This is a genomic window from Streptomyces sp. ITFR-21 (genome assembly GCF_031844685.1).
GTDB lineage: Bacteria > Actinomycetota > Actinomycetes > Streptomycetales > Streptomycetaceae > Actinacidiphila.
On sequence record NZ_CP134605.1, the window covers coordinates 3341630 to 3396847 of the forward strand.

Genomic DNA, 55218 nt, shown 5'->3' on the forward strand with positions numbered 1-55218 from the left:
ACTGCACGCTGCAGACGAGCCAGGCGGTCAGTACCGCGCCGGCGGTGGCGATGCCGAGCGCTGCGACGCCGTACCAGGCCCGCGTGCGACGCCCAGGGGGCAGCTTCCGTACATAGGGGGCGGAGGACAGACTGGCAGGATGGAACAGCATCCCGATCTGCCGGAGCTTAGTCCGGGCGACACTGCGAGGCTGGATCAGCTGGCCGCGACCTGGCGGGATCAGTCCCCCCAGACCCGTGCTGCGGTGGACGAAGCCGCCCGGGCCCTGCAGGCCGACCCGTCCCCGGAGAGCATCGCCCGCCTGATGGCCGTTCTGCGGAACGCCGGGCTCGGCGGCGGGACCTGACCGTCTCGCCCCCGCTGCGTCAAGCGCCAGACGGAGATCGGCCGGGCCCGCCGGCCCCGGGCATGAAGAAGGCGCCCCGCCTGTGAGGGCGGGGCGGTTACTGTTCGATGAGCGGGCGGTCGGCGGGGTCGGGGTCTGGTGGGTCGCCGCCGAGGTCGCGGATGGTGTCCTTGAGGGTGGTGACGTAGCGGGACAGGGCGCCGACGCGGGCCTCGGTACCGGTGATGCGCTGGGACTGCTCGACCACGACCGAGGCGATGCCGGCGATCGTGGTGAGGTCTGCTCCGGCCAGTGCGTCCCGCTGGCCGGCGGGCATCTGGATGGGGGCTTGGTCGCGTCCTCGGGCGAGCCAGGCGGTCAGCACGGCCCCGCCGGTGGTGATGGCCAGCGCCGCGACCGCGTACCAGGTTGTCGGGTCATCCACGGGTCACCACCGGTATAGGCCGGGTCACCCGGGCGATGATCAGGATCAGGGCGGCGTGGGAGGCCCACGGAGCGACGGCCCCCCACGCAGTGGGCGAGGCGCCGAGTGCGCCGCCCATGGCGTAGGCGACCGCCCACAGCAGCGGCGGCACGACCGCGGCGCACAGGCCGATCCAGTCCGGCCCGGCCGACGCGACGCTGTAGGCCAGGCAGAGCACGCCGCACGCGATCCAGCCCCAGCCCCATACGGGCATGGGCGCCAGGCTCAGCAGGACCGCGATCCCCCTGACAGTGCCGTACCGCGGCTGCACCGCGATGCTCGCGCCGTACGTGATGTAGGCGACGCCGGAGATCAGCAGGGCCGTGCCGCGGTATCCCAGCCGGCGGCACGCCCAGGACACCGCGGCCCGCATCACAGCGCCGTGGTGGGCGGCACCGGAGCGACCGCCGGGGTCCCGCCGATGGCGATACCGCCGTCGGCGTCCGGGTAGTGCGGCGGCCGGGCCAGGCCGAGGAGCCAGCCCCAGGCCGGGGAGACGTGGGCCTCCAGGAGCCGGAAGGCGGTGTAGTACGCGCCGGAGAAGGCCGCGGTGAGCCACGCGGTGGCCGCGGCGGAGTCGACGCCGATCCCGGCGTGGGCGAGCCACGCGGCGAGGGTGCCGACGATCACGGGGACCAGGGTGCGCCACAGGGACGCGAGGGTGTCGTACACGGTCATGACAGTTCCGTTCTGCTGGTCAGCTGGTGGTGGGCTGGGCGCCGGTCACGTCCACGTCGACGTGCACGACGCTGCTGGCGATGGCGGCCTGGACGGCGGCCACGACGGCGGCGGTGTCGACGCCGGAGCCGATGAGGCGGCCGGCGAGGGTTTCGACGGTGGCGGTGAGGGCGCTCACCTGGGTGAGGAGGCTCTGGGTGTTCGCGGCGGCCTTGGCCGCCTGTCCGTACCCGGCCCAGAGGGCGCCGCGGACGGTCACGGTGTCGGCGCCGGGTTTGGTGGGGTCGTCGATGCGGGTGTCGAGCAGGGTCTTGGCGTCGGCCTGGCTGAAGGTCACGGTGTCCTCCTGGATGGTCGGGATGGTGCCGGCCGCCCACGTGCGCAGGTCGGCCGGGGACATGTAGATGACGGTCTGGTCGCGCGGGACGCTGGTGAACTGCCAGCCCCACAGCGGCGCGTCGATCATGGGCTTGGGCAGGGCTGCGGCCTGCGCGAAAGTGCGGCCCTGGACCGGGTACGCCGGGTACCAGTAGCCGTCCGCGTTGGCCGGGTAGTGCCGGGCCGCTGTTGCGCGCGGGGTGTAGCAGAGCACCCGCTGACCCGGGAATGCCCGCTTCACCGCGGCAACCCACGCGGTGGCGTAGGCGTGGATCTCGGCGTCGGTGGCCCCGGTGTAGTTCTTCGCCCCGTTCGGGTAGGGCTCCAGGTCAAGGGCGTGCACGAACCGGCCAGCGGTAGCGAAGGGGCGCACCGTCTCGATGTAGTTCGCGGCCTCCACGGTCTCCGACTGGTTCGGCCAGGCGAAGTGGTAGGCACCGGGCACCAGGCCGGCCGCCTTGATGTCGGCGATGTGCCGGGCGAACCAGGCGTCCTTGGTGCGCTGGCCCTCTGACGCCTTGGCGATGCCCATGTGGACGCCGAACCCGGCCCAGTTCTGGTGGGCCGGCTGGTTGCCGGACACGTCCACGGCGTAGCTGACTGCCATCTGTCCTCCGGGCGCGTGCGATAGCCCCGGCCGGGCGGGCACGGGGCGGGGTGGGGGTCAGGGGCAGCCGACGAGCACCGTGGTCCAGGCGATGCTGGCCGGAGATCCGGTGGTGCCCCAGGTTTCGTAGGCGACGCCGAGGTGGGTGCGGTCGGTCTTGACGACGTCGGAGTATGCGGCGTGCACGTCGGGCCCGGTGATCTGGGCGATGGTGCGCCAGGTGATCCCGCCGTCATCGGACCGGCGCACCGTCAGGTTCTGGCGGACGCTCGGATCCTCCGGGGCGGAGAACAGCAGCGGGGCACACGAGACGCCGGCCGGGAGGCCGTGGTCCTGCAGCAGGGAGCCCTCGACCTCGGGGACGGTGAGGGCGGGCATGGGCCGGGCGGGGGCGGTGAACGTGCTGCCGCTGCTGGTGCTGTAGGTGTACGCGCGGCCGAGCGGCGGGTCCTGGCTCGCCCCGTCGACGTTGCGGGAGCTGAAGTACATCCGGCCGTCGAGGAGTTCGGCGGCTGTCGTCTCGTCCGGGCGGATGGGGTCGTCGTCCGCGCTGTGGTCGTCGACCGCGCCCAGGCGCCACGTGGCCCCGTCGTCGTCCGAGATCAGGGTCTGGATGCCGCGCTGGTCACGGGTGCTGAGGGTGTGGTCTGCGGCAATGACGAGCCGGCCCATGGCTGCGCCGTGCTGGATGGTGACGCCGTGGCCGGGGCCGGTGGCGTACCAGCGCCAGCCTGCCCGTTTCACCTGGGCGGTGATCTCCCGGCGGGCGGACCAGGTGGCGCCGGCATCGTCCGAGGTCTGGACGAAAACGCGCCGCGCGTCGGCGGCGCTGACGGTGCCGGCCTGGATGTCGTCCTGGGTGACGGTCCCGCCCTGCCGGCAGAAGACCAGGACCAGAGTGCCGTCGTCGGCGACCAGCGGGGTCGGGTTGCCGACTGCGTCGTACCAGTCGTCGGCCGCCGTGGTCTGCGCGGACCAAGTGCAGCCACCGTCCGTCGACCGGCGCTCCACGATCGAGATGTCGCCGTTGTCGCTCGCCGAGTGCTTGCGGGCCTCGGCGAAGGCGACCAGGGTGCCGCGGACGCTGACCACCGCCGGGATGCGGTAGGCGGCGTTCCCGCCTGTGTTGGGCGCCCACAGGGTGGTGGTGCAGTCGGCGGGCGTGGCCGGGCGGGCGGCGGGGGCCGGTGCGGCGCCGGCGGTGGTGGTGGCTGTGGTGGTGAGGAGTGCGGTCAGTAACAGGGCGGTGGTGGTGGCTGCTGTGCGGGTGTGTGCGGGCATGCGGAAGTTCCCCTTTTCCGGGGGTTGTCGGGGGTGGGCCGGGGCGTGCGGGGCGGGGCCTACTGGGGCAGGCGGACCGGGGTGAGGGAGATCCGGGTTATGGTGCCGGTGGTGCCGGTGATGGTCAGGGCCCCGGAGGCGGTGACCATCAGGTCGAGGGTGGCGGTGGTGGTCCCGCCCCATAGGCGGAAGCCTTCGATGTCGAGCGGCGGCCGGTGCTCGGCGTCGAGCTGGGCGATGACGGTCCCGGTGGTGAGGGTGCCGGGGATGATGCTGCCGAGCAGCTGCACGGCGCCGTCGACCTGGCGGCGGTAGGCGGGCAGGGCGGCGGTGCCGCCTGCGGGTGCCCACCCGGCTTGCAGGATCAGGTCCTGCCAGGGTTCGAGTTCGACGGCGGCGGAGATCCGGCGGGCGGCTCGGAGTTCGCGCAGGTCGCGGTCGAGGCCATTGACCCGGGCGGCGAGGGTGCGGGTGTCGCCGGGCAGGCGGTCGGCGGGCAGGCCGGTCACGAGGTGTCGTCCTGGATGAGGATGGGGCTGACCTGGTCCTGGGCCGGGGTGAGTTTCCAGGAGTAGGCGCGGGCTACGACGTCCGCGCCGCCGGGGTGGCCGGGGCTCTGGCCGATGGGGATTTTCAGGCCGATGGAGTCGCCGATGGCCCAGTCGCGTCCGAGTCTGGGGGCGGCGCTTGCCGCTGCGGTGATGGTCCAGGTTGATGAGCCGGTCCGCTGCTGTGTGATGGTCTGCGCGGCGCTGGCGTTGAGCGCTGCAGGGTCGGTGATGTTGGTGCCGGGGGTGTAGCGGTAGACCCAGGCGGGCCAGCCCTGCGCGATCAGGTCGGTGGCGGTGTAGACGTCCGAGGACAGTCGGCTGGATCCTTCGCCCTCGCCCCGGGCCTGCACGATTGTGGCGCCTTTGCCGGCCTCGTAGCTTTCGGTCTGGGCGTAGTCGGTGACGCACCCGGGCAGGTCGAAGACGGCGTCCGGGTCGGGGCGTACGGTCCCGATCCGGGGGCGGATTCGCAGGACGAGCTGTACGGCGGACCGGGTTGCGTCCGACCACTGGACGTCGATGGTCCACTCTGGCCAGCCGTCCATGCCCTGCAGCTCCTGTAGGACGGACAGGACGCTGCGGTCGTCGGTGTTCTGGACGGAGTAGATGCCGGTTACCCCGGACGCGGAGGCGTCCACCAGGAGGGGCGGTCCGTTGACCAGGAGGGCGCTGCTGACACCGGTCATGATGGCGACCTGGTCCGCGCCGCCGGACGCGTTGTAGGTGCCGGTGTAGCGGCGGTCCAGGTAGCACTCGGGCGTGGCCATGCCGAGTGTGGCCGTCGGGGACAGGCCCCGGCTGCGGGTCAGCACGATGCCGGGCCACAGCGGCTGCTGGGTGAGGCGGTCGACGGCCACCAGCATGGACCGGCCGGGCTGGGTGGCGTACTCCCAGTCGGCCGGCGCCCCGGCCAGGCCCAGGTCCGCGCTGACGCTGACGCTGGATCCCAGGTTGCGCTGGAGGCCGTCGGACGCGGTAAGCGACGGGAGTTCCTCGATTACCACCCCTGTCCGCAGGTCGCAGGCCACCCAGTTGAGCTCGACGGCGCTCACGCGGCGATCTCGTACTCGATCTGGCCGCGGACCGTCTGCTGGGTCGCCCAGGTCACACCTCCGAGGCCCTGGGTGTTGGAGAGCTGGAAGAGGCGGTTGTCGGTGGCGCTGAGGGGCGTCCACACCGTGAGCACGCTCTGGCCGGCCGTGATCAGCAGGTTCAAGTCCCAGCGGACGTTGGTCGGGGTGATGCCGTGTCCGGTGCCCACGCTCACCGCCGTGCCGGCCCCGGAGGACGTGTACGGGATGGTGAAGGAGTGCGGGCCGGATCCGAAGGTGGTGTCGCTCGCCGTGGCGATTTCGAACTTCACTGTGCAGGAGCGGCCGATCAACATGGATCGGGCGGCCAGCGTCCCGGAGTGGAGGGCAGGGTCGGTGGTGGCGCCCTTCCACTGCATGGGGTAGTCGGTCCAGTCTCCGGGCGCCACCCATGTGCTGCCGTTCCAGGTTTCGATCATGTTGCGGATGAGGTTGTAGCGGACATGGCCGATGTACAGGCCGGCGGTGGCCAGGCGGGCGGAGGGGACGGGGGCGATGCCGCCGGGTGCGACGGCGGCGGGTCGCAGGTCGGTGACGGAGGGGGTGGTGCTGCCGGCGGGCACGGTGATCTGGGCGAGCGGGATCCAGATGAGGGTGCCGGCGGGGCTGGGCAGCGTGCCCGACCCCGGTGTGCCCGCGAGGTAGACGATGTCGGCTTTGAGCAGGCCGCCGGCGTCCACGGTGTTGTCCCATACCCGCAGGTAGACCAGGTCCAGGCGCTGGAGGCTGGCGTGGGCGGTGCTGACCGTTCCCGTCCATGTGGTGGAGTTGCAGGCCCGGTAGACGCCCTGGCCGGTGTACGGGAGGGCCGCGACGCCGGGGGCGGCACTGATGGACATCCCGGTCAGGGTGACGAGCAGGCCCGGGTCTCCTGGGCGGATGCCGCCGGTGCCGCCTGCGGCGGCACCGTTGGCTGCCAGCCACATCGCGTCGGCTCTGCGCAGTTCGGCCCCCGACAGGGAGAGGCTGTCGATCCATGCGGGGTCGTCGGTGAATGTCACGACGGGGCTCCTATGTCCAGGCGGGCCGCCATGCGGCGGTCAGGGTTGCGGTTGCGCTGTAGACGGCGGCGCCGAAGAGGATCTGTGCGCCGCCGGGCGGGATCTGCGGCCAGTCACCGGAGAGGTTGCGGCGCCGGCTGGCGCCGCCGACCGTCGCGGTATGGGTGTCGGTGGCCAGCGTCAGGACGTCGCCGTTGGCCAGTTCGCCGTTGTAGGCCAGAGCGGTGACGGTGCCGTCGGGGTACCGGACGGAGACGGTGGGCTGCTGGACTGGGCCGGTGATGGTGAGACCGGGGTAGCTCACGATGGAGCCCTCGTTGTCGGCTTGTAGGAACCCGCTTACGGTGGCCGCGGACAGGGTCCACGGGGGCGCTGCTGGTAGGACCAGGCCGCCGGTGGTGGACGGCAGCCCGGTGCTGGCGGTGCGCAGGGTGGTGCCGTACCGGCGCGGGTCGGGGGCGGTGAGCAGCACGGACCAGTCCAGGACCCGGTCGGTCATCCGTTCGGCGAGCACCTTCCCGGAGCGCCGGACGGTGAGCTGTTTCGGGATGGTCTCCCAGACGGTCAGGGTGGTGTCGGTCAGGGATGCCGCAGCCAGGAGGTGCTCCATTGCCCGGTCCATCGCCCCGCGGTCGGGGGCGAAGGCTTTCCCGGCGAGGGTGACGACCCGCTCGGCGAGGTAGACGGGGCTCATCCATGATCCGTGCGCCGCCTCCCGTGGAGTGACCGTCGTTTTCACGTCGGGTGAGTCCCAGCCGCTGATGGTCGAGCAGTGCCAGTGCACTCCCTCCTCGTCAACCTGGCCGAAGGTGATGCCGCCGAGCTGGATCGGCATCCCGCTGAACGCGAACCCCGGCGGCAGTGCGGCCATCGTCACGTCCCCTTTCTGCTGTCAGGTCAGGAACGCCATGTGTCGCGCCACGTCGGCCGCCTGCTCGGCGGTGGTCTGTCCGGCGCCGTGCAGGTGCGTCTCGTAGTGCTTGGTGGTGGTGTGCTGCACCACCGGTGCTGCGGCGCTCTGCCGGACCGGGGTCAGGTGGTATCCGAAGGCGGTCGCGGTCCGTGCGAGCAGTTGGCGGGAGCGGTCGGAGCCGTTCCAGGGGATCCAGGACTCGACCGTGCCGGCCTCGGCCGCGGTGACGGTGGTGGGTCGGTCGAGGATGCCGCCGCGTGCCATCGCGACGCCCCCGGCAGCACCCTGGGCGGCGACCTGCTGCAGGAACATCGCGGTGTCCTGCTTGGGCAGGGAGCTGAGCTGTCTGCCGAGCTTGGGGACCAGGGCCTGGATGGTTCCCCAGTCCAGGCCGGCCGCGATGACGTCGGCAATGCCCCGGCCGGGTCTGGCGCGCAGCACGCTGATCAAGGTCAGGGCGTTGGTGAGGTCGTCGGAGGACAGTGCGCTGGCTGCGGCGCTGGCCGCCGCGGCGGCGGCCTTGGCGCCGGAAGGGGATGTGACCGCTGCGGCGGCTATCGAGGCGGCGTTGTCGTCGCCCTGGGCGGCGAGCTGGGCGGCCAGATCCCCGTAGCCCATGCCCGCCAGCTTCAGAAGGTTGGCCTGGAACGCCTTGTTGCCGCTGGCGCTGGCCTTGAGCTGGCTGGTGTAGTCGGCCAGTGCTGCTTTCGCCGTCGGTGCCAGGGCTTTGAGGTTGGCGACGATGTCTTTGAAGGACTTGCCGGAGGCGTGGGCGAGGGCCTGGACGAGTGCCTGGCCGTCCTGGCCCATGTCCCGCAGCGTCTGTTCGACATCGGCGCCGGCGCGTTTGCCTACGGCGGCCAGGTTGGACTCCCAGGCGTGGTTGAGGCGCTGTGCGTCGGCGAGTTGCTTGGAGTACGCCGCCAGATCGAACCCGGTGGGTGCCTTCGCTCCCTTCCGCACGCCAAGGTTCGCGTCGGCCGCGTAGACGGCGCTGCGGTCGGCGGTCACGGCCTTGGCGGCCTTGGCTGATGCCTCCCGGGCGCTGGTGAGTTTGGTCTCGGCGTCGGCCAGCTGCTTGGCGGTGTGCTTCCCCGACCGGACCGCGTCCAGGTTCTTCTCGGCGTCGCGCACGGCTTTGGTCTTGGTGGCCTGGTCGGCCAGTGCGCTGGTGAGCTTGGTCCAGGCGTCCTGCAGGCGCTGCACAGCGGTGGTGTAGCGGTCCATGCCGGCCCCGGAACCGAATGTGGCCGGCGGCTCGGCCGGGGTGTAGGTGAAGGAGTCCAGGCCGCCGGCGGCGTACTTCATGAAGCCGCCCTCGGCGAATGCGTCGAGGTCGTACCCGAACTGTTTTGCGACCTGCCGCAGGATTGCCGTCGACCTGATCCTCTTGGAGGGCGTCAGCGGGATGTACGCCTCACCTCCGGTCTCCGGCTCGGCCCACAGGCGCATGGCGCCGCCGGGGGCGATCTGCGCGACGTGCCGCTCGATGCCGCCGCGGGCGTAGGCGGAGAAGATGTTGCCGTTCGCGGAGCCCTTGTGCGGCCCCTGGGAGTAGTACTCGTCCGGGTTGATCCCGGTGCGGTGGGCGTTGATCGTGACTGTGACGGTGCGGCCGGACAGGGAGTTGACGTAGCTCTGGATCAGGTCCCGGGACGACTTGGCGCTGCCGGTGGGGATGGTGACCTGGATTTGCTTGCCCTGGGTGTGCTGGATGGTGAATCCGAGGGTTTCCAGGGCCTTCTGGGCGTCCTTGGTGAGGGTGTCGATCCGGACGGTGCGGCCCCGGGTTCTGCCAATCGCACTCTGCAGGGTGTCCAGGTCGGTGATGGACTGCGCGGTGTCCACCGATACGTCGAGCTGCTTGCCGGGCAGCTTCTTGGCGATCAGGTCGTCCAGGCCGCGGGCGGCCTTCGCGGTCGGGGCGGTGATCTCCATCTGCCGGCCGCCGGGCAGCGTGTGGACCTTGAAGCCGAGGGCGGTGATGTCCTTGGTGGCCTCGGCGGTCAGTGCGGTCACCCGGATCTTGGAGTCCTTGGGCAGGTGTCCGGCCAGGCCCTGGACGTAGAGGAGGTCCTTGGTCGTCTCGTCCAGGCCGGGTGTCGACATGGTGATAGCCAGGTTCGAGGGGATGAACCCCATCTGCGCGGCGAGGATCTGCGCCTGCTCGGTGGTCAGGCCGAATTTGGTCGCGGCGGTGACTGCGGTCTTCCAGGAGGACTCCATGGCTTTCTCGGCCTGCCGCAGCGCGGGCACGACCGCCGTGCCTTGTGAGCGGGCATAGTCGTAGGTCGCCTGCGCGGCGCCGGCCGTCGACTCATTGAGGCCCTGCATCTTGGTCCACAGCGCCTGGCCGTTGGCCGTGGTGGTATTCAGCGAGCCGTCGACCTGCAGCAGCTGCTCTTTGTAGCCCTTGGCCTTGTCGACGCCCTCCTGCCAGGCGGAGTTGAGGTCCAGGATGGCCTGGTTCTGGTCGGCGACCGCGGCCTGTACATCGAGTTCGCCCCCGGAGAGCAGGTCGAGGGCGGTGTGCAGGGCGCGGGCTTTGGTGTCGGCGTCCGCGCTCGCCTGGGCGAGGGTGTCGATGGCGTCGGACAGCCGGCTGGTAGGGGCCTGGCCGGCGGCGACCGCGTCCTGGTAGTCGCGTGCGTCCTGGACGGCTTTGCGGTAGTCCCCGGACAGGCCGGTCAGCTGCCCGGCCAGCTCGTGCGCGGCGGCGCCCTGCCTGGTGTACACGGTGTAGGTGTCGCCGCCGGTGCCCGGTTTGGTGAACGTCGCGGACTGGGCTGCGGCGACCGCATCCAGTTGCTTCCTGACCGTGCCCAGGCTGGTGCCCTGGCCGAGATAGGCGTTCACCAGGTCCCGCATCGGGACCTTCGCGGTGCGGGCCAGGTCGACCAGCCGCTTGCCGGAGTCCGCGGACTTCTGCTGCATCAGGTTCTGGGTGGCGATGTCGCGGACGGTGGAGTCGATGACCTGGCTGCTGTTGCGCAGTGCCTCCGACAGCGACGAGACGCGCTGCTGGGTTTCGCGGGTCTGCTCGGCGGCCTTCTGCTGGTGCCTGGCGAACAGGTCCAGGCCGACCATCGCGCCGGCCAGGGCAATGCCCCAGGGGCCGCCCATGAACGACACGAGGCCCCGGCCTGCGCCGAGCAGGCCGGCCTTGGCGCCGGTACCGATCGCGGTTGCCGCGCCGCCTGCTGCGGCCCGGAAGCCGACCAGCCGCCCGCCCGCCTGCTGGATGCTGCCGGACGTCGACCGGAAGCTGTCGCCCATGCGGCGGATCACGGGGGACCGCTGCTCCAGCTCGGCCATGGCGCCGCCGAACCGGCCCAGGGTGACGCCCGCGTTCGCCGCCTGGACGCGCTGGTACAGCGATGCGTCGCCGATTCCGCGGAACGCGGCGATCCCGCGTCGGCCGAAGCCGGTGACGGCGCTCTGCATGCCGGTGATCTGTGACCGGAACGGCCGCAGGGCCAGCATGCTGATCACGCTCAGCTGGATCGGGCCGGGCAGCGACGCGAAATCGTGGGCCAGGTCGCCGACCACTTGTCCGATCGGGCCGAGGACACCGGTCATGTCGCCGAGCCATCCGACCGCGACCTGCGCCCGGCCGCTGAAGACCCCCAGGGCTCCGGACCCGGAGGCGACGCTGGTGGCGACATCGTGCAGGCCGCTCTCCAGCGGCGCCACGGCCCCGGATGCGTTGTGCATCGCCTTGTCCAGGGCCTGCACGGAGCTGACGACCAGCGGGGTACCGGTGACGGCTCCGCCCTTGAGGATGTCCTCGACCGGGCCCGCCAGATCCTGAGCGGCCCGGCGGATGCCGCTCTTGGCCGACGACAGCTTCGCCTGGGCGGCCGGCCCGTACAGCTCCCACAGGTTCCCGGCGACCGTCACGCCGCGCTTGACGTAGGGGATCGCGTCGGACACGGAGGCGGTCATGCCGCGGGTGATCTTCTCGAAGGTCGGCGCGATCCCGAGGTACACCTGCAGAAAAACGCTGGACAGCTGTTTGCCCAGGCCGCGCATGGCGCCGCCCAGACCCTTGGACTCCGCGGCGGCGATCGCCGCCGCGCCGCCGGAGCGGGAGACCTGCTTGCTGTACTGGTCGAACGCCTCGCCGCCCTGGTGCGCCAGCGCCGTCATCGCCGACAGCGCCGGCTTGCCGAACGCCATGGCCGCGGCTGAGGTGAACTGCTCGGCGGTCAGGCGCTCCTGGGCGTCATGCAGCTCGCTGATGACGTACCGCAGGCCCTTGAATTTCCCCTGTTCGTCGAACGCCTCGATGCCGAGCTCTTTGAGGCCCTTTTTCATCTGCGGCGTGGCCTTGGCCAGGTTGACCAGCGTGCCGCGCAGGCTGGTGCCTGCGGTCTCGCCGATGATCCCGGACTTGCCGAGAAGGCCGACGGTGGTGGCGACGTCGTCCAGGCTGATGCCCAGTGCGTGGGCGGTCGGGCCCACGTATTTCATCGCGTAGTAGATGTCCATCAGCTCGCCGCTGGCGCTGTTGGACGTGTTGGCGAGGACGTCGGCGACGTGCGCGGCCTGGTCCGCCTTGAGGGCGAACTGGTCCATGATGTCGCCCTCGATCTTTGCCGAGGTGGCGACATCGGTCCGGGCGGCGGCCGACAGCTGGATGGTGCCGCGGGCGGCCTTGATGGCGTCCTGGGCGCCCAGGCCGGCCTTGGTGAGGTCGACCATGGCGTCGGCGGCCTCGGCGGCCGTCGCCGACGGCAGCCGCATGTCCGAGCCGAGGGCCTGCGCCTCCCGGCCCATCGAGGCCATCTCCGCCCCCGACGCCCGGCTGACCTCCAGGAACTTGTTCTGGGAGTCGACGTACTCGTTGCCCTGCTCAACGATCCGGTGAACGCCGTAGAAGATCGCGCCGCCGGCAAGCAGCAGCCCCAGCGACCTGACCGGGGCCAGCACAGAAGCCGCCCCGGTACGGACCGCGGCGAACCCACCGCGGGCCGCGGCGCCCATCCGGGCGAACGCCGACACGGTGCCGGCCGCGGCAGCGCCGGCCACCCGCACGTTGCGGCCGGCGCCGACGGCCGCCAGATCGGCCTCACGCAGGCCCGCCGCGCCACTCCGGGCCGCCGCGCCTGCGGCGGTCAGGCCGCCGCCGGCCGCCGCGGCGTCGGCACCCATGACCCTCACCCCGCGGCCGGCGGCGACCGCGGAGCGGCCGAATGCGGCCGTCTGGCCGGCCGCCCTGGTCATCTGGGCGCCGTAGGCGGGGAACTCGGCGAGAACCCGGACCCGTACGGTGCGATCGGCCACGGCCAAGCCCCCTGTTCAGTTGCGGTGGGTCACCCGCCGGCGGACGGGGTCAGGGAAGGGACCGGTTCGCGGCGGCCGGCGTACGACACGCTGACCTTGCGGCCGGCCGTCGAGCTGTTGGCGTTTTCCGCCATGGCCTTCTCACGGAGTTCCTTGGCCTCGCAGCCGTGGCAGACCAGGTCGTGCACCTCGTACAGCGCGTACGTGTCCAAGGACTGCTCCAGAGGCTGCCCGCACCCGCCGCAGGTCTCGTTGCGCAGGCGCTGCCACTCCACTGCCAGGGCGGTGTCCTCCGGCGTCCACCGCGATTCCCCCGGGCCCGGGGCACGGCCCATGAACTCGCTGTACGGGATGCCGCGGGGGGCGCAGTAGTTCAGCTGATCCCGGAGGACTCCAGAAGTCTGGATGCGCTCTCGGATTTTGGGCCGGGGTCGGTGACCCCCATCTGGATCGACACCGCGGCAGTCCACAGCTCGTTCATCTGGCCGTCGTTGAGCTCCTCCCAGAACTCCTCGAAGATTTCCGCGCTGTCGATGACCGGGGAGACGAGCTGGGCGGCCACCAGCGCCGGAGAGAACGTGTCCGGGTCGAAAACGGCCTCGCGGCCGTCCTCCCGCTCGGCGGCCTTGGCGATCTGGTCGGCCGTCGGCGGGTACTGGGCCCGGAGCTTCTGGTAGGCGCGGTGCGGGAGCGCACGCAGCACGAACACCGCCTTGGACGCCTCGGCGGCATCCTCCAGATCCCGGACGTGCCGTGCCAGTGCGGGGGCGGTGTCGGGGGCGTTGGCCGTCTTGTCGTACTCGATGGCCCGGGCCAGCGCGTCCTCGGCGTCCTGGATCTGCGAGGCCGCCTCAGCATCGAGGTAGAGCGGGACCGCGATCTGCGGCCGTTGGATGCGGGCCGCGACGGCCGACAGCAGCAGCGGCTCGCCGGCGGCCACCGCCGCAGCGGTGGCAACCGGACCCGCGCCCACGCCCGCGGCCGTCTGCGCGGTGCCGGCCAGTGATGCGGGCACCTCGGGGATCTGCTCGCTCAACGTCAGGCCCCCGCCACGACTGCGGCGTCCTGCACCGGCGGTGCGATGAACGCCAGGGACGCGGTGAACCGGCTGGTCTGGTTCTCCGCGATGTCGTCCATCGCCCGGGAGATGACCGCGAACGGGTACGTCTCGCACCGGTCCGCAGCGGTCGCGGCGCCGTCCGGTGTGCCCAGCCCGGTGGTGGCGTTCTGGTGGCAGCCGGAACGGAAGACGATCAGGACACCCGTGACGTCCTGCGCGAGAGCCGTCCAGGCGTCGTCGTCGGCCAGCAGACTGTCCCGGTGGCCCTGGAAACTGCCCGCGTCGCCGCCGTAGGTGCCCGGGGCCGTCGTGGTGAACCGGTTCGCCGCGTCCGAGCTGTCGATGGTGTTGCCGGTGGCCGGTGTCTTGAGGCCGTCGCGGAGCATCCACGGGGTGAGGTTCTTCGCCGCGGTGCACTCGGCGACTGTCGGTGCTTCCAGGTCGGCGACCGACGGCGCCAGCAGCACCGCGATCCGGCCGGTAGTTCCGTAGCGCATCGGTCAGCTTCCCTTCGGTGTGTCCGCCGGCGTGCTCGCCGTCGCGGACGGATCAGCGGTGGTCGCGGAGACAGCCGGCCGGGTGCGGATCCTGGCCGGTGCGGCTGCCGCCGGGGTTTCGGCCGGCCCGGCGCTATCGGCCGCGGCGGTATCGGTCCAGCCGAGGGGCGCCCACACGCGTGTGAACTGCAGGCGGGTGACGTCCACCGGCGGGGAGCCGGGCAGGTCGGGATGGGCCATGAGGACCCGGTCGGTCGCGGACATGACGGACTCTTCTCGGTCGAGGCGGAAAAGGGGGGAAACCGACCAGGTCAGGCCGGGGTGAGGTAGTAGCGGTACACGTCAACCCGGAAGAAGCTCGGCGCTTCGGGGGTGGTGGGGTCGGTGGTGGCCTCGGGGGCAGTGCCTGTGCCGGTGACGAATTCCGGCACGCACAGCCAGGCCCAGCCGGTCGGCGGGGCAACGCCGAGCGCGACCGTACGGGCGAGCTCGGCGACCTGGTCGGCCGCGCGCCGTGACGGGCCGACTGCGGTGATCTGCACTTCCGGGGTGCGGTCGGCGTTCGGGTCCGCCGCAGTACCCGGACCCGGCTGCTCGGTACGGGGCCGTACCACGCAGTAGCGGCCGGTCAGGGGGCCCTCGTCGTCACGGGGTTCGCCGTCGCCGACCCGCACGCCGTCGCCGAGGTCGGCGGCCCTCAGTGCGTCGACCAGGACGTCGGTGGTGTTCACGGCAGCGCCTGGTGCAGGGCGACCTCGATCCCGTGCACCAGGTCCTCGGCGTTCTCCTCCAGGGCTGGCCCGAGGTGCTCGATCGGCGGGTTCTTCGGGGTGCCGTACTCGATGATGTTGCCGAGCGGCCCCTGCGCCCGGTTCTTGTCCGGGCCTATCTCGCCTTCGGCTCCGGCCGGGCCCGCGGTGACGTCGTAGGTGATCGAGGCGGGGTACTGGGGGATGTGCCGGTGCCCGCGAACCCGGGCCCGTGCAGACTGCTGGACCTTCCGCGACGTGACCGCCACCGCGGTGGCCGCGTTGCCCGCGAGCCTCGGGGTGCTGGACGCCAGGTCGGCGACCAGGCCCTCCAGGCCCACGATGACGATTCCTGCGCTCACCTGGACACCTCCGTACACCAGAAACGCCGGGCGGTGATGTGCGTGCCCCGGTCGATGTTGCGGACCTGCAGATGCAGCCCGATCAGCGTCGGGTCCTGCGAGGCGGTGATGACCACCGCGTCGTTGGAGGCGATCCCGGCGCCGGAGGCGTACGGGATGCTGAGCTTGTACTGCCACGTCTCGGCCGGAGCGGTGGTCGAGGGGACCACCGCGGCGGTGCTGGCCGGCTTGACGCGGCAGATCCCCTCGTAGAGCTGCACCGCGGGCCTGGTGTCTGTGCCGTCCTCGGCGGTCCGGACCGGGCCGGTCCGCGCGATCACGCACCGGTCGGTCATCTGCTGCTCGGCTGCCACCCGTCCCGATGCAGCGGCGCCCGCGGCGCTCACGGGCACTCCGGGTGGTGGTGCTGGCCGGGTGCGGCCGGGGTGATGCTGAACGCGCGGCTTGCTGGGCCGGTGCTGGGCTGCAGCAGCTCACGCTCGCCGTCGGAGAGATACAGCTCACCGGTGGAGCGGGAGGAGTCGGTGGTGTAGCTGTAGTCATCGATCGACTGCTGCCGCTTGCCCTCCGGGTTGAGCACCACCCGCAGGACCATCGCGCAGCAAACCCCGACGGCGGTCTCCGGAGGCTCCGGATCGTCCAGGCCCGGCACCTCGCGGCGCATGATCGCGCTGGCGTCCGAGATCCGCACGGCCACCTTGGTTCGCTCCGTGTCGGTGAGATCGCGGCCGATCAGGCGGTTGTTGACGTCATCGACGGTCGCGAAGTCGGACATGGGGGCGCCTCCTCAGAAGTCCACCAGAAAGCCGGTCGCCTGGCCGTGCGAGCGCTCGTTGCCGTAGGCCAGGCCGACCTCGCCGTACAGCTGGGTGGTCTCCTTGGCTCCGATCTTGGCCAGCGGCTCGGCGAAGAAGTGCCCCTTGCCAGGGGTTTCCAGGTAGACCGGCATGCACTGCTCCAAGCTGGCGACCATGAGCTTGTGCTTGGGCATGTGGCGGTCGAGCATGATGTTCAGCACGCCGAAGTCGGTCTCGATGGTCTGCAGGTTGACGCCGCCGACGTTGCGGGTCGTCTCGTGGAACTTCCCGAAGCTGTTGGCGTAGGCGTCGGACAGACCGCGCTTGACGGAGCTGCCCGCGACCAGGGCCGCTGTGCCGGCCTCGGTGATGCCGCCGTTGTCGAAGACCTGCTGCATCAGCCGGTCGATCGCTGCCTTGGCCACCGGGACGAGCTTGGTGACGTTCGCGGTGCCGTCACCGCCGGTCAGGTCGATGGCGGCGCCGTTCTTGGTGGCGGCGAGCTTGAAGGTGTTGGTGGTCGGCGACACCACGAAGTACGGGGTGTCCGGGGCCAGTCCGGTGAGGGTGGCGATGGTGTCCAGCACCACCTGGTCGCCGGCCACCAGGCCGTGGGCGTTGAGGGTGAACGCGTCGGTGCTGATCGCGCCGGCGGCCGAGCCCAGTGCGGTGCCCATGTTCTGCACGTTGGTGGTGATCGCCTGCAGCATCCCGCGGGTCTTGCGGACCGTGGTGTTGTCCGTCGGCTTCTGGTACTGGCCGTTGATGAAGGACCACTCGGTGTCGCGGACCATCTGCTTGAGCATGTTGGTCACCTGCCAGTCCAGCTCGTTGGCGACCGGCTGGGGGGCGTCGATGTTCAGGCCGGAGCGCTGCCCGATGGCGGCCAGCTTGGTGTAGCTGACCCCGACGGTCTCGTGGTGGATCTGGCAGATGTTGTCCACGCTGCCGCGGATCCGATTCTGCGGAGTGGGCGCGTCGGCGCCTTCCAGCGCGGTGTTCTGGCCGGCCGCGCGCAGGTCGAAGGTCTCCCATTCGAACTGCGTCGCGGTGGTCTGGCCGCCGCCGGACAGGCCGCCGATCGAGGCGAAGAACGGCGTGTCGTCGGGGGTGAGCTGGTGGAGGATGCCGGTGTAGTTGGGCAGGTTGTAGGTCGTGCCCAGGGCGGTGATGCTCCCAGCCATGGCGGGGTCTCCCTTGCTGTGCTCGGGGCGCGGCGCATGGGCCTGCCCGCGGTGATCAGGTGGTCTTGACGTTGGCGAGCTTGGAGTTCTCCAGGCTCACCACCTTTTTCCAGTCGCCCTTGGCCTTGGCCTCGGCGATCTGGGCGGTCAGGTCTCCTGGGAGCGCGCCCGGCCGCGGGCCCTGCGAGGGGTCCGGCCTGGGCAGCCGCGGTCCGGTGGCCTTTGCCCAGTGCGGCTTGGCGGCCAGGAGGGCGGTCAGCTCGGCCTTGATCCCTTCGGTGTCGATCACGCCGTCGGTGACGAATTTGGACCAGTCGCGGGCGCCCACGGCGTCTTCGGCGTCCTCGAACCCGGCTGCGGCCAGGGCCTGGACGGTCGACGACGTGGCGAGCCGGGTGGCCGCCGTCGCGCGGTCGTCGGCGGCCTTGAGCTGGTCGGTCAGGCGCTGCGCGTCGGTCTTGGCGGCGTCCTCGATCTCGGCGAGCCTGGCGGCGGCCGCGGCGTTGTCCTTGGCCCGCTGCTCGTTCTGCCGCGACAGCGCCTTCCACTTGTCGACCTCGGCCTGCAGGTCGACCGGTTCCGGCTCCGTAGCAGGGACCGGGGGTACGGCCGGTACGGGCGCCGGCGGTACCGCCGGGGGCACCGGCACCGGTACGGGGGCAGGGGTTGGCTCGGGGGGTGTGGACATGGTGAACTCCCGTTTCGGGCTGGATGATGACCGGCGCCGTTTCGGCCCGGTCAGGTCAGATAGCCGAAGCGCCGCAGCAGGCGGATCGCCTCGGTGCGGTCGCCGGCGGCCAGTTTGTAGATCTCGCTGGGCACCAGGCGGGGCGTGCGCAGCTGGAACTTCGGCAGGCCCTGCTCGGTCTCGATCCGGTCGCGGGCGAAGCGGACGCCCGTGCGCTGCTCGGTCGCGGCGCGCTCCAGGCGGTAGAAGGCGCCGCGGCGGGTGGTGCCTTCCAGCGTGGCCACCACCCGGCGGCCGTAGGCGTCCAGGGACACCGTTGAGCGGGTGGCGTTGACGATCGCGTAGATGTCGCCGCCGTCCCGGATGGCCCGGGCGCCGCCGACGCCGAAACGGCGGTCCTGCTCGGACCGGGACAGGCCGTGGAAGAACGCCATCGGGTCGGTGTGGCGGCCAGGCCTGTTCTCGGTGGCCGGCACGCCGTAGCACTGGCACCGCTTGTGCCGGTCGAAATCGGCGTCGTAGCGGTACCACCGGCCGGCCAGGATCGCGCACCGAGCGCAGGCGCCGGCCCGCACCTGCCGCACGTAGCCGGTGACGGTGCGGTTGGCCATCGAGGCGGCGCTGAATCCGGCGCGGCCGGCGTCGGCGACCTCGCTGTTGACGATCCGCCGCAGGTGCATCTGCCCCGACAGCATCGCCTCCGGCAGGGACATCCCGGAGGCGAGCAGGGACTTGGTGCGGATGACCGGGGTGTAGAGCAGGCTGTCCAGCGGCCGGCCGTCGGCCGCGGCGCCGGCCAGGGCCCGCGGCAGCAGCCGGGACGCGCCGTGGTCGTAGTGGTTGACCAGGCCGTCGGCGATGACCATGGTCTCCACGAACTGCTGCGCCGGCGTCGCGGCGAGCAGCTGGCCGGCGGTCAGCAACCGGACCAGCGCGGGTCCGACCGCTCGCAGCCACGACCCGGTCAGGTCCGTGGTGTCCAGCCGTCCCCACCAGGCGGCGGCCTGCGCCTCGGTGACCGCCGCCGCCCGGTGCTGGGCTGCGCCGTACGCTGCGACCACCCCCGGGTGCTCCTGGACGGGAATCCCGGCGGTCACCTCACGCCGCCGCCGACAGCGCCGGCTGCTGTGCCGGCTGCGGCGCCGGTGCGTTCGGGTCGGGGGTCGGGGGCACCATCGTCAGCGCGTGCAGGTCGGCCATGGACAGGCGGTTGGCCTGGTCGTCCATCATCTGCCGCATGCGCGCCTTCTGGCCGCTGGTGTAGCCGAGGTCCTCCCACGCCTGCTCGATCGGCAGGATGCCGGCCTGCACCAGCTTCATGATCGCGTCGGCCTTCTGCGCGAACGTCGGGGTGGCCGGGTCGCGCCACATCGTCTCCAGCCCGTCCAGGCTCCGGTCCCACTCGCCGTCACGTACCCGGACGATGAGCTTGTTCAGGCGCCCATAGGCGCCGCCGCTCGGGGTGGTCTTCCGCTCGGCCCGCTTGACCAGCCGCGCCTCGCGGGACCGGATCGCGTCCGCGCTGGCCGCGTCGTCGGCGACCAGGCCGAGGTAGTTGGGCGGCAGCGCGCCGAGCGAGGCGACGATCCGCGCGAGCAGCTCGATCGTGGAGTGGAAGTTCTTCAGATCCGACTCGGGGAACTGCCCGACCTCGGCGCCGTCGTCCTTGCGGGTGCGAGCGGTCGCCCAGATCCGCCCGGCCAGCCTCGACCACACCGACAGCGGCTTGCCGTCCTTGTCCACGAAGTCGTTCTTGTCGAACCCCAGCGCCCACCTGCGGGGCATCGCGTGGAATTCGGAGCCGACCATCATGTCGGTGGCGATCTTGCACGCGGCATCCGAGATGGGCAGGACGTCGGCGAGCTCGCTCACCCCGCCGGGCAGCAGCAGCCGCGGCCGGTTGGGCATCACCACCACGGGCGGGTCACCCAGGCCGTGGTCGTCCCGGTCGGTCTCCTTCCAGGTTCCCGGGGCGCCGGAGTCGTACCAGACCGTGGAGTTGGGCCGGTACAGCGTGGCGTGCCGCTGCAGCAGCGCCCCGGTCATCGGGTCGATGTCGTTCCACCGCCGCAGCACCGCACGGATCTCCCGGGTGGCCGGGTCGAAGTCCGCGTACATCTGCAGCGGCGACTCCGCGGTGACCAGCGGCGTGTCCGCCTGCTTCTCGTTGGTGCCGACCACGAAGAAGGACCGCTTCATCACCATGGAGTCGACCTCGGCCTGCTGCGACTTCACCGGCATCCCGTTGGCCTGCCAGATCCGCCACAGCTCCTTGTCGCCCTCCTCCGCGTCGGGGTAGCGGAACCCCTCCACGTCCAGGCGCTCCTCGAGGGAGTCGACCACCAGCCGCGGCCAGTTGATGATCAGCTGTGTCATCTGCTCGCCGAGCTCCTTCTGCAGCTCGGGGTGCAGGTACTTCAGCGGCTGCTCTCCCTCGTAGTAGTTGTTCAGCGCTATCAGCTGGGGGAGTTCGGCGTCGTGGTTGCGGCTGAGGTAGGTGGCCCATTCCACGTCGCTCAGCCTGTCCATCATCGAGGCCATTTACATCACCACCATCCCTCCGGGTCGTTTGCGGTTGGCGCCGGCAGCGATCGCATCCGACCGGGCCTCCCAGGACAGGCATCCCGCCATCGCCGAGTCGATCTTGAACGGGCTGTCGTGGCGTTCCTTCTCGATCACCCACAGCGGCTGGCCCTGGTCGTCTAGCATCCGCAGCTGCTTGCGGCGGCTGTTCCCGATGTGCTGCCGGAACACCGGGTCGCCGTTGTGGGTGACGTCGCCGGCGGTCATCGCCCGCTTGTACGCCGCCAGGCTGTAGGCCATGGCCTTGGGCCGGTTGGTCCACCACTCCTGGACCTTGTCCTGGCCCCACCGGCCGACCCAGTGGTTGATCATGCCGTCCCAGTACGGCGGGTCCGCGTACACCCGCCACACCCGCCACCGCTCCATGGCTGCCTTCAGCGCGTCGTACACCTCGTACTCCGGGCACTCCCAGCCGTCCCCCTCCGGTCCGGTCGGACACTCCCAGATGCCCAGCGGCCACTGGAACCCGGTCTCGATGTGGGTTGCGATCAGCGCGGTGGCGTCGCGGAACTGCGCGCCGTCGAACCCGATGACGATCGCGTCGCCGTTTGGCACGGTGAAGTCGGGCCGGGCGAGCATCTCCCAACGCTTGACGTCGAACGCCTGGCGGCCGGCGACCACCCGGCGGTTGAGCCAGACGCGCTCCCAGTACGCCTTGTCGGTGTCCGGCTGGTTGTAGAGAGAGACGATCGAGTCGACCTGGCCCTCGAAGTCGGGCCAGCCGGCGATCGCCGGGCCGGAGGCCTCGCGGACCGCGGTGCGGATCTGCTCGGGGTCGGTCAGGTCCTCGTCCGTGCGGGGCGTGGCCTCGCGGTGGAAGAAGAAGAACGTCCGCTCGGTGACCTTGCCCTTGTCGATCAGCTCGGCGAACTCGTGCGTTCCCTCGGCGACCGATGCCTCGCCAGGGGTGTAGGTCGTGGTCGTCTCCAGCGACCACGGATCGGCCAGCGTCCTTTTCGGGATGTTGGCCAGCATCGTCTGATGGGACGCCTTCAGCCGCGGAAGGATGAAGCGGTGCGTCTCGTCGAAGTGCTGGAACGTTGTCCGCGCGCCGTCGTTCGCGTTGGGCGAGCTGGCCAGGGCCTCGGCCTTGCCGCCGCCCTCGGTCCGCAGGATGCGGTCCAGGCCGGCGTCGAACAGGTCCGAGTCCGGGCCCTCGGTGCACATCACGAACAGCGCGCCGTAGGCGAGCTCCTCGGTCTGCTCCTCGGTGTAGGCCACCATCGGGATGTACGGGTCGGAGACCGGCCGGCCGACCGGCTGCCCGTGCGCGTCGAACCCGTCGCACCGCACCGGTCCTTCGGGGTGCAGCTCGGCGAACGCCACCGCGGCGGCGAGCTCCGTCTTGGCGGTGCCCTTGCGGACTGACAACCCGACCCGCTTGAAACGGCGCTTGCCGGCCCGCGGGTGCCCGGGCGGGTACACCTCATACCAGCGGTAGATCAGCGCGCGCTTCTCGTCGTCGAGCGTGTACTGCTGCCCGCGCAGGTCGCCGGGGCCGTGCACGCCGTACGTCTCCAGCAGCTGGCAGACCTGCCCGCCGAGCGTGGGCCAGGGCTCGGCGTCCGCACCCGGGACGATGAGCAGGCCCACCGGGGCCTACACCGCGTGCAGGATCGAACGGGGATCCGCCGGCTGCTGCGCTGCCGGCGCGGGCGGCGCGACCGGCTGCGGCCGCTGCCGCTCGGCGAGCTCCTCGTCCGGCACGACGTCCCAGCGCAGCCGCAGCAGCGCCAGCGGCGTCAGGCCCAGGCGATCGCTGAGCTGGCGGGCCTCTTTGGAGGCGTCCATGTCGCCGAGCTCCGCCAGAACCTTCCACCTCACATACTGGGCGATCTCCCTGTTCCAGCTGAGGCGCTCCCAGGCAAAGGCCTGCGGAGTCCGCCAGACCTCCCGCCAGAGCGTGGTCTCCAGACCCCGCTGAGCGGCGATCTGACGCGTCAGAACGGCCACTTCCAGCTCGGCCGCCGCCAGTTTCCGCTCTTTCGACGCCCGGGCGGCCCCGTACAGCTCAGGGTCCCCCAGCTCGGCCAGCAGCCGCGCCACGACTCCCTCGGTGACATCGAGCTGAGCGGCTTTCCGCACGTCATCGATCAGCGGCCAGGTCGGGATACGGCCCTTGCGGCCGCCGGCAGGCAGGCGGGTCATCGCGACAACGGCGTTTCGCCTCGCGCGCTGTCCCGCGGCCTTCGGGGCAGGCCCCATTCCGCCCATAGTGATCATCTCCCAGCGCCGTTTCGGCACGTCAGGGCCCGTCCGTTGCGGCCGGACCTCGTCACTGAGGGTTGCGGGTGATCATGCGGTGAGGGGCTGGATCTCCCAGACCCGTACAGATTTCTATGTCCCTCCCCGGCGGTCCGCCGTCTTTTGGCCTTGGGGGTCACCCCCCTAGGGTGCGGTCACCCTCCGTGTCGGCAGGGTGGTCGGGGCAGCCGGGGTCGACCTCGCCGAGGGTGCAGGTGCACAGCCGCCGGCCGATGCCCTCGGGCAGGGCGTGCCGGAGCGTGCGCGACCGGCGGATGACCAGCGTGCGGCCGGGGTGGTCGGGGTCGACCAGCTTCTTCCCGTCCTGGCTGAGCTGGTGCTCGCTGTAGAGGATCACCGTGCGGTCGCCGACCTGCTCGATCGTGAGACCGGCCGGGTCCATGAGGTTGGGATCGAGCCCGTTGGCCTCGGCCCAGGCGATGAGCGCGAGACGATGCCGTTCGATGTCCTGCGAGGTGACGACGTGGATCATGCTCACTGGTTCCAGCCTCCGGGTTGGTGTCGTGCTGTCTCGCGGGCGTGGCAGGGCTGGCACAGACCGCGGCCGTACTGCGGGTCGTCGGGGTTCAGGCCGGCGGCGGCCAGTTCGCGGCGGCTGCGGGGGTAGTGGTCGGCATGCTGGCTGGGCGCCTGCTGGCACAGGACGCACACCGGGTCGCGGGCGAGTACGCCGGGCCGGAAGCGCTGCTCGTGTGCGGCGCCGTATCCGCGCTGCCTCGCGCTGCCGCGCTGCTGCTCGGCTTCGGCCCGGTGCTGTGCGCACCGGCCGGAGTCGGTGAGCTGGGGGCAGCCGGGGACGGAGCAGACGGTGCGTGCCCGGCGTCTGGCCACGGTGACCACCTCCGCGTTCTACGGTGTGGACCTACGAGAGGGGGTGCATCACGTGCGAAGTGATGCTGCTGCAGGAGTGTTCGTGGCCGCGCTGGTACTGGGCGTCGTGAGCGTGGCCGAGGGCTGGACGGGAGCCGCGGTGCTGGCTGGGGTGGTGATGGTGGGCGTGCTGGTGGCGACGGCTCGTCAGCGTCGTACCGGTCCGGATCCTGAGGTCACGATCCGGCCCGGTGATGAGCGGGCATGGCGCCGGCGCGAGTAGGTCAGGCGCTCGGCGGCCAGGTCCAGCGGCCCGGGGTCAGGTCGTCCACGGTGTCGACGTAGGACAGAGACGTGGCGCGGACGCTGGGAAGGTCGCTGTCGGGCTGGACGCGGACGTTGATCACGCCGTTGGTCCAGACGCGGGTGATGATCGCGGGCGCGGCCGGGGAGCCGTTGTTGTCGAGGGTGTTGATGCCGGCCAGGACAACCCTGCCCTGGCTGGGCTCTTGGCCGCCGGTGGCGGCCGCCGCGGCAGCGGTCTGCCCGTCTGTGCTGTCCTGGTCGTCGGCCTCCTGGGCGGCGTCGGCCAGGTAGGCGATGATCTCGGCGGCGACCGCGCGCCAGCCGTTCTGGATGGTGTCGCCTAGGGCCTCCCACATGGGCATGGGGCGGCCGTCGTGGGTGCGGAAGCCGACGGCGCGGCCGTATGCGGCGTACGCGTTGGGTCCGAGGTCGGTGGAGTCGTCCAGGCGCATGTCGGGGGCCTTTCTGGTGGTGGGGATGGGCTGGTGCCCCGTACCGGGTGGGTACGGGGCACCGGGCATGTGCGCAAGGGGAGTTCAGGCGGCTGCGCTGGCGCAGGGTTTCCAGTCGGGGTGGCGGCCGCCGCGGCGGGCGCGGTCGGCGCCGTTGAGCCAGGCGTCGCGCTCGGCGAGGGCCAGCGGACCGAGGTGGTACAGGTGCGGTCCGCGGCCGGGCAGGTCGACCGGCTCGATTTTTCCCCGGTGTTGCCACTGGCGGATGGTGCCGACCCCGACCCCGAAGTGCTGCGCGGCCTGCCGGGCGGTGAGGAGTGTGCCCGGGCGGATCTCGGTCGGCGCCGGGTTGGGGAACTTGGGAGGCATCGTCACCCCCTGGGCATGGCGAAGGCCCCGTCTCAGTGAGCCGGGGCCTGGCTGCTTTCGGGCATGGAAAACCTGCTGGGCCCGACGTTACAGCGTGCGAACTGCCTGGTCCAGCGGCTTCTGCGAGGCGGCCGAGAGCGCGTCTGTGAGGCGGCCGCGGGCGGCGCGGGCGATGCCCGGCGACTCCTCGACTCCGACGAAGTTGCGGCGCTCCATCAGCGCGGCCACACCGGTGGTCCCGGACCCGGTGAAGGGGTCGAGGATCAGACCGCCTTCGGGGGCGATGCGCACCAGCTGCTGCATGACCGCCACCGGCTTCTGGGTGATGTGGACCCGCTCACGGCCCCGCGGCTGGGAGCCCTCCAGCCAGCCGGGCAGGTACACGGTCGGGGTGTGCCGGGCGGGTTCGCCGTGGCTCCCCCACAAAACGTACTCGCACTCGCGCTTGAATCCGTCCTTCTGCGGGCGGGCGATCGGCTTGCGCCAGGGGATGATGCCGCGCCAGGTCCACCCGCCGGCCTGCAGAGCGTCGGACGTGGCGGGGAGCTGGGCCCAGTCGGTGAAGACCAACAATGACGCGCCGGGGCGGGCCAGGCGCAGGCACTGCGCGGTGATCTGGGAGAGCCAGTAGGTGTATGCGCGCTGGTCGCGGCTGTCGCCGCCGAAGTCGAGCAGGTCGTGCTGGGCGTCGCCGCTGACGTACTTGCCGCGGGCGGTGTCGCCGCGGCGGGCGGCGTTGGTCCGTCCGCCGGAGTTGTACGGGGGGTCCATCATGACCGCGTCGGCCGGGTCGGTCAGCGTCAGTGTGGGCAGGACGGTGAGGGCGTCGCCCTCGTGCAGGGTCCAGGACATGGGTGGTGGCCTCCGGGTCGCGGTCGCCTGCGCTGGGTCGCGAGCGAGTCGGTGCGATCGTTCGATCATGTGCTCGAACGTGCCCGGAGTCCACCGATCTTTTCTTGCATCCGCCACACGTCCGGACATGGCGACGGCCCGCCGACAGATGCCGGCGGGCCGCAGGTGAGCGAGCGGTGTCAGCGTACGACGGGGGTCTGACAGGCGGTCAGCGGACGAGCACGACGGCTGTCGTGGTGTCGTCGCGGTAGCCCTTGTCATCCTCCCGCGCGGCGGCGGTGATCGCGTCGGCGAGTGCTTGCGGGTCGTCCGCGTGCTCGCGGACGATGGCGGCGAACTCCTCGTTCGGGATGCAGTCGGTCCCGTCCGAGGCGAGGATGATCAGCGGGTCGTGGCAGGTGACGGACAGCACGTTGGCCGGGGTGGCCTCGGGCAGTGATGTGGTGATCCAGTCGTGCGCGACGTCGCCGACGGGGATGCCTAAGGTGCGCATCTGCTCGGCGAGGGTGTGCGGGGTGGTGTAGCGGTGGAGGCGGGTGCCGTCCCAGCCGTAGGCGTGGGCATCCCCGATCCAGCTGATCATTGCCCGCTCGCCGGGCTCGCGGGTGACAACGACACCGACACCGGACGGCTCGGGTTCCTCCGCCGCGCCCGGGTCGGCGACGAGCAGGCCGGCGGACAGGAGTCCGGCGCGGCCGCCGTGCTGGGCGCCGACCCGGGCGGCGGTCTCGGCGAGCAGCATGGCGATGGCGGGGGCGTTCGGCGGGTGGCCGCTGACGTCGATCAGGGCGGTGGCCGTCAGCCCGGTCTGGCTGGTGAACGTCGCGGTGCAGTCGGCGTTGTTTTCGCCGGTGCCCTGGCGGGTGGCGGTGGCGATGGTGATCGTCACGGGGTTTCCTTCCGGTCGGGGGTGTACGGGTGGTAGGTGGGCTGGCGCAGGCGGGGGGCGAGGCCGCGGGGCCAGTCGCCGTGGTCCCACGCGGATTCGTACGCCGCGGCGTACGCGGAGATCGCGTCGCGCACGACGCTATCGAGGCGCTGGCCGGTGCTGAGCAGCGTCGCGAGATCGCGGCGCAGATCGGTGTCGTCGGTGTCGAGCGACACGGTGAGCCAGGCCCCGGCGCGGGGCGCGCTGTCTGGCGCGACGGCGTCGTCCGGTGTCGCGGCGGCCTCGCGCGCTGTCGCGGTGGTGTGGGTGAGATCGCGGCGGACCGCGTCTTTGCCGATGCCCAGGTGGGCGGCGATGGCGCGCAGGCTCATGCCCTCGTCGGCGAGCTTGCGCACGGTGGCGCGCCGGGCGGCGAGACGGTCCGGTCCTGTGTCGCGCCCTGTGTCGCGCGCCGTGTCGTGGTCGGTCATGCGCAGCGCTGTCCGTCCTGTGGTGTCGCGTCGGGGTCGCGCTCGTCCGTGGTGTCGGGTGGCGTGGGGGTGGCGCGCTGGGTGATCCCGGTCGCGGGAAGGTTCATGGCGATGGCGGTGAGTCCGGGCATCACCGCGGCGGCCGCGGTGAGTTCGGGCATCACCGCGGCGGCGTGGAGGGCGTACTCGTCCGGGTCGATCTTGCGGCGGCAGGCCTCGCAGCGCACCTCCCACTCGCTGTCGCGGTGGACCACCGCGAACGCGTCGCAGTGCGGGCAGGGTGCGAGGCGGCGGTGTGTGCGCGGCTTGGTGAGGGTGATCGCGCGCACGTTGTGCAGCAGCGCGGTCAGGTCCGAGTACAGGTCGGCAGCGACCGGGAGGTCGAGGGCGTAGGGCAGGTACCGGGTCAGCCACGCGGCCCAGTCTTCGACGTCGTCACCGCCCCGGTTGAGGGCTGCGTCGCAGCCGCCGGCGGGGGTGAGGTACTCGGTGCCGCCAGCTATCCGGCGGACGCCGAAGGGCTCCAGGTGCTCGGTGCCGCCGACTACCCGGTGGGAGGGGAACCAGGTGGCCAGTGCGTCGGCCCAGCCGCGCAGTGCCGCCGCGAGCGGGACGTCGGTCAGGTCGTCGCCGTCCGCCCAGTGCCCCGGGCCGAGCAGGGACAGCACGCGCAGGTCGACCGGGACCGGGGCGTGGGCCCGGGCGCCGGATCGGCTGCCGGTCAGGGTGCTCCCGCCGGGGACGAGGGAGGCCACCAGGGCGGGCAGCTCGTCGACCAGGGCCGAGAGCGTGTAGCGCATCGAGTGCTCGCAGCTCCGGCAGACGGACCGGTTCTCGGCCTCGGGGACGGGCCGGCTGCAGATGCGGCAGTAGGTGATCACGGAGTCGGTCCCATGGGTGTGGAGTAGCCGCGCAGGAGCACCGTGAGCGGCGGGATCGTCGGGTCGGCGATGAGCGGGAGGCTGAGCAGCCGGCCGTATCCGGCGTGCAGCAGCGGGCCGGGCGAGGGCTTGTCGCGGACCGCCCCCAGCAGCACGCGGAGGACTTCGAGGGTGCCGGCCTCGGCGGCGATCTCCTCGATGGGCTGGCCCGGGACGATGATCAGGCGCACGGTCAGCCGCCCTCTGGGGTGCTGCCGGCAGCGCTGCGGGCGGCCAGGAAGAGCCGGACCGTGCGGTTGTGCCGCGCGTCTTCCAGCGGGTGGTGCGCGCCGTGTTCCATGGCGGGCAGTTCCGGGTTGCCGGCCGCCGCGGCCAGGCCCTTGGTGTCGTAGAACCAGCGCGGGATCATCGTCGGCATGACGGCCCAGTCGTGGTCCCACAGGCCGTGCAGGCGCACGATGTCCTGCGCGCCGTGGTTGGCGTAGAGGTATGTGGTGGCCGCGGTGGTGTCGGCGAAATAGGCGCTGACCTCGTCGCGGATCGTCGGATAAGGCCGTACCTCGGTGCCGTGGAGGTCCAGCACGCCGCGGGGGTTGAGCGGGAGGTAGGGCCAGACGTTCTCCCTCATCCAGGGGTCCGCGTGGACGGCGGTGGTGTCCATGCCGCGGTTGACGGCGTAGTAGTCGGTGCCGTCGTCGTCGGTGAGCGCGAGCGAGACCAGGCCGCGGCTGGTGAGGTTGTGGCGAAGGAACTCGGTGTCGATGTAGACGTGCCTGATCGTGCTGGTCGGCGCGGTGCCGGTCGGAGTGTGCCGGTCGGTGAGCAGTTCGTCCATGGGTCAGTCCTCCGGGGTGGTTTCGGGTACGGGCAGGTCGAGGGCGAAAGCCAGCTGGCCGGTGCCGGGGTGGGCGATGTCGCGCAGTCCGCGGCGGCAGACGGGGCCGGTGCCCAGCGCGCGGGAGGCGATCTCGCGCAGCGGCCGGCGGCACTCGCTGCACAGCACCTCGATGTTCGTGTCGAGGGCGTCGGCGCGCGGGTCGGCGCTCAGAACGGCGGCTCGTCGGAGTAGCCGGAGGGCTGACCGCGCCGGCGCTCCACGAGGCGCGGGAGCGGCACCAGCCGGACGACCCAGCGGGGGTTCCAGCAGGGGCAGTGCTGCCAGAGGGTTTCGCCGTCCTCGGCGCTGCCGCCGTCGGAGATGTAGGTGTTCCAGCCGCCGTGGCCGAGGCAGGCCGGGCAGGTGGGCAGCGGCGTGTCGATCACGACGAGGGCCGATCGGGGCTCGGCGCGGTAGGCCAGGCGGGGGCGGGGACTGGTGGTGCGGCCGGGCGGGGTGAGCGCGGCGGATATCCGCAGGCAGACCAGGAACAGCGCGGCGAGGGTGAACGGGGCGCCGGCGCCCACGACCACGCACGTGGCGGGGGTGGACCAGCCGGTGGCGACGGCCCAGGCGATGGCCAGGCCGGCCAGGGTGCCGCAGACGGTTACCGCCCAGCCGAGCGGGTTGCTGGTGGTGTGCCGGGCGGGCGCCGGCGGGCGGCCGGTCATCGGCCCGGCGCCTGGTGGGGGATGACCGCGCCGTCGCGGACGAGGGTGATGTGTTCGGCGCCGGCCTCGAACCAGGGCTCCATCAGCGGGTCGGTGTCCTCGTCCACGGCGTAGCAGCCGGTCGTCGCCAGGATCTCCACCGGGAGGTTGGGGCTGTGGTGCAGCAGCCGCATGGACAGGAACGGCTCGGCGTCGGCGGCCTCGATGACGTACGTCTCGCCGTACGCCGGGTACGGCCCGACCGCCCCGTACGTGATGTGGACGATGTCTCCGGGCCGCGCCGGGTACCAGGGCGCGGCCTCCAGCTGCGCGCCGCCGTCCATGAGGGCGCCGATCTCGCCGGCCAGGTCGCGGCGGCGCTTGGCGTCCTCGGCCCGGGCCAGCGGACTGCCTGCCGCCGCGCCGGGGTCGGTCAGCGCGGTGGACAGGCGCAGGGCCAGGCCGTCCACGGTGCCCGTCCAGGTGTGCGACGGACCCTGCGGCTGCTGCTCGGTGACGACGATCTGCATGTTCGCGCGGACGCCGCCGGGGATGAGACTGGTCAGCGACTGGGTGATGGTGTCGAGTTGGGCGGGGGCGTGGGTCATCGGGGCGTTTCCTTCGTGGTGATGTGCAGGGGCAGGGCGGTGATGTGCCAGCCGTCGGCGAGCAGGTCCGCGACGGAGCGGCGGGAGATGCGGTCAGCGGCGGCGGGCTCGATCCCTTCGGCGACCATGGCGGTCCTGATGACGGCGGCCGCGGCGTCCGCGATGATCCGGTGGGCCGGCGACGTCACCGGTACCGCCAGGGGGCGGCGCGGCGTACCGGGCGCGGGGCCAGGCGGGACTGGCGGGGCTTGCGGGGCGGCGGGTTGCTGCACGTCGCGGGATGCGGCATCGCGCGCCATTCCAGGTGGTCCAGGTCGGGGCGCTCCCGGGTGAGCGCGCGGGAGCGCACCCGGCCCACGCTGTCGGTGTGCACCGCGGTGTTGCCCGATTCATCGGGCTCGGCGTTGACGGCCAGGGGGCGGCCGGCCTCGGTGACCGTCCACCGGATGTCGGCTCCGCAGCGGTCGCAGCTCTCCACGTCAGCGGCACTGGGCATGTCTCTCTCGTCTCGTCAGGCGGGCTGGTGATGGCGGCGGTTGGCGGCGGGCAGATCGCACCGGGCGCACGCGCCGCGGCGGTCCGGCGTGTAGGGATGCGTCCCCGGCGCGGGCGGCAGCCGGTGCCGGCCAGGGTCCGGCTGGGGTCTGGAAGTGCGCAGCTCCGCGCATGCCTCACAGGCCATGCCGGTGTGCCAGATCACTCCGGACTCGCAGGCGGTGAGGCCGCAGCCGTGGCGTACGACGGCCGGGCCGAGCAGCCACCGCCCCGGGTCGCGGATCTCGGTGGTGCTGGCGTAGCGGTGCTGGAGGCGCCCGCGGAGCCGTTCGATCTCCACGCCCTGGTCGAGCTCCCGGCCGATGCGTCGGGCGAGCTCCCGGACCACGTACTCCGACAGGCCCGGCAGCAGCGGGCCTACCGGCTGGAGGACCCGCCAGATCCGCGGGGACAGGCTCAGGCCCGGCCCCCGGTACACCGGCGGCGCCTCGGTGCGCTGCCCGGCGAAGCCGGCGAAGACCGGGTTTCCCGGGTTTTCCACAGCTTTACTACCGGTATCTCGCCTACGGCGGATGGGAAGACCGGCCTGCGCATCGGGTGAGTCAGACCTGTGGTCTTCCTTAGCCGCGAGGGACCCCTCACCAGGATCACCACCCGATCCCTCATCAAGATCAGTGAGAGCCAGCTGCTCGTGCTCGTGGGGCTGGGCGTGGACCTCATAGAGGTGGCGGCCCTGGTATCCGGCCCGCCGGTCCACGGTGATCCACCCGGCCTCCTCCAGGCCGGTCACGATGCGGCCCACCGAGCGGTCGCCCAGCGGCTGCCCGGCCCGCGCGCCGGTGCGGTGCCGCAGCACTTGGCCGAGCTCGGTGTGGCTGACCGGGTGGCCGGTGGCGGTGGCGTAGGCGATGGCCGCGTAGGCGCGCAGCTGCCGCGGCGTGAGCGCCTCGGCGGCCCGGGACGGCACCAGGGCGAAGGGCTCGGCGCGCGGGGCGGCGCGAGGCCGGCGGACCGCGGTCTGCCCCCGCCCGCCCGGAAGCGTCCGCCGCGTCGTAATGACCTCCACCACGTCGTCCCCGGGCGCCGGCCGGGTCAGCTGGGTCAGCGCCCGCTCCACCGCGCCGCGGGACAGCCCCAGCAGACCGGACAGGTAGGCGACCCCGGCCTCGCACCCGGCGGGCCGCTGCCCGGCCGCCCCGGGCAGGCGCCGCCGGGCGAGCGCCGCGATCTTGACGTACACCGCGAGGGCGGCGTCCCCGTACGTACTGCCGGTGACCACACGCCAGGGCACACGGACGGGGCTGGACACGGCGCGGGTCACTCCTCTCATGGCTGGACTGGCACGACGGACAGGGCGGGCAGGGGCACAGCGGGGGCGCAGGGGGTGGTGCCGGCGGCCCGCACGGGGGGCGAGCACGTGCGGGCCGCCGGGTCAGGGCCGGGCGCCGGGGCCGGGCGTCGGGGGGATGAGGAGCTCGATCACGGAGGGCTGGTCGCTGCGCTCGGCCGGGACCCGCCGCAGAAATCCGTGCTGGCCGAGGACGTGCAGGTTTTCGCGGACCCGCACGGCTGCCAGGCCGGTGGCCGCAGCCAGCCACCCGTAGCCGACCCGGTACGCCGGCCCGGTCACCCCCGTGGCCCAGTTCGCCCGCAGGGCCAGGACAAGAGCGACCAGGCGGACCGACGGTGACAGCCCGCTGAAGCGAATGGCGGCCTCGTAGCGGGCCAGGAACGGCGCACCCGGATCCAGCACAGGCCGCTCGGGCTGGACCGGGGGCAGCGGGGGCGGCGGGGGGACGGCGGCCCCGGTCTGGACGAGGCGGGCGGTCAGCGGCCGGTGCGGCCGGTGGGCCAGGTCGCCCGGACTCGGCACGGTGGGCATGGGTTTCTCCTCAGCGGGTGGCGGGGTGCGCGGACCGCGGCAGGGCGGCGCGGGGCGTCGGGGCGGGGCGCGGTGGGGGCGGTGCGGGGTCGTGGTGGGTGGGCCAGCCGGGGCCGGGCGGTGCCTCCGGCCGCCCGGCCTCCGCTGCCGGTGTGTGCCGGGCACACCGCCACCCGCAGATGTAGAGACGGGCGTAGGTGTAGGCGTGCGGGGCGGCGAGGGACTCGCACGGCGGCGGCCGACGCGGCTTCACGGGGCGGGCCGGTCCCGGGTCCCGGCCCCGGAACCCGCCGCGGCCGGGGCCGGGTGCGGAACCGCGGCCGGGATCCGGGCCGCGGGCGCGGCACCGGCTGCCGGCGCCGCGGCTTCGGCGCGGGCTTGGGCTTGGGCGGTCTCGGCCGACAGGTCGATCCCGCGGACCATGAGCTGGTCGAGCAGTCCGCGGGCGGCCAGCTCCGGGCCGGCTCCCGTCTGCAGGGCCAGGACGTGCGCGGCGATCAGGTGGCGCATGGTGACGGCGTCGGTCCGGGCGCGGGCGGCGCCGGCCTGTACCCGGCCCAGGTCGGCGCCGACCTGCGCGGCCCGCTCGGCCAGCTGCACCGCGATCGTCTCCCCCGCCGTGCGCTGACCCTGCAGCTGGCCCCGCAGGACCGCGGCCTGCTCGCGGGCCTCGCCCAGCTCCTCGCGCGCCCGGTCCAGCTCGCGGGCCAGGCGCTCACGCTCGGTCTCGTCATGTCTGGACATCGGATCCGGATCCCTTTCTGGGCGGCTGGGGGGCGGGGCGTGCGGCGTCCTGGGCGGTCAGGCCCAGGACCGCGAGCAGATAGCGCAGATCGGAGCCGTCGACGGCGTGGGCGGCGGCCTGCCGCACGCACTCCCGCCGCTCCGCAGCGGACAGCGGGCGCGCGCTCATCAGGTGGCGCCCGGTCGGGTTCTTCTCGGCCGCGGTCGGACCCGCCGAGACCGCCGGGACCGCCTTCTTCCTGGCGGCCATCAGCAGGCACCAGCCGAACCGGTCGCAGTCGCAGCCCCGGTCGCGGTCGCGGTCGCCCCGCCCGCCTGGGCGGCCTGGGCGAGCTGGGCGGCGATCCACCGCGCGGCAGCCGTCGGCGTCGCCAGCCCGTCGGTCGCCACCGCCCAGCGGATGCCGTAGCCGTACCGGCCGTACGGGTCAGGGACGGCGACCGCGCCGTAGCGCACCGCACCGCGCTTGCCGCGGGTCTGGCTGATCTCGCCCACCAGGTCCTCGCGCACCGGCCGGGTCACGCCCGGCCGGGTCACGATGTAGTCCCACGGCATGTCCTCGCTGAGCCGGCCGAAGCTGAGGAAGGGCTGGCCCTGCCACAGCAGCAGCCCGGCCCTGCGCTCCGGCGCCAGTCCGTACCCGAGGGACCGGGTGCTGGTGGTGGACACACCGGTCTCGCTGGTGATGACGTACGCGCACCCGCACGACCGGCACACGATCCGCACCGTCGTGCGCTCCATCCGCGGCCCGTGCCCGCACTCCTCGGCCGGGCAGGCGTGCGGCGCGGTGCTCTCCCGGTCCCGGGGCCGGTACACGTCGTACTCGGTCTTCGTGTCGACCGTCCACGCCGGCCGCTTGCACGCCGTGTGGTGGTGCAGCTCGTCCCAGCCGAGATAGGACTCCTCCGCCGAGGTCACCGGCCCGCCCCCGCCCCGTCGCAGGGCAGACCAGCCTCGGCCCGGTCCGTGGCGGCCAGGTCCTCGCGGACCAGGCGCTCGGTCCCGACACCCCGGGCCGCACAGGCCAGGCTGTGAAACCACCGGGCCGAGCCGGCCGGCTCGGCCGCGCGCCGGACCTGGACCCAGCCCGCGGTCCGCACGGTGGTGGCGTCCAGATACGCCGCGGTCGACCCGCACCCCGACACCCCGCACACACCGTGACTCGTCGTCCCGGGCATCAGTTCATCCCTTCCGCAGCCCCGGCCGGGGCCGGAACCGTCGTGGTGGTGGTCAGGACCGGCACGGTCCGGACCGCGTACCCGGTCGCGCTGGTGTGGGCACGGTGGACCTGCGCGAGCTCGGTCACCGCCGGGTCATCGAGGCCGGGCAGCCACTCCAGGGCCAGGCCAGGGGCGCCGGCGCGGGCGCGGGCTTCGGCCTCGCACCGCGCCGCGGCCCCGTCCCGGGTCGCGTACGGGTGGTCGATCGGCAGGCCGTCCCGGAGCGGCAGGAACACCTGCCCCGGTATTGGCAACGGGGTGGTCTCCAGGCGCTCGATCTCCTCCACCAGGAGGGCGACGATCTTGCCGGGGAACGGCGCTGCCGTGTAGGCGGCCGTCGACCGGGCGAACCGCTCGCGGACCTCGGCGACCCGCGGGTCCGGAGCCGGCGCGGCCGGGAGCCGCAGCATCCCCGCCCGGGCCACCGGCAGCGCCGCCCGCTCGGCCGCAGTCAGCTCCCCGGTCACCGGGCACCACCCGCCGCGGGCACGGCCACCGGGAGCACCGGCACCGCCGGGTCCAGCAGCTGATGCCGCTGCTCCACCAGCTGCGCCTCGAGGTACGCGCGGTCCGGCCCCGTCAGATACGGCAGCAGACTGCGCTGCACTCCCAGCCCGGCCATGCCGGTGGTGATCTCCAGCAGCGGCACCTGCGGCGCGGTCACGACGGCATCCGCCCAGGCCCGCACGTGCGCGGCCCGGAGCGCCAGCTCGGCCTGATACCCGGCCCGGTCCTCGGCGGTAGGCGCCGGTACCGGCAGGCACAGCACATCGGAGACCGCCGCCGCGAAGGCCGCCACCTCAGATCGTGGGATCATGCTCATAGCTCTCTCTTCCGTTCGTTGTCTGCTGGAGTCGGGCTGCAGGGGCCGCACCGGGTCACGACCGGGCGGCCCCGTCCCATAGCCGCGAGTCACGCCGTTCTGCGGGCGCGGCGAGGGGGACGGGATTGCAGCAGGGTGATCGGGGGCAGGGCTGGCTGCTGCCGACCAGCAGTCGTTTCCGGGGCGGCCTCGATGACGGGGCGCTCCAGACGGCGCAGGATCACGTCGAGGTGAGACTGCAGGAACCTGATGCGATTTCCGGCCGCGCGCACGTGCGGGAAGCGCCGCTGCCGTGCTTGCTCTTTGACCCACCATTCGGAGCATCCGAGGGCTTCGGCGACCTCCGCCGGCGTGTGTAGGACGGGGATCATGAGCCCGCCTGCTCCTGCTGGCTGATCCACTCGTCGACGACCTGGATGCGCGCAACCACACGCCGTCCCATCTGAAACGTTTTCGGGCCGATCCCCCGCGTGCGCCACTTCCGGTACGTGCCGGGCAAGATCCCGAGCCTGCTGGCGATGCCGGGGCCGGCGGGGGTGTCTCTGATCCAGATCATCCCGGGTGGGGGGCTGCCTGCCACGGTTGCTCCTCCATGTCCAAGTGGCTCAATTCTCGATACGTTTCGTTCCGATTCGGAGACGCAGGCGGCGCGAAGAGCACCAGCAGGGCAACGCCGATCGTCTCCGATATACGGTGCGCTGCTCCCACGTCGCAGGCGCTCCTGCTGCCGCTCAGCAGGTGACCAATCGTGGCCCGGTCGACTCCGGACTCGGCAGACAGCTGACGAATGCTGAAAGGGGCACCCCGACCCGGGTGGTCCATCAACCAGCGGAGAATCCCGCGATCTCGGAGCGTGTACAGCATTTGCGCCCGTCTCTCGATCCGTGCCACCTCGTCTACGAACAGGAACACTAAAACATACTCGGAGACGATCCGTCTACAGATCGAGACGGTCGGATGCAGTCGGCCCAGTGGGTGTCGGGAATCGCTAGGCTGTCTCCCGTAGACAAAACGTCTACAGATGCAGACCGCACGGCGGTCTGGACAACGGTGGCTGCCCCCCAGCTGACCGAGAGAGGCGACCATGGGTGCAGATCACACCCCTGACAGCGCACACGCAGAGCAACAAGACATCCCCCCGCATCTAATGCGCCAGATGAATCGGGACGACCTGAGCCGCCTCGTGCGAGAGGCCAACGATGCTGGCGTCAGCTATCAGACCATGGCAGACCGGGCCGAGGCTGCCGGCCATCCCGTGAGCAAGCCCTACCTGCAGAAACTGGCCACCAACCAGATCTCAGCCGCCCCCAGCACTGAACGACTCCGGGGCATCGCGGCCGCGCTGAAGCTACCGCTGGCCCGAGTGCAGAAGGCTGCCGCGGCTCAGTACCTCCAGTACGAGACCAGCGAACTGGCGGGCTACAGCGAGGACGTGCGGATCGTCGTCGCTCACCTGGGGGCGATGTCAGCAGCTGACCAGCGACGGTGGCGAGCCATGATCGAGGCGGCTGAGCAGGCGGATGCGGATGGGGACCCCGACTGATCGCATTTGCGTGGGGATACGCCTGCTGAAACACGTATCGTCAATACACGAACACAAAATGACCAGGGGGGTCGTTCGTGATCAGATACAGGCAGGCACCGGTCCCAGCGCTCGCAGCCGTCACCCTCGCGGAGCGACGCGGGGACATCACAGCGTGGGTGGACCCGTCGCTGGGGCCCGACGAGATGATGGCGGCGCTCAACGCCGCATTCGAGGAACTGCTGGCGGACGGCGGCCTGGTCCACCTGTGGCGCGGCGAGGTGGTCCAGCTAGGGGGGGACCGCCTCCGAACAATGGCGATCAGATACAGGCAGGCACCGGTCCCAGCGCTCGCAGCCGTCACCCTCGCGGAGCGACGCGGGGACATCACAGCGTGGGTGGACCCGTCGCTGGGGCCCGACGAGATGATGGCGGCGCTCAACGCCGCATTCGAGGAACTGCTGGCGGACGGCGGCCTGGTCCACCTGTGGCGCGGCGAGGTGGTCCAGCTAGGGGGGGACCGCCTCCGAACAATGGTGTAAATCACCTCGGCGTGGCTGATGCCCCCGAGGTCCAGCCAGAGGACTCGGGTTGGGGTATCCAGAAAGACGTCAGGACCGGGCGGGCGATGTCTACTACAGAGCCCGGTACAAAATCGCGCCGGGCAGGTACGGGACCGTCAAGGACGCCTACGGGCGCACCGTCAAGTTCCCGACGAAGCGCGCGGCGACCCAGGCCGCGAACGACCAGGAGGCGGCCGAGCGGGCGAGGACCGCACCCGTCGCCCAGCCCGTCGACCGGACTCCGGAGACCTTCGCGCAGTTCGCCAACCGGTGGTACGCGGGCCTCGATCTTGCGCTGAGCACCATGCAGAACTACCGGAACCATCTGGAGACTCACCTGCTGCCGGCGTTCGGCGAAATGCTGATGACTGAAATTGACGAGGAGACCGTCAATCTCTGGAGTAGGTCGGAGAGCGACCGAGGTTATCCGGCATCGAGTATCCGCACCTGGCGGTCCACGCTGCACGTCATGCTAGGCGATGCTGTAGAGCAGAAACTCATCCCTGCCAACGTCGCCACGACTCGACGCGGGCGTGGAAAGCGAGCCGGCCGGAGCACGGGAAATCGTCGCGGACCGGAGAAGGCCGTCGTTGATGCCGTCTCGGCTCTCATTATCGCGGAGCGGGCGGGTATTTTGACAGGTCGAGATGACGAGTTTATAGCTGTGATCATGGATTTCTACACGGGCATGCGGTGGGGTGAGATCGTCGGACTCAAGCCCTCGTTTGTCCGGCCCCATTGGATACGGATCGAGTTCCAGCTGTACGAACTCGATGGCGGGGTCCTGGTCGAGGGGGCGCCGAAAGACGACTCGTACCGTGACATCGACATACCCCGGTTTCTCTCCGATCTGCTCAGACCCCTCGTCGCCCTCCGGCCGCCGTGCAATTGCCACGGGGCAAAATACGTTTTCACCGGCCCTGAGCGGCTGACGCCCCTTCCTAGGGCCCTGATAGCCGAGGCCGCCGGCGTGAGCCTCGCTACCGTCTCCCGCTCGATCTCGGGGGGGCCGGTGGCCGCCTCGACCCGTGCCCGGGTACTGGCCGCACGGGACCAGCTGCCGGTGCCGCAGTCCATGATCCTGCCTCACTGGGAACGCGACTCGTGGCGTCGCGAGGTGTTCGCGCCGGCGGCATCCGGGTGGTATCCCCGCCAGGGCGTTGATGAGCCGGCCAGGCCGGTGCGCCTGCTGGCAGACCCGTGGCCGGGCAAGGTCATCCGGGGGCGACACTCGGCAGCGAAGGCGCAGGCCTGCTGGTCCCCTATCGAGGCTGATCTGACGACCCACGGTCTGCGCCACTCCCACCGCACCGTGATGGAGGATCTCGGTACGCCCCGCGTCCTCATGGATGACCGCATGGGGCACCTGGACGGCTCTGTGTCGGCGCAATACGCGCACATCGCCCCAGGCATGGTCCAGCGACTCATGGAGGATCTGACGGGCCTGTGGGAGGCAGCGCTGCAGGTGCGTGCGGGGATGCATCCGCGGTCGCCCGTGGCGGCTCTCGACCAGCTGCTGCAGAGCCTCTCTCCAAGATCATCTCCCATAGCTCTCCCAGAGCGGCGGGATCGAGGGAGGCGGGCCAGTCTGCGCCTGCTCTGACCTGCTGCTCCTATTGGACTCTGCACAGTAGCGGTCTTCCTACTTCATGAAGTCCCCGCCGGTGCAGTACTTCGACGACGAGGCCCGCGACAACGTGGAGAAGTTCATCCGCGGCGAGGTCGAGCGCTGACCCGTGCGATCCCGCGCTGTCCGGGTGAGCGGCGTCCTCGCCGTGATCTCCGGACCGTGTGATCGGCTGCCGCCGGACCGTACGGTCCGCTGAGTCCGGCTCGACCGGCCCGGCCGGCCCGTCGGACGGGCAGCCCGGCACAGACGAAAGGCCCCGGGGCGCGTTCCCGGGGCCTTCCCTGTCGTGTGAGGCTGTGTCCATGTCCGTTGTGCGGGATCTGCGCGTGCTGCTGAGGCTGCCCCACTTCCGGCGGCTGCTGGTGGTGCGTCTGCTGTCCCAGCTCTCCGACGGCGTCTTCCAGGTCGCGCTCGCCGCCTATGTGGTCTTCTCTCCGGAGCAGCAGGCGTCACCAGGCGCGGTGGCCTCCGCGATGGCTGTACTGCTGCTGCCGTACTCACTGTTCGGGCCTTTCACCGGGGTGCTGCTGGACCGCTGGCGGCGCCGGCAGGTGCTGCTGTACTGCAACCTGCTGCGAGCGGCGCTGTCCTGCGGTACCGCCGGGCTGATCCTGCTGCACGTGCCGGACTGGCTGTTCTATCTCGCCGCGCTGTCCGTCACGGGCGTCAACCGCTTCGTGCTGGCCGGGCTGTCCGCCGCGCTGCCCCGAGTGGTGGACGCCGCACGGCTGGTGACCGCCAACTCGCTCACCCCCACCGCCGGCACCCTCGCGGCCGCCATCGGCGGGGGCGCGGCCTTCGTGGTGCACCTCTTCGTCCCCGCCGGGTCCGGCGCCGACGCGGCCACGGTGCTGCTGGGCGGATTCCTCTACCTGTGCGCCGGGCTGTCCTCGCTCGCTCTGGGCCGCGACGTGCTGGGCCCCGAGCTGATCGGGAACGGTCCGCGGCTCGGCGCCGCACTCGCCTCCACCGCCCGCGGCCTCACCGACGGTCTGGCACATCTACGGCAGCGGCCCACCGCCCGGCAGGCGCTCACCGCGATGACCGCGATGCGGTTCTGCTACGGCGCCCTCACCGTGACCTTGCTGATGCTCTGCCGCTACGCCTGGTCCGACCCGTCCGACAGCGGCGCGGGCCTGGCGCTGCTGGGCCTCGCGGTCGGCATATCGGCGGCCGGATTCTTCACCGCGGCGATCATCACCCCGTGGGCCACCGTCCGCTTCGGCACCGCGGGCTGGATCGCCGGCTGCTCGGCCGCCTCCGCGGTCCTGCTGCCGCCACTCGCCCTGACCTTCACCGCCACTCCGATGCTGCTCGCCGCTTTCGCGCTCGGCATCACCACTCAGGGCGCGAAGATAGCCACGGACACCGTGATGCAGACCCGGGTCGACGACGACTACCGGGGCCGGGTGTTCTCCCTGTACGACGTCGCCTTCAATGTCGCCTTCGTGGGCGCCGCCGCAGTCGCCGCGCTGATCCTGCCGGCCGACGGCCGCTCGGCCACCCTCGTCCTCGCCCTGTCACTGATCTACGCGGCGGTGGCCGCCGGGGTGATGCGTGTCGAGCGGCTGACACCGGAGGAAACCGGGCTGCGGACGTAAGCGCGCCCGGTGTTCCACGTGGAACATCGGGCTGTGTTCCACGTGGAACATCGCCCCCCGCCAGGCTCAGCCCTGTGCCGCCCACCATTCCCTGAGTGCGGCGACGGCCTCCTCCTCGCCCAGCGGACCGTTCTCCAGCCGCAGTTCCAGCAGGTACTGATAGGCCCGGCCGACCACCGGTCCGGGCGGGACCGCGAGGACCCGCATGATCTGGTTGCCGTCCAGGTCCGGGCGGATGGCGTCCAGCTCCTCGCGCTCCTGAAGCTCACCGATCCGCGTTTCGAGACCGTCGTACGTACGGGAGAGCGCGTCCGCCTTGCGCTTGTTGCGGGTCGTGCAGTCGGAGCGGGTCAGCTTGTGCAGTCGGTCCAGCTGCGGCCCGGCGTCCCGCACATACCGGCGCACGGCGGAGTCGGTCCACTCGCCGCTGCCGTAGCCGTGGAAGCGCAGATGCAGCCCGACCAGCCGGGAGACGTCCTTGATCAGGTCGTTGGGGTACTTCAGCTGGGTCATCCTGGCCTTGGTCATCTTGGCGCCCACCATCTCGTGATGGTGGAAGGAGACCCGGCCGTCCTGCTCGAAGCGCCGGGTCCGCGGCTTGCCGATGTCATGCAGGAGGGCGGCCAGCCGCAGCGTGAGGTCCGGGCCGTCCTCCTCCAGGTCGATGGCCTGCTCCAGCACGGTCAGCGAGTGCTCGTAGACGTCCTTGTGCCGGAAGTGCTCGTCCAGCTCCAGCCGCAGCGCCGGCAGCTCGGGCAGCACCCGGTCGGCGAGGCCGGTGTCCACCAGCAGCCGCAGGCCCTTGATGGGGTGGTCGGACAGCAGCAGCTTGTTCAGCTCGTCCCGGATCCGCTCGGCCGACACGATGCCGATCCGGTCGGCCATCGCCGTCATCGCCGCGACCACCTCGGGGGCGACTTCGAAGTCCAGCTGGGCGGCGAACCTGGCGGCCCGCATCATCCGCAGCGGGTCGTCGGAGAAGGACGCCTCCGGGGTGCCGGGGGTGCGCAGCCGCCGGGCCGCCAGATCGTCCAGGCCGCCGTAGGGGTCGATGAAGTCGGTGCCGGGCAGCGCGACCGCCATCGCGTTCACCGTGAAGTCCCGGCGGACCAGGTCGTCCTCGATGGTGTCGCCGTAGGACACCTCCGGCTTGCGGGACGTCCGGTCGTAGGACTCGGAGCGGTACGTCGTCACCTCGATCTGGAAACTTCCGGGGGCGCCCGCAGCGCCGACGGCGCCTCCTGCGCTCTCAGCCTCGTCGGCGCTTTCGGTCCGCACGGCGGGGACGTCCTTGCGAGCGCCCACGGTGCCGAAGGCGATACCGACCTCCCACACCGCGTCCGCCCACGGCCGCAGGATCTTCAGCACCTGCTCCGGCCGGGCGTCGGTGGTGAAGTCGAGATCGTGGCCGAGCCGGCCCAGCAGGGTGTCCCGGACCGAGCCGCCCACAAGGGCGAGCTGGAATCCGGCGTCGCGGAAGCGCCGGCCGAGGTCCTCGGCGACGGGATCGACCCGGTGGCGAGTCCGCTGAGTCCGGGCGGCGTTGTTGGCATTCGGCACAACGGACAAGGGTACGGGTCCGCGCCGTCCTCCCGCGCCCGGGTTTGCCGTCCTGCCCGCAGACGGACTCCGCAGCACTTTGCCACAGCGCCGCTCGTTAACATGCCAGCACGCACATCCGATGGACGAGCGACGACCGGTGACGACGAGGGACGGGCGAAACGCGTGGGCGAGGCGGTACAGGCACTCGGAAGAGCCCCGTCGAGCCTGCGGCGGCGTCTGCCGCGCTTCACCGCGCTCCTGGTCGGGGCCGCCCTCGTCACAGGGCCGCTGCAAGGCCTCCAGGCGACCGCCTCACAGGCGCAGACGCCCACCGGCTCCCACACCGCCACGGTGTCGCTGAACGCCCTCAGTCCGCGGGTACCGGCCGTCGACGGCGCGGTGACCGTCTCCGGCACGGTGGTGAACAACGGAAAGTCGAAGATCACCGACGCGTACGTCGGCGTCCGGATCGGCAGCGGAGGCCCGCTGGCCACCCGCAGCGCCATGAAGGACGTCATCGACCGCGGTGGCTACGACGACGGTCTGGACGGCGAGGCCGACACCAGCGGCCACACCGCCGACGTACCGGACATCGGCCCCGGGCTGAGCGCCGCCTTCAGTCTCAAGGTCCCGGTCAGCGCCCTCGACCTCGGCGCCAGCGGCGTCTACCAGCTGTCCGTCACCCTCGACGGCCAGACCGCGGTGGAGCCCTGGACGCACGTGGTCGGCATCGCGCGCACCTTTCTGCCCTGGTATCAGGAGGGCGACGCCAAGCCGAGCCGGATCACCTACCTGTGGCCACTGACCGACCGGCCGCACATCGCCGCCGAGGGCGACACCAACTCCCAGCAGAGCCCGATCTTCCTCGACGACGACCTGGCCAAGGAACTCGCACCCGGCGGCCGGCTCCAGGTGATGGTGGACCTGGCCAAGGACCTTCCGGTGACCTGGGTCGTGGACCCGGACCTGCTGGCCTCCGTCGAGGCGATGACGAAGCCGTACCGGGTGGCGATCTCCCCCGACGACGTGACCCGGACCGCCCCGGGCACCGGTTCCGCCGACGCCAGGACCTGGCTCAACGCGCTGCGGACCGCGGTCGCCGGCGCCCCGGTGATCTCCCTGCCGTTCGGCGACACCGACATCGCCTCGCTGGCCCACCACGACGGTTCGACGGGCGGCGCCGGCCGCGCCAAGGCCGCGACCGGTGCCGGGCAGCTCCTCAAGTCCGCGGTCGGTCTCGGCCAGGTCGCCACCGACACGATCCTCGGGGTGAAGGCCACCACGGACGTGGCCTGGCCGGTGAACGGCGCACTCGACCCGTCCATCGTGTCGACGGCCCGGTCCGGCGGGGCACGCCGGATCATCGCCCGCAGCGACACCTTCGGCGACGGCTCCACCGACTACACCCCGACCGCGCCGAGGCCGATCGGCGGCGGCACCACCGCCATGGTCGCCGACGCCCCGCTGTCCACCGCCTTCAACGGCGACATGGCGTACGCCAGGAGCTACCAGGCCGCGGTGCAGAACTTCGTCGCCCAGACCCTGCTCATCACCATGCAGGCGCCGAACAGGCAGCGGAGCGTGCTGGTGGCCCCGCAGCGGGTGCCGTCGGTCTCGCAGGCCCAGGCGATGGCCGAGGCCATCGGTGAGATCGACAACAGCTCCTGGGCCGAGACGCAGTCCTTCGACGACGCCGCCAAGTCCGCGACGGACCCCGCCGCCGGCCGCCGGGTGCCCTCCGCCACCGCCTATCCGAAGGTGCTGAGCAGGAAGGAGATGTCCGCGGCGGACTTCGCCGAACTCCGCGGGACGCAGCGGTCCCTCAACGAGTTCGTGGACATCCTCACCATCAAGGACCGGGTGACCGTGCCTTTCCACAACGCGATGCTGCGAGCCGTCTCCACCGGCTGGCGGCCCCGCTCGCAGGGCGCGGGACAGCCCGGCGACATCACGGATCCGGAGGACTTCCGCAGGTCGATCCGCGCCTACCTCGACGACCTGATCGGTGCGGTGCACATCCTGCACAAAACACCGCTGACCCTGTCCGGGCGCAGCGGCACCATTCCGGTGACCGTGAAGAACGACCTCGGCCAGCCGATCAGCGGACTCACGCTGCGGCTGGCCTCGACCTCCGACATCCGGCTGGAGATCAAGACCCCGCTGCAGCCCATCGCCATCGACGGCGGCCACAGCCGTACCCTGAAGTTCGAGACCAGCGCCAGCGCCAACGGCAAGGTCGAGATCACCGCCCAGCTCTACACGCAGGACGGCGCCCAGTACCCACCGGATGCCACGAAGACCGACCGGGTGCAGTTCAATGTCAAGATCACCAAGGTCACCGATCTGGTGATGCTCATCATCGCCGGCGGACTTCTCCTGCTGGTGCTGGCGGGGGTGCGGATCTACCGTCAACGTAAGCGGCAGGCGCGCTCCGACGGCGCCGGCGGCGGTGACGGCGGTTCCGAGGGCGAGGACGGCGGCGGCGGAAGCAGCGGGGACGACGGAGGCGACGGCCGGGCGGACGACGCCGGGCCCGGGCAGCCGGGTGACCCTGCGGCTGACACCGCACGGCGAAGTCCCGAGCCGTCCCCGGCAGGTGAGAAGGTGGACGGATAGCCGGCGGACAATAAGGTGGGGCACTGATGAACGCGCCGTATGACGGTGATCGCGACTCTGCGGGCCAGATGCCTCCCCAGCCCGAGCAGCGTCCCACGCCACCTGACCCGTATCTGCAGAACACCTACGCCTACGACCCCTACGAACAGCAGGGGCCGATGGCCCAGGATCCGGTGGACGAGGCACTCTACGACCGGGCAGCCCACCCCCCGCCGCCGCTCCCGCCGGACGGCGGCCGGCACTGGCAACAGTTCGGCCAGCCGCAGCCGCCCTACGGGGACGGCGCGTCCAGCCAGTACGGAGGGGTGGACGGCCTCGTCGGCGGGTCCGGTCCCGAGCAGCAGCCGTACGACCCCTACGCGCACCTCTTCCGCGACCAGGGCGCCGGGGCCGCCGCCGAGCCGTCCCACGATCCGGCACACCAGCCGGACCCCCGGCAGAACTACGCCCAGCCGCCCCAGCAGCAGGCGCCGCAGGCTCCCCAGCAGCAGGGCGGCTATCCGCAGCAGCAGTATCCGCAGCAGGGCTACCAGCAGCAGCCGTACGGCTATCAGCAGGCGTACCCGCAGGTGCCCGCGGACAACACCGGGACCGGCTACTCCGAGCCGACGTACGAGGAGCCCGCCTACGGGCAGGCCGCCTACCAGACCGGCCAGTACGCGGCGTACGCCGAGCCGCAGTACGGTGACACCCAGTACGGCCTGCAGGGATACGGCCACCAAGGCTACGTCGATCCGCGGTACGGCTACCCGTACCAGCAGCCCCAGGGGCAGCCGGTACCCGTGGCCCCCGGGGTGCCGGGGGAGGTGCCGCCGGACGCGACCGCGCCGGTGCCGGCGGCCCCGGCGGCCGGCGGCGGCAGCGTCCTGAAGTCCAGCGCGCTGATGGCCGCCGGCACCCTGGTCTCGCGTGTCACTGGCTTCGTCCGCACCCTGGTGATCGCCGCCGCGATCGGCGTCGCCACCCTCGGCGACTCCTACGCGGTGGCCAACACGCTGCCGACGATGATCTACATCCTCACCATCGGGGGCGGTCTCAACTCGGTCTTCGTCCCGCAACTCGTCCGTGCCATGAAGGACGACGACGACGGCGGCGCCGCGTACGCCAACCGGCTGCTGACCGTCGTGATGGTGCTGCTGGGCGGCATCGTGGCGGTCACCGTCCTCGGGGCGCCGGTGCTGGTCCGGCTGATGTCCGCGAAGATCGCCGACAACCCCGACACCTACAGCGTGGCGATCACCTTCGCCCGCTACTGCCTGCCGACCATCTTCTTCATGGGCGTCCATGTCGTGATGGGCCAGGTGCTCAACGCCCGCGGGCGGTTCGGCGCGATGATGTGGACCCCGGTCCTCAACAACATCGTGGTGATCTTCACCTTCCTGATGTTCATCTGGGTGTACGGCTCCTACAGCACCACGCGGATGGACGCCACGACGATCACCCCCGAGGGCGCCCGGCTGCTGGGCCTCGGCACGCTGCTCGGCCTGGTCGTGCAGTCACTGGCGATGCTGCCCTACCTGCGCGACGCCGGTTTCAAGTTCCGGCCCCGGTTCGACTGGCGGGGCCACGGCCTGGGCAAGGCCGCCAAGCTCGCCAAGTGGACGTTCTTCTTCGTCCTGGCCAACCAGGCCGGCCTGATCGCGGTCACCCAGCTCGCCACCTGGGCGGGCTCCAACGCCGACAAGGACGGCTACCAGGGCACCGGCATCACCGCGTACAACAACGCGCTGCTGATCTGGCAGATGCCGCAGGCCATCATCACCGTGTCGGTGATGGCGGCCGTGCTGCCGCGGATCTCCCGGGCCGCCGCCGACGGCGACGTCACCGCGGTCCGCGACGACATCTCCTACGGCCTGCGCACCTCGGCGGTGGCCATGGTGCCCGCCGGCTTCGCCTTCCTCGCCCTCGGCGTGCCGATGTGCGGCCTGCTCTACGCCAGCACCGGCGCCGAATCCGCGCAGAACATCGGCTTCATCCTGATGGCCTTCGGGGTCGGCCTGATCCCCTTCTCCGTGCAGTACGTGATCCTGCGCGGCTTCTACGCCTTCGAGGACACCCGCACCCCCTTCTACAACACGGTGATCGTGGCCGCGGTCAACGCGGCGGCCTCCGGTATCTGCTTCCTGGTGCTGCCCGCCCGCTGGGCCGTGGTCGGCATGGGCTTCGCCTACGGACTCGCGTACGCGGTCGGCGTCGGGGTAGCCGCCAGGCGACTGCGGGGGCGGCTGAACGGCGATCTGGACGGCCGCCGGGTGGTCCGCACCTACGCCCGGCTGGTCGGCGCCTGCATTCCGGCCGCCGGCATCGCCGGGCTCGCCGTCTACGCCGTCATGGGCGCGCTCGGCAGCGGCGCGGTCGGCTCGCTGGCCGCTCTGGTGGTGGGCGGTGTCCTGCTGCTCGGCTTGTTCGTCGTCGCCGCCAAGCGGATGAGGATCGAAGAGATGACCGCGATGATCGGTATGGTGCGGGGCCGGCTCGGGCGCTGATCCGGTGGCGCGCCATCCGGGGCGCACGGGCGCGCAACCATCGCGGCCCGCCGTGTGTCGTGCATAGCGGCGGAGTGTGGGCACAATTGTCATCGGCTGGACGTGAGATCGCGCAATGGATGGGGAGGCAGGAACGACGGTGGCGGATCGGAGCACGGCCGCCGTCGGAGTGGCCAATGAGGGCGGCGAGACGCAGCCCGCCGCGCAACTGAGCGGCGCCACATCCGGCGGAACGACGACGGACGACCAGACCGGCAGCAGACCTGACGCCGGCGCGGCCGAGGCCGCGCCGGAGGAGCAGTCGACCACCATCGCGCTGACCACCGCGCCGAGGAACAACGCGCAGAAGGCCACCAGAAAGTTGAGCCCGGCGTCCCCCGGGACCCCGCCCACCGACACCGCACCGGCCGGGACGTCCACCAACCGGGACGAGGACACCGGCGCCCCGGGAGCCAGTCCCGAGGCGGACACCGACGTCCTCGTCGAGGACCTCGACGAGGACGTCGACGGCGCCGCCGAGGTGGCGGAGAACGGCGCTGGGGCCAAGACCCCGGCTGTCGCCCCCCGTGCCGTACCGCCCGAACTGCACAGCGGTCACAAGCTGGCCCGCCGCTACCAGCTGGCGGAGTGCGTCACCCGGGTCGACGGCTTCAGCAGCTGGCGCGCGGTCGACGAGAAGCTGCGCCGCGCGGTCGGCATCCACATCCTGCCGGCCGGCCACCACCGCTCCCGCCAGGTACTGGCCGCGGCCCGCGCCGCCGCCCTGCTCGGCGACGCCCGCTTCGTCCAGGTGCTCGACGCCGTCGAGGAGGACGATCTGGTGTACGTCATCCACGAGTGGCTGCCGGACGCGACCTCGCTGGCCGATCTGCTGGCAGCGGGTCCGCTGGAGCCGCACGAGGCGTACCAGATGGTCAGCCAGGTCTCCCAGGGCATGGCCGCCGCTCACCGTGAGGGCCTGGCCCATCTGCGGCTCGACCCGGGCGCGGTACTGCGTACCGTCTCCGGGCAGTACCGCATCCGCGGCCTGGCCGTCGCGGCCGCGCTGCGGGGTCTCAGCTCCGAGCATCCGCAGCGCCAGGACACCGAGGCGATGGGCGCGCTCCTCTACGCGTCCCTGACCCAGCGCTGGCCGTACGAGGAGGACGCGCACGGTCTCGCCGGGCTCCCCAAGGGCGTGGGGCTGGTCGCTCCCGACCAGGTACGGGCGGGCATTCACCGGGGCCTGTCCGAGATCGCCATGCGTGCCCTGGTGAACGACGGCGCGACGGCCTCCCGCGAGGAGTCGCCCTGCACCACCCCCGAGGAGCTGGCCCAGGCGGTCGCGGGTGTGCCGCGCATCCGACCGCCCGAGCACGGTGCGCCGGCCTACCAGCCGCCCCTCTTCCAGCAGCCTCCGCCGCCGCCCGGCGGCGGAGGCCATGCACCGCTGATCAATTCCGCATCCCCGCCGCCCACCCTGCCCGGCCGCACCGGGCAGGCCCTCAAGTGGGCCGTGGCCGCACTGCTGATCGTGGCGATCGGGCTGGGCAGCTGGCAGCTCGCCGACGCCCTCCAGTCCCGCGAGAACCAGTCCGGGGCCACTCCGCCCTCCGGCCAGCAGGCGGGCCAGCAGTCGGCGCGGCCTGCTGCCGAGCGGCTCGGTATCGTCGGCGCCAAGGACTTCGACCCGCTGGGCGACGGCACCGAGACCCACGCGGACGTCGGCAAGGTCTTCGACCGGAACACGGCGACGTACTGGCAGACCAGCTGGTACACCCGGGCCGACTTCGGCGGTCTCAAGTCGGGCGTCGGGGTGATCGTGGACCTGGGCAAGGCCCACAGCGTCAGCAGTGTGAGTATCGACTTCATAGGGCAGGACACCTCCGTCGAGCTGATGGCCGCCTCCGCGGGCGCCACCACGACGCCCACCCAACTCGACGGATTCACCAAGGTCGCGGCCGGAGACGGCACCAAGCTGGTCCTGAAGCCCCGAACCCAGGTGACTTCCCGCTATCTGCTCGTGTGGCTGACGAAGCTGCCACTGACCGAAGACGGCAGGTACCGGGGCAAGATCGCCGAGATCAGCGTCACGGGCTGAGCGCACGGCGGACGGGGGGAGTCTGGTCGTGACGGAAAGCCCGTTCAGCGATGCCGACGACGCGGAACTGCTCGCCCGCCACGTGGCGGGCGAGCCCGACGCCTTCGGTGAGCTGGTGCGCCGTCACCGCGACCGGTTGTGGGCGGTGGCGCTGCGCACCCTGGGGGATCGGGAGGAAGCCGCCGACGCCGTCCAGGACGCCCTGGTGTCGGCTTTCCGGGCCGCCCACACCTTCCGCGGCCAGTCGGCGGTCACCACCTGGCTGCACCGCATCACGGTGAACGCGTGCCTGGACCGGTTGCGCCGGGCCGCCACCCGGCGCACCGCTCCGGTCGCCGACGAGGAGAACTTCGAGACCCTGATGGAGCCGCACGAGTCCGCCGAGGCTCCGGCCGAACGCGGCGAGCTCCACCGGGAACTCCTGGCGGCCCTGGCCACCCTGCCCGCAGAACAGCGTGCCGCCCTCGTCCTGGTGGACATGCAGGGCTACCCGGTCTCCGAGGCCGCCGAGATCCTCCAGGTGCCGGTCGGCACCGTGAAAAGCAGATGCGCCCGTGGGCGGGCCAGACTGCTGCCGCTCCTCACCCACCTGCGCTCCGGCGGCTTGGACAGCGCCATCGACGGCAGGGGAAGGAACCGGACGGAGGGGACATCCGTCACAGAGACGGGAACGGAACAGGGCGGAGGTGGCCACCGATGACAGCGACCAAGGGTCGGGGAACGGATCCGCATCCCGAGGTCTCGGAAATCTCCCACCTAACCGAGGGCCTGCTCCAGCCGCCGCGCAGCACCGCCGTCCGGGAACACATCGCCGGGTGCCTCCTGTGCGCGGACGTGCTGGCCTCCCTGACGGAGATCCGCGGGCTGCTGGGCACGCTGCCGGGGCCGCAGCGGATGCCCGCCGACGTCGCCGGACGGATCGACGCGGCGCTCGCCGCCGAAGCGCATCTGGACACCGTGCTCCCCAGGCAGCATGTTACACGTGGAACACGGGAGGCATCGGACGACAGCGATGTTCCACGTGAAACATCGATCGTCGAAAGGCTCCGGCCCCGGCACAGCCGATGGCGTGGCGGACTACTGGTCGCGGCTTCCGTGGCCGCCGTGACCCTGGTCGTCGGCGCACTGTACGAGGCGACGTCCAGCGGCGGCAGCGATCGGAACGACTCTGCCAGCGCCACCGCGGTCCAGGGCACCGAAGCCGCCGGTCTTTCCGTGGCAGAGCAGGTACGACAACTGCTCGCCGACCAAGAGCCTGGCGCCGCCGGTAAGAGCGCCAATTCTCCGATGCTCGACAGGCGGGGCACCACGACAGCGACCCCACCCCACGAGGCCACCGGGGTGCCGGAATGTGTCCTCCAGGCCACGGAGCGGTCCCAGCAGCCGCTGGCGGCCGAACGTGACGTCTACCAGGGCACACCCTCCTATCTGGTCGTGCTGCCGCATCCCGGCGACACCACCCGGGTGGACGCATACGTCGTCGGTGCCGCCTGTACGTCCGCCAGCCCGGCCGTGCTGCTCTTGCAGGGCACCTATCCACGCTGAGGCGGCCGGGTGCCCTGCCGCGGGAATGTCCGGCACGTAGGATCCGTTAAGCAGGGCGAGAGTCCAGTAATAAGAGGACCCCCACAGCAGTCGGCAGAGACGAGGAAGACTCCGTGAGCGACGTCCGCAATGTCATCGTCATCGGCTCGGGCCCTGCGGGCTACACCGCGGCGCTCTACACGGCACGTGCCTCCCTCAAGCCGCTGGTCTTCGAAGGTTCGGTCACCGCTGGCGGCGCGCTGATGACCACCACCGAGGTGGAGAACTTTCCCGGGTTCCGCGAAGGCATCCTCGGCCCGGACCTGATGGACAACATGCGGGCCCAGGCGGAGCGCTTCGGGGCGGAACTGGTCGCCGACGATGTGACCGCGGTGGACTTCAGCGGTGACATCAAGACGGTCACCGACTCCGCTGGCACCGTGCACCGCGCGAAGGCCGTCATCGTCACCACCGGTTCGCAGCACCGCAAGCTCAGCCTCCCCAACGAGGATCTGCTCTCCGGCCGCGGCGTCTCCTGGTGTGCCACCTGTGACGGCTTCTTCTTCCGCGAGCAGGAGATCGCCGTGATCGGCGGCGGCGACACCGCGATGGAGGAAGCGACCTTCCTCTCCCGGTTCGCCAAGTCGGTGAAGATCGTGCACCGCCGGGACAGCCTGCGGGCGTCCAAGGCGATGCAGGAGCGTGCGTTCGCCGACCCGAAGATCTCCTTCGTGTGGAACAGCGAGGTCGCCGAGATCCACGGCGAGGGCAAGCTCTCCGGGCTGACGCTGCGCGACACGGTCACGGGTGAGACCTCGGAGCTGCCCGTCACGGGGCTGTTCATCGCGATCGGCCACGACCCGCGGACCGAGCTGTTCAAGGGTGTGCTCGACCTGAACTCCGAGGGCTACCTCACCGTGGAGTCTCCCAGCACCCGCACCAACGTTCCCGGTGTCTTCGCCGCCGGTGACGTCGTGGACCACACCTACCGTCAGGCGATCACCGCAGCCGGCACCGGTTGTTCCGCCGCGCTGGACGCCGAACGGTACCTGGCGGCGCTCGCCGACACCGAGCAGACCGTCTGAACCGCTTTCCTCTCGCCCCATCCGCAACGCACCACAGAAACCGAGGAGATTGCCGTGGCCGGCAACACCAAGCACGTGACCGACGCGACCTTTGCCGACGAGGTGCTCGCCAGCGACAAGCCCGTTCTGGTGGACTTCTGGGCCGAGTGGTGCGGCCCGTGCCGTCAGATCGCCCCCTCGCTGGAAGCCATCGCCACCGAGCACCCGGACGACATCACCATCGTCAAGCTGAACATCGACGAGAACCCGGTCACCGCCGCCAAGTACGGCGTGATGTCCATCCCGACGCTCAACGTCTACCAGGGCGGCGAGGTCGTGAAGACCATCGTCGGTGCCAAGCCGCGTGCCGCCCTTGAGCGCGACCTCTCCGACTTCATCGGCTGACGGTCCACCTCAACTGACCGACGGCGGCCGGTCGCTGTTCCACGTGGAACAGCGACCGGCCGCCGTCGTCTGCGTTCTCGCCCACAGTCCGGCACCGCTGCTACAGCGGTCGCAGCGCAGGCTCCTTCTGTACCGCTCCCAGTAGTCGGTCGATCGCCATCTCGACGTCCTCCTTCCAGGAGATGGTCGAACGTAGTTCCAGCCGCAGTCGCGGGTAGCGTGGATGCGGGCGCACTGTCTTGAAGCCCACCGCGGTGAGATGGTCGGCGGGCAGCACACAGCCGGGTGCAGCCCACTTCGCGTCGCCGAACGCCTCGATCGCCTTGAAGCCGCGCCGGACCAGGTCCTTGGCAACGGTCTGCACCAACACCCGTCCGATGCCCTGCCCCTGATAGCCCGGCAGTACCCGGGCAGTCATCAGCTGCACGGCGTCCGCCGAGACCGGGCTTGTCGGGAAGGCGGTCGAGCGCGGCACGTACGCCGCCGGCGCGTAGAGCACAAAACCCGCCGGCACCTCGTCGACATAGACGACCCGGCCGCAGGAGCCCCACTCCAGCAGGACCGCGGAGATCCAGGCCTCTTTCTCCAGTTCCGGCTTGCCCGTCTGGACAGCGGCCTCACCGCTGACCGGGTCGAGTTCCCAGAAGACGCAACGGCGGCACGGCTTGGGAAGGTCCGGAAGATTGTCCAGGGTGAGCGGTACCAGTCGACGTCCCATGTGGCCAAGACCCCATTTCTGTCGCGAACCAAGCAGCCCTCGAGCGGACGGCCCCTGGGCACCCCGGTGGTCCACCGGGGTGCCCGCCGGTCACTCCGTCTCGTCGTCCTCGGGTTCCTCGTCGTCGAGCTTGGACTCCAGCACCTTGCCCTCGCCGGGGGCCATCGCTCCGAGGATCCGTTCCAGATCCTCTATCGACGCGAACTCCACAACGATCTTTCCCCGTTTCTGGCCCAGGTCGACCTTCACCCGGGTCTCGAACCGGTCCGAGAGTCGTGAGGCGAGATTGGTCAGCGATGGGGAGACCCGCCGGCCGGCCCGCGGAGACGCCGTCTTCCGAGTGGTCTTCGCCTCGCCGTTCATCAGCGTCACGATCTCTTCGACCGAGCGCACCGACAGTCCCTCGGCGACGATCCGGTTGGCCAGCTTGTCCTGCTCCTCGGCCTCCTCCAGGCCGAGCAGGGCACGGGCGTGACCGAACGAGATCACGCCGGCTGCCACCCGTCGCTGGACGGGGGCCGGCAGCTTCAGCAGCCGCAGGGTATTGGAAACCTGGGAACGGGAGCGGCCGATCCGGTCCGCCAGCTGCTCATGCGTGCAGGCGAAGTCCCGCAGCAACTGATCGTAGGCGGCAGCCTCCTCCAGCGGGTTCAGCTGGGCCCGGTGCAGGTTCTCCAGCAGAGCGTCCAGAAGCAGCTTCTCGTCGTCAGTCGCGCGGACGATCGCGGGGATCCGGTCCAGACCCGCCTCCCGGCAGGCACGCCAGCGGCGCTCGCCCATGATGAGCTCGAAGCGGTCGGTGCCGATCTGCCGCACCACCACTGGCTGCAGCAGGCCCACTTCCTTGATGGAAGTGATGAGCTCGTTGAGGGCGTCCTCGTCGAAGACCTCACGCGGCTGGCGCGGGTTCGGCGTGATGACGTCCAGCTCCAGCTCCGCGAAGTAGGCCCCTTCGACGGGAACCCTCGGCGGGGACGGCTCCGGCTCTGTTTCACGTGAAACAGGGATGTCCACCACCGGTGGTACGGACTCGGGTCTGCGGTCCGCCAAGCCGGCCACCTTGGCCGCCGCGACCCCGCGGTCCGGCGTCAGGACGGATGCGGACGACGGCGATGTGCCGGTCGACTGCGGCGCGGCCGGGATCAGCGCGCCGAGACCACGGCCGAGCCCTCTGCGTCGATCACTCACTGGATGCCCTCCGACATGCTGTGCGGGTTGTGCTCACTGTGCTCGCCCTGCGGGTCGTACTCGACGCTCACGCTGCCCGGCAGCCCGCGCAGCGCCATCTCCCGCGCCGCCTCCAGATAGGAGAGGGCGCCGCTGGACCCAGGATCGTAGGTCAGCACGGTCTGACCGTAGCTGGGGGCCTCCGAGATCCGGACCGAGCGGGGGATGCTGGTCCGCAGCACCTCCTTGCCGAAGTGCGTACGGACCTCCTCGGCGACCTGTGCGGCAAGCCGGGTCCGGCCGTCGTACATCGTCAGCAGGATGGTGGAGACGAACAGCTTCGGGTTCAGATGGGCGCGGACCAGATCCACGTTCTTCAGCAACTGTCCCAGGCCCTCCAGCGCGTAGTACTCGCACTGGATCGGGATGACCACCTCGGCGCCGGCCACCATGGCATTGACGGTGAGCAGGCCCAGCGAGGGCGGGCAATCGATCAGGACGTAGTCCAACGGCTGCTCGTAGGAATTCAGAGCCCGTTGCAGTCGGCTCTCGCGGGCGACCAGGGAGACCAGTTCGATCTCGGCACCCGCCAGGTCGATCGTGGCGGGCGCGCAGAACAGGCCCTCCACATCGACGACCGGCTGCACGACGTCGGAGAGCGGCTTGCTCTCCACCAGCACGTCGTAGATGGACGGGACCTCCGCGTGGTGATCGATACCCAGTGCGGTCGAGGCGTTGCCCTGCGGGTCCAGATCGATCACCAGCACCCGGCCGCCGTGCAGTGCCAGCGAGGCCGCCAGGTTCACCGTCGTGGTGGTCTTGCCGACCCCGCCCTTCTGGTTGGCGACCACCATCACCCTGGTCTGGGCCGGTCTGGGCAGTCCCTCACCGGTGCGGTTCAGCGCTTCGACAGCCAACTGGGCGGCGCGACCGATAGGGGTGTCATCCATAGGAGGCAATGTTTCACGTGAAACATCACCTCCGAACCCCGGGGGCCCGGCAAAGGATCCCCCGGCTGATTCAGCTGAGCGGGGACCGGGGACCGGATCGGCCATCGGCCCCGCGATGTTGGCGTCGGACCGCAAGGACTCACTCTCCTCGACTTCAGGCTCGCAATGAGAAGAGCCTGCCATGCCCGAGGGGTGCTGAACCAGCGAGGCCCGGTTGCCTGTGGATAAATCGCGAGAATTAT

Annotated in this window: 66 protein-coding genes; 13 read left to right on the forward strand and 53 right to left on the reverse strand. The window is 71.3% G+C overall.

What is annotated here, in order from left to right; translation table 11 throughout:
• Positions 1 to 139 precede the first annotated feature (139 nt).
• Positions 140 to 346: a hypothetical protein gene (locus RLT57_RS14515; protein ID WP_311297805.1), complete on the forward strand. Its 207-nt coding sequence runs from the start codon at positions 140 to 142 to the stop codon at positions 344 to 346.
• Between the two features lie 97 nt (positions 347 to 443).
• Here RLT57_RS14515 and RLT57_RS14520 read toward each other — a convergent pair whose 3' ends face one another.
• The 26 genes from RLT57_RS14520 to RLT57_RS14645 all read right to left on the reverse strand — a co-directional run bounded on the left by RLT57_RS14520 (position 444) and on the right by RLT57_RS14645 (position 23611).
• Positions 444 to 770 carry a hypothetical protein gene (locus RLT57_RS14520; RefSeq protein WP_311297806.1) on the reverse strand — a complete coding sequence of 109 codons (327 nt, stop codon included), beginning with the start codon at positions 768 to 770 and terminating at the stop codon, positions 444 to 446.
• A complete protein-coding gene (locus RLT57_RS14525; protein ID WP_311297807.1) occupies positions 763 to 1182 on the reverse strand; it encodes a hypothetical protein in 420 nt (139 codons plus the stop codon). The genes RLT57_RS14520 and RLT57_RS14525 overlap by 8 nt, the downstream gene beginning before the upstream one ends.
• Entirely contained in the window at positions 1182 to 1487 is a 306-nt protein-coding gene (locus RLT57_RS14530; RefSeq protein WP_311297808.1) for a hypothetical protein, read from the reverse strand. Before RLT57_RS14530 ends, RLT57_RS14525 begins: the two co-directional genes overlap by 1 nt.
• A 19-nt stretch (positions 1488 to 1506) precedes the next feature.
• Positions 1507 to 2472, reverse strand: coding sequence for a GH25 family lysozyme (locus RLT57_RS14535; protein ID WP_311297809.1), 966 nt, complete (start codon positions 2470 to 2472; stop codon positions 1507 to 1509).
• A 57-nt stretch (positions 2473 to 2529) separates the two neighbouring features.
• A complete protein-coding gene (locus RLT57_RS14540) occupies positions 2530 to 3753 on the reverse strand; it encodes a sialidase family protein (protein ID WP_311297810.1) in 1224 nt (407 codons plus the stop codon).
• Between the two features lie 59 nt (positions 3754 to 3812).
• Positions 3813 to 4262 carry a hypothetical protein gene (locus RLT57_RS14545; RefSeq protein WP_311297811.1) on the reverse strand — a complete coding sequence of 150 codons (450 nt, stop codon included), beginning with the start codon at positions 4260 to 4262 and terminating at the stop codon, positions 3813 to 3815.
• The gene (locus RLT57_RS14550) at positions 4259 to 5356 is read right to left on the reverse strand and encodes a hypothetical protein (protein ID WP_311297812.1); all 1098 of its coding nucleotides are present in this window, start codon (positions 5354 to 5356) and stop codon (positions 4259 to 4261) included. The genes RLT57_RS14545 and RLT57_RS14550 overlap by 4 nt, the downstream gene beginning before the upstream one ends.
• Positions 5353 to 6396, reverse strand: coding sequence for a hypothetical protein (locus RLT57_RS14555; RefSeq protein WP_311297813.1), 1044 nt, complete (start codon positions 6394 to 6396; stop codon positions 5353 to 5355). The genes RLT57_RS14550 and RLT57_RS14555 overlap by 4 nt, the downstream gene beginning before the upstream one ends.
• Before the next feature lie 10 nt (positions 6397 to 6406).
• A complete protein-coding gene (locus RLT57_RS14560; protein WP_311300718.1) occupies positions 6407 to 7267 on the reverse strand; it encodes a hypothetical protein in 861 nt (286 codons plus the stop codon).
• Between the two features lie 21 nt (positions 7268 to 7288).
• On the reverse strand, positions 7289 to 12595 hold the full coding sequence (locus tag RLT57_RS14565; RefSeq protein ID WP_311297814.1) for a phage tail tape measure protein: 5307 nt from the start codon (positions 12593 to 12595) through the stop codon (positions 7289 to 7291).
• Between the two features lie 29 nt (positions 12596 to 12624).
• Positions 12625 to 12930: a hypothetical protein gene (locus tag RLT57_RS14570; RefSeq protein WP_311297815.1), complete on the reverse strand. Its 306-nt coding sequence runs from the start codon at positions 12928 to 12930 to the stop codon at positions 12625 to 12627.
• Positions 12931 to 12968: 38 nt separating this feature from the next.
• Positions 12969 to 13631: a hypothetical protein gene (locus tag RLT57_RS14575; protein ID WP_311297816.1), complete on the reverse strand. Its 663-nt coding sequence runs from the start codon at positions 13629 to 13631 to the stop codon at positions 12969 to 12971.
• A 2-nt stretch (positions 13632 to 13633) separates the two neighbouring features.
• Entirely contained in the window at positions 13634 to 14152 is a 519-nt protein-coding gene (locus RLT57_RS14580) for a hypothetical protein (RefSeq protein ID WP_311297817.1), read from the reverse strand.
• A 3-nt stretch (positions 14153 to 14155) separates the two neighbouring features.
• Positions 14156 to 14416 (reverse strand): hypothetical protein, encoded by a 261-nt coding sequence (locus RLT57_RS14585; RefSeq protein ID WP_311297818.1) that lies wholly within the window; start codon positions 14414 to 14416, stop codon positions 14156 to 14158.
• 47 nt (positions 14417 to 14463) lie between these two features.
• On the reverse strand, positions 14464 to 14883 hold the full coding sequence (locus RLT57_RS14590) for a hypothetical protein (protein ID WP_311297819.1): 420 nt from the start codon (positions 14881 to 14883) through the stop codon (positions 14464 to 14466).
• The gene (locus RLT57_RS14595; protein ID WP_311297820.1) at positions 14880 to 15263 is read right to left on the reverse strand and encodes a hypothetical protein; all 384 of its coding nucleotides are present in this window, start codon (positions 15261 to 15263) and stop codon (positions 14880 to 14882) included. Before RLT57_RS14595 ends, RLT57_RS14590 begins: the two co-directional genes overlap by 4 nt.
• Positions 15260 to 15649 carry a DUF6093 family protein gene (locus RLT57_RS14600; protein ID WP_311297821.1) on the reverse strand — a complete coding sequence of 130 codons (390 nt, stop codon included), beginning with the start codon at positions 15647 to 15649 and terminating at the stop codon, positions 15260 to 15262. Before RLT57_RS14600 ends, RLT57_RS14595 begins: the two co-directional genes overlap by 4 nt.
• Positions 15646 to 16038, reverse strand: a complete 393-nt coding sequence (locus tag RLT57_RS14605) for a hypothetical protein (RefSeq protein ID WP_311297822.1) — start codon at positions 16036 to 16038, stop codon at positions 15646 to 15648. Before RLT57_RS14605 ends, RLT57_RS14600 begins: the two co-directional genes overlap by 4 nt.
• Before the next feature lie 12 nt (positions 16039 to 16050).
• Positions 16051 to 17244, reverse strand: coding sequence for an SU10 major capsid protein (locus tag RLT57_RS14610; RefSeq protein ID WP_311297823.1), 1194 nt, complete (start codon positions 17242 to 17244; stop codon positions 16051 to 16053).
• A gap of 55 nt (positions 17245 to 17299) precedes the next feature.
• Positions 17300 to 17932 (reverse strand): hypothetical protein, encoded by a 633-nt coding sequence (locus RLT57_RS14615; protein WP_311297824.1) that lies wholly within the window; start codon positions 17930 to 17932, stop codon positions 17300 to 17302.
• A gap of 50 nt (positions 17933 to 17982) precedes the next feature.
• The gene (locus RLT57_RS14620; RefSeq protein WP_311297825.1) at positions 17983 to 18993 is read right to left on the reverse strand and encodes a hypothetical protein; all 1011 of its coding nucleotides are present in this window, start codon (positions 18991 to 18993) and stop codon (positions 17983 to 17985) included.
• 37 nt (positions 18994 to 19030) lie between these two features.
• Positions 19031 to 20473: a phage portal protein gene (locus tag RLT57_RS14625; RefSeq protein ID WP_311297826.1), complete on the reverse strand. Its 1443-nt coding sequence runs from the start codon at positions 20471 to 20473 to the stop codon at positions 19031 to 19033.
• On the reverse strand, positions 20474 to 22108 hold the full coding sequence (locus tag RLT57_RS14630) for a terminase (RefSeq protein WP_311297827.1): 1635 nt from the start codon (positions 22106 to 22108) through the stop codon (positions 20474 to 20476).
• A 6-nt stretch (positions 22109 to 22114) separates the two neighbouring features.
• Entirely contained in the window at positions 22115 to 22663 is a 549-nt protein-coding gene (locus RLT57_RS14635; RefSeq protein WP_311297828.1) for a hypothetical protein, read from the reverse strand.
• Positions 22664 to 22895: 232 nt separating this feature from the next.
• Entirely contained in the window at positions 22896 to 23258 is a 363-nt protein-coding gene (locus RLT57_RS14640) for a hypothetical protein (RefSeq protein ID WP_311297829.1), read from the reverse strand.
• Positions 23255 to 23611, reverse strand: a complete 357-nt coding sequence (locus tag RLT57_RS14645; RefSeq protein ID WP_311297830.1) for a holin — start codon at positions 23609 to 23611, stop codon at positions 23255 to 23257. The genes RLT57_RS14640 and RLT57_RS14645 overlap by 4 nt, the downstream gene beginning before the upstream one ends.
• Positions 23612 to 23693: 82 nt before the next feature.
• Here RLT57_RS14645 and RLT57_RS14650 point away from each other — a divergent pair, with 82 nt between their 5' ends.
• Complete coding sequence (locus RLT57_RS14650) at positions 23694 to 23873, forward strand: hypothetical protein (protein ID WP_311297831.1); 180 nt, start codon at positions 23694 to 23696, stop codon at positions 23871 to 23873.
• 1 nt (position 23874) lies between these two features.
• Here RLT57_RS14650 and RLT57_RS14655 read toward each other — a convergent pair whose 3' ends face one another.
• The 23 genes from RLT57_RS14655 to RLT57_RS14765 all read right to left on the reverse strand — a co-directional run bounded on the left by RLT57_RS14655 (position 23875) and on the right by RLT57_RS14765 (position 35688).
• A complete protein-coding gene (locus tag RLT57_RS14655; RefSeq protein WP_311297832.1) occupies positions 23875 to 24417 on the reverse strand; it encodes a hypothetical protein in 543 nt (180 codons plus the stop codon).
• A 15-nt stretch (positions 24418 to 24432) separates the two neighbouring features.
• Complete coding sequence (locus RLT57_RS14660; protein ID WP_311297833.1) at positions 24433 to 24717, reverse strand: helix-turn-helix domain-containing protein; 285 nt, start codon at positions 24715 to 24717, stop codon at positions 24433 to 24435.
• An 87-nt stretch (positions 24718 to 24804) separates the two neighbouring features.
• A complete protein-coding gene (locus tag RLT57_RS14665) occupies positions 24805 to 25569 on the reverse strand; it encodes a DNA-methyltransferase (RefSeq protein ID WP_311297834.1) in 765 nt (254 codons plus the stop codon).
• A 208-nt stretch (positions 25570 to 25777) separates the two neighbouring features.
• A complete protein-coding gene (locus tag RLT57_RS14670; protein ID WP_311297835.1) occupies positions 25778 to 26458 on the reverse strand; it encodes a hypothetical protein in 681 nt (226 codons plus the stop codon).
• Positions 26455 to 26928, reverse strand: coding sequence for a hypothetical protein (locus RLT57_RS14675; RefSeq protein ID WP_311297836.1), 474 nt, complete (start codon positions 26926 to 26928; stop codon positions 26455 to 26457). Before RLT57_RS14675 ends, RLT57_RS14670 begins: the two co-directional genes overlap by 4 nt.
• A complete protein-coding gene (locus RLT57_RS14680; RefSeq protein WP_311297837.1) occupies positions 26925 to 27809 on the reverse strand; it encodes a hypothetical protein in 885 nt (294 codons plus the stop codon). The genes RLT57_RS14675 and RLT57_RS14680 overlap by 4 nt, the downstream gene beginning before the upstream one ends.
• The gene (locus tag RLT57_RS14685) at positions 27806 to 28039 is read right to left on the reverse strand and encodes a hypothetical protein (RefSeq protein WP_311297838.1); all 234 of its coding nucleotides are present in this window, start codon (positions 28037 to 28039) and stop codon (positions 27806 to 27808) included. Before RLT57_RS14685 ends, RLT57_RS14680 begins: the two co-directional genes overlap by 4 nt.
• A gap of 2 nt (positions 28040 to 28041) precedes the next feature.
• Entirely contained in the window at positions 28042 to 28644 is a 603-nt protein-coding gene (locus tag RLT57_RS14690; RefSeq protein ID WP_311297839.1) for a 3'-5' exoribonuclease, read from the reverse strand.
• Positions 28645 to 28647: 3 nt separating this feature from the next.
• The gene (locus RLT57_RS14695; RefSeq protein ID WP_311297840.1) at positions 28648 to 28812 is read right to left on the reverse strand and encodes a DUF6011 domain-containing protein; all 165 of its coding nucleotides are present in this window, start codon (positions 28810 to 28812) and stop codon (positions 28648 to 28650) included.
• Positions 28813 to 28853: 41 nt separating this feature from the next.
• On the reverse strand, positions 28854 to 29357 hold the full coding sequence (locus RLT57_RS14700; RefSeq protein ID WP_311297841.1) for a hypothetical protein: 504 nt from the start codon (positions 29355 to 29357) through the stop codon (positions 28854 to 28856).
• A complete protein-coding gene (locus RLT57_RS14705; RefSeq protein WP_311297842.1) occupies positions 29354 to 29944 on the reverse strand; it encodes a hypothetical protein in 591 nt (196 codons plus the stop codon). Before RLT57_RS14705 ends, RLT57_RS14700 begins: the two co-directional genes overlap by 4 nt.
• Entirely contained in the window at positions 29941 to 30132 is a 192-nt protein-coding gene (locus RLT57_RS14710) for a hypothetical protein (RefSeq protein WP_311297843.1), read from the reverse strand. Before RLT57_RS14710 ends, RLT57_RS14705 begins: the two co-directional genes overlap by 4 nt.
• Complete coding sequence (locus tag RLT57_RS14715) at positions 30129 to 30440, reverse strand: hypothetical protein (RefSeq protein WP_311297844.1); 312 nt, start codon at positions 30438 to 30440, stop codon at positions 30129 to 30131. The genes RLT57_RS14710 and RLT57_RS14715 overlap by 4 nt, the downstream gene beginning before the upstream one ends.
• 15 nt (positions 30441 to 30455) lie before the next feature.
• Entirely contained in the window at positions 30456 to 31748 is a 1293-nt protein-coding gene (locus RLT57_RS14720; RefSeq protein ID WP_311297845.1) for a hypothetical protein, read from the reverse strand.
• Positions 31749 to 31871: 123 nt separating this feature from the next.
• Entirely contained in the window at positions 31872 to 32321 is a 450-nt protein-coding gene (locus RLT57_RS14725) for a hypothetical protein (RefSeq protein ID WP_311297846.1), read from the reverse strand.
• 249 nt (positions 32322 to 32570) lie between these two features.
• The gene (locus RLT57_RS14730) at positions 32571 to 33065 is read right to left on the reverse strand and encodes a hypothetical protein (protein ID WP_311297847.1); all 495 of its coding nucleotides are present in this window, start codon (positions 33063 to 33065) and stop codon (positions 32571 to 32573) included.
• Complete coding sequence (locus tag RLT57_RS14735; protein WP_311297848.1) at positions 33052 to 33315, reverse strand: hypothetical protein; 264 nt, start codon at positions 33313 to 33315, stop codon at positions 33052 to 33054. The genes RLT57_RS14730 and RLT57_RS14735 overlap by 14 nt, the downstream gene beginning before the upstream one ends.
• Positions 33315 to 33983, reverse strand: a complete 669-nt coding sequence (locus tag RLT57_RS14740; protein WP_311297849.1) for a hypothetical protein — start codon at positions 33981 to 33983, stop codon at positions 33315 to 33317. The genes RLT57_RS14735 and RLT57_RS14740 overlap by 1 nt, the downstream gene beginning before the upstream one ends.
• Positions 33980 to 34243 carry a hypothetical protein gene (locus RLT57_RS14745; protein ID WP_311297850.1) on the reverse strand — a complete coding sequence of 88 codons (264 nt, stop codon included), beginning with the start codon at positions 34241 to 34243 and terminating at the stop codon, positions 33980 to 33982. The genes RLT57_RS14740 and RLT57_RS14745 overlap by 4 nt, the downstream gene beginning before the upstream one ends.
• Complete coding sequence (locus tag RLT57_RS14750; RefSeq protein WP_311297851.1) at positions 34243 to 34752, reverse strand: hypothetical protein; 510 nt, start codon at positions 34750 to 34752, stop codon at positions 34243 to 34245. Before RLT57_RS14750 ends, RLT57_RS14745 begins: the two co-directional genes overlap by 1 nt.
• Positions 34749 to 35102: a hypothetical protein gene (locus RLT57_RS14755; protein ID WP_311297852.1), complete on the reverse strand. Its 354-nt coding sequence runs from the start codon at positions 35100 to 35102 to the stop codon at positions 34749 to 34751. The genes RLT57_RS14750 and RLT57_RS14755 overlap by 4 nt, the downstream gene beginning before the upstream one ends.
• Positions 35103 to 35197: 95 nt before the next feature.
• Positions 35198 to 35479, reverse strand: coding sequence for a helix-turn-helix domain-containing protein (locus RLT57_RS14760; protein WP_311297853.1), 282 nt, complete (start codon positions 35477 to 35479; stop codon positions 35198 to 35200).
• The gene (locus RLT57_RS14765) at positions 35476 to 35688 is read right to left on the reverse strand and encodes a hypothetical protein (protein WP_311297854.1); all 213 of its coding nucleotides are present in this window, start codon (positions 35686 to 35688) and stop codon (positions 35476 to 35478) included. The genes RLT57_RS14760 and RLT57_RS14765 overlap by 4 nt, the downstream gene beginning before the upstream one ends.
• A gap of 576 nt (positions 35689 to 36264) precedes the next feature.
• Here RLT57_RS14765 and RLT57_RS14770 point away from each other — a divergent pair.
• The 4 genes from RLT57_RS14770 to RLT57_RS14785 all read left to right on the forward strand — a co-directional run bounded on the left by RLT57_RS14770 (position 36265) and on the right by RLT57_RS14785 (position 40424).
• Complete coding sequence (locus tag RLT57_RS14770; RefSeq protein ID WP_311297855.1) at positions 36265 to 36651, forward strand: hypothetical protein; 387 nt, start codon at positions 36265 to 36267, stop codon at positions 36649 to 36651.
• A gap of 77 nt (positions 36652 to 36728) precedes the next feature.
• Positions 36729 to 37172, forward strand: a complete 444-nt coding sequence (locus RLT57_RS14775; RefSeq protein WP_311297856.1) for a hypothetical protein — start codon at positions 36729 to 36731, stop codon at positions 37170 to 37172.
• 49 nt (positions 37173 to 37221) lie between these two features.
• Positions 37222 to 38796, forward strand: a complete 1575-nt coding sequence (locus RLT57_RS14780; RefSeq protein WP_311297857.1) for a LacI family DNA-binding transcriptional regulator — start codon at positions 37222 to 37224, stop codon at positions 38794 to 38796.
• Between the two features lie 329 nt (positions 38797 to 39125).
• Positions 39126 to 40424 carry an MFS transporter gene (locus tag RLT57_RS14785; protein ID WP_311297858.1) on the forward strand — a complete coding sequence of 433 codons (1299 nt, stop codon included), beginning with the start codon at positions 39126 to 39128 and terminating at the stop codon, positions 40422 to 40424.
• Positions 40425 to 40490: 66 nt separating this feature from the next.
• On the opposite strand, the gene RLT57_RS14790 is transcribed toward RLT57_RS14785, so the two are convergent.
• Positions 40491 to 41984, reverse strand: coding sequence for a CCA tRNA nucleotidyltransferase (locus RLT57_RS14790; RefSeq protein ID WP_311297859.1), 1494 nt, complete (start codon positions 41982 to 41984; stop codon positions 40491 to 40493).
• 165 nt (positions 41985 to 42149) lie between these two features.
• Here RLT57_RS14790 and RLT57_RS14795 point away from each other — a divergent pair, with 165 nt between their 5' ends.
• The 7 genes from RLT57_RS14795 (at position 42150) to trxA (ending at position 52141) form a co-directional block, all read left to right on the forward strand.
• Positions 42150 to 44582, forward strand: a complete 2433-nt coding sequence (locus RLT57_RS14795; protein WP_311297860.1) for a DUF6049 family protein — start codon at positions 42150 to 42152, stop codon at positions 44580 to 44582.
• A 26-nt stretch (positions 44583 to 44608) separates the two neighbouring features.
• Complete coding sequence (murJ, locus tag RLT57_RS14800; RefSeq protein WP_311297861.1) at positions 44609 to 47068, forward strand: murein biosynthesis integral membrane protein MurJ; 2460 nt, start codon at positions 44609 to 44611, stop codon at positions 47066 to 47068.
• Positions 47069 to 47207: 139 nt separating this feature from the next.
• A complete protein-coding gene (locus RLT57_RS14805) occupies positions 47208 to 49148 on the forward strand; it encodes a protein kinase family protein (RefSeq protein ID WP_311297862.1) in 1941 nt (646 codons plus the stop codon).
• A gap of 28 nt (positions 49149 to 49176) precedes the next feature.
• Positions 49177 to 49848: an RNA polymerase sigma factor SigM gene (gene sigM, locus RLT57_RS14810; RefSeq protein ID WP_311297863.1), complete on the forward strand. Its 672-nt coding sequence runs from the start codon at positions 49177 to 49179 to the stop codon at positions 49846 to 49848.
• Positions 49845 to 50693: a hypothetical protein gene (locus RLT57_RS14815; RefSeq protein WP_311297864.1), complete on the forward strand. Its 849-nt coding sequence runs from the start codon at positions 49845 to 49847 to the stop codon at positions 50691 to 50693. Before sigM ends, RLT57_RS14815 begins: the two co-directional genes overlap by 4 nt.
• 113 nt (positions 50694 to 50806) lie before the next feature.
• Positions 50807 to 51757, forward strand: coding sequence for a thioredoxin-disulfide reductase (gene trxB, locus RLT57_RS14820; protein ID WP_311297865.1), 951 nt, complete (start codon positions 50807 to 50809; stop codon positions 51755 to 51757).
• 54 nt (positions 51758 to 51811) lie between these two features.
• On the forward strand, positions 51812 to 52141 hold the full coding sequence (gene trxA, locus RLT57_RS14825; protein WP_311297866.1) for a thioredoxin: 330 nt from the start codon (positions 51812 to 51814) through the stop codon (positions 52139 to 52141).
• A gap of 100 nt (positions 52142 to 52241) precedes the next feature.
• Here trxA and RLT57_RS14830 read toward each other — a convergent pair whose 3' ends face one another.
• From RLT57_RS14830 to RLT57_RS14840, 3 genes are all read right to left on the reverse strand, one after another.
• Positions 52242 to 52859, reverse strand: a complete 618-nt coding sequence (locus RLT57_RS14830) for a GNAT family N-acetyltransferase (protein WP_311297867.1) — start codon at positions 52857 to 52859, stop codon at positions 52242 to 52244.
• A gap of 90 nt (positions 52860 to 52949) precedes the next feature.
• Positions 52950 to 54047: a ParB/RepB/Spo0J family partition protein gene (locus RLT57_RS14835; protein WP_311297868.1), complete on the reverse strand. Its 1098-nt coding sequence runs from the start codon at positions 54045 to 54047 to the stop codon at positions 52950 to 52952.
• Positions 54044 to 55159 (reverse strand): ParA family protein, encoded by a 1116-nt coding sequence (locus RLT57_RS14840; protein WP_311297869.1) that lies wholly within the window; start codon positions 55157 to 55159, stop codon positions 54044 to 54046. Before RLT57_RS14840 ends, RLT57_RS14835 begins: the two co-directional genes overlap by 4 nt.
• Positions 55160 to 55218 lie beyond the last annotated feature (59 nt).

What these genes read in the sequence shown, in the direction of transcription:
- RLT57_RS14515 (WP_311297805.1), top strand. Translation starts at nt 140, where the DNA reads ATGGAACAGCATCCCGATCTGCCGGAGCTTAGTCCGGGCGACACTGCG.
- RLT57_RS14525 (WP_311297807.1), bottom strand. Translation starts at nt 1,182, where the DNA reads ATGCGGGCCGCGGTGTCCTGGGCGTGCCGCCGGCTGGGATACCGCGGC.
- RLT57_RS14530 (WP_311297808.1), bottom strand. Translation starts at nt 1,487, where the DNA reads ATGACCGTGTACGACACCCTCGCGTCCCTGTGGCGCACCCTGGTCCCC.
- RLT57_RS14535 (WP_311297809.1), bottom strand. Translation starts at nt 2,472, where the DNA reads ATGGCAGTCAGCTACGCCGTGGACGTGTCCGGCAACCAGCCGGCCCAC.
- RLT57_RS14540 (WP_311297810.1), bottom strand. Translation starts at nt 3,753, where the DNA reads ATGCCCGCACACACCCGCACAGCAGCCACCACCACCGCCCTGTTACTG.
- RLT57_RS14560 (WP_311300718.1), bottom strand. Translation starts at nt 7,267, where the DNA reads ATGGCCGCACTGCCGCCGGGGTTCGCGTTCAGCGGGATGCCGATCCAG.
- RLT57_RS14570 (WP_311297815.1), bottom strand. Translation starts at nt 12,930, where the DNA reads ATGGGCCGTGCCCCGGGCCCGGGGGAATCGCGGTGGACGCCGGAGGAC.
- RLT57_RS14580 (WP_311297817.1), bottom strand. Translation starts at nt 14,152, where the DNA reads ATGCGCTACGGAACTACCGGCCGGATCGCGGTGCTGCTGGCGCCGTCG.
- RLT57_RS14585 (WP_311297818.1), bottom strand. Translation starts at nt 14,416, where the DNA reads ATGTCCGCGACCGACCGGGTCCTCATGGCCCATCCCGACCTGCCCGGC.
- RLT57_RS14605 (WP_311297822.1), bottom strand. Translation starts at nt 16,038, where the DNA reads ATGTCCGACTTCGCGACCGTCGATGACGTCAACAACCGCCTGATCGGC.
- RLT57_RS14610 (WP_311297823.1), bottom strand. Translation starts at nt 17,244, where the DNA reads ATGGCTGGGAGCATCACCGCCCTGGGCACGACCTACAACCTGCCCAAC.
- RLT57_RS14615 (WP_311297824.1), bottom strand. Translation starts at nt 17,932, where the DNA reads ATGTCCACACCCCCCGAGCCAACCCCTGCCCCCGTACCGGTGCCGGTG.
- RLT57_RS14625 (WP_311297826.1), bottom strand. Translation starts at nt 20,473, where the DNA reads ATGGCCTCGATGATGGACAGGCTGAGCGACGTGGAATGGGCCACCTAC.
- RLT57_RS14635 (WP_311297828.1), bottom strand. Translation starts at nt 22,663, where the DNA reads ATGACCCGCCTGCCTGCCGGCGGCCGCAAGGGCCGTATCCCGACCTGG.
- RLT57_RS14655 (WP_311297832.1), bottom strand. Translation starts at nt 24,417, where the DNA reads ATGCCCGGTGCCCCGTACCCACCCGGTACGGGGCACCAGCCCATCCCC.
- RLT57_RS14660 (WP_311297833.1), bottom strand. Translation starts at nt 24,717, where the DNA reads ATGCCTCCCAAGTTCCCCAACCCGGCGCCGACCGAGATCCGCCCGGGC.
- RLT57_RS14665 (WP_311297834.1), bottom strand. Translation starts at nt 25,569, where the DNA reads ATGTCCTGGACCCTGCACGAGGGCGACGCCCTCACCGTCCTGCCCACA.
- RLT57_RS14675 (WP_311297836.1), bottom strand. Translation starts at nt 26,928, where the DNA reads ATGACCGACCACGACACGGCGCGCGACACAGGGCGCGACACAGGACCG.
- RLT57_RS14690 (WP_311297839.1), bottom strand. Translation starts at nt 28,644, where the DNA reads ATGGACGAACTGCTCACCGACCGGCACACTCCGACCGGCACCGCGCCG.
- RLT57_RS14700 (WP_311297841.1), bottom strand. Translation starts at nt 29,357, where the DNA reads ATGACCGGCCGCCCGCCGGCGCCCGCCCGGCACACCACCAGCAACCCG.
- RLT57_RS14705 (WP_311297842.1), bottom strand. Translation starts at nt 29,944, where the DNA reads ATGACCCACGCCCCCGCCCAACTCGACACCATCACCCAGTCGCTGACC.
- RLT57_RS14715 (WP_311297844.1), bottom strand. Translation starts at nt 30,440, where the DNA reads ATGCCCAGTGCCGCTGACGTGGAGAGCTGCGACCGCTGCGGAGCCGAC.
- RLT57_RS14725 (WP_311297846.1), bottom strand. Translation starts at nt 32,321, where the DNA reads ATGCCCACCGTGCCGAGTCCGGGCGACCTGGCCCACCGGCCGCACCGG.
- RLT57_RS14730 (WP_311297847.1), bottom strand. Translation starts at nt 33,065, where the DNA reads ATGTCCAGACATGACGAGACCGAGCGTGAGCGCCTGGCCCGCGAGCTG.
- RLT57_RS14735 (WP_311297848.1), bottom strand. Translation starts at nt 33,315, where the DNA reads ATGGCCGCCAGGAAGAAGGCGGTCCCGGCGGTCTCGGCGGGTCCGACC.
- RLT57_RS14745 (WP_311297850.1), bottom strand. Translation starts at nt 34,243, where the DNA reads ATGCCCGGGACGACGAGTCACGGTGTGTGCGGGGTGTCGGGGTGCGGG.
- RLT57_RS14755 (WP_311297852.1), bottom strand. Translation starts at nt 35,102, where the DNA reads ATGATCCCACGATCTGAGGTGGCGGCCTTCGCGGCGGCGGTCTCCGAT.
- RLT57_RS14760 (WP_311297853.1), bottom strand. Translation starts at nt 35,479, where the DNA reads ATGATCCCCGTCCTACACACGCCGGCGGAGGTCGCCGAAGCCCTCGGA.
- RLT57_RS14770 (WP_311297855.1), top strand. Translation starts at nt 36,265, where the DNA reads ATGAATCGGGACGACCTGAGCCGCCTCGTGCGAGAGGCCAACGATGCT.
- RLT57_RS14785 (WP_311297858.1), top strand. Translation starts at nt 39,126, where the DNA reads ATGTCCGTTGTGCGGGATCTGCGCGTGCTGCTGAGGCTGCCCCACTTC.
- murJ (WP_311297861.1), top strand. Translation starts at nt 44,609, where the DNA reads ATGAACGCGCCGTATGACGGTGATCGCGACTCTGCGGGCCAGATGCCT.
- RLT57_RS14815 (WP_311297864.1), top strand. Translation starts at nt 49,845, where the DNA reads ATGACAGCGACCAAGGGTCGGGGAACGGATCCGCATCCCGAGGTCTCG.
- RLT57_RS14830 (WP_311297867.1), bottom strand. Translation starts at nt 52,859, where the DNA reads ATGGGACGTCGACTGGTACCGCTCACCCTGGACAATCTTCCGGACCTT.
- RLT57_RS14840 (WP_311297869.1), bottom strand. Translation starts at nt 55,159, where the DNA reads ATGGCAGGCTCTTCTCATTGCGAGCCTGAAGTCGAGGAGAGTGAGTCC.